This window comes from Superficieibacter electus (genome assembly GCF_002915575.1).
Classification (GTDB): Bacteria; Pseudomonadota; Gammaproteobacteria; order Enterobacterales; family Enterobacteriaceae; genus Superficieibacter; species Superficieibacter electus.
Window position 1 is genome coordinate 114,929 of record NZ_PQGD01000009.1, and the last position, 57,360, is coordinate 172,288.

Annotated in this window: 52 protein-coding genes (1 of these 52 running past the window's edge); 28 read left to right on the forward strand and 24 right to left on the reverse strand. The window is 54.5% G+C overall.

Translation table 11 applies throughout. The features are described 5' to 3' along the window. On the forward strand, positions 1-596 hold the 3' portion of the coding sequence (gene ghrB, locus CHU32_RS12625; RefSeq protein WP_103675873.1) for a glyoxylate/hydroxypyruvate reductase GhrB. It extends 379 nt beyond the left edge of the window; 596 of the gene's 975 nt are visible here — the last part of the coding sequence; its start codon lies off the left edge, out of view; its stop codon occupies positions 594-596. 49 nt (positions 597-645) lie between these two features. Here ghrB and CHU32_RS12630 read toward each other — a convergent pair whose 3' ends face one another. Beyond that, entirely contained in the window at positions 646-1,356 is a 711-nt protein-coding gene (locus CHU32_RS12630) for a DUF3053 domain-containing protein (RefSeq protein WP_103675874.1), read from the reverse strand. Positions 1,357-1,668: 312 nt separating this feature from the next. Between CHU32_RS12630 and CHU32_RS12635 the strand changes: the two genes are divergently transcribed. Continuing rightward, positions 1,669-1,959, forward strand: coding sequence for an HTH-type transcriptional regulator (locus CHU32_RS12635; RefSeq protein ID WP_103675875.1), 291 nt, complete (start codon positions 1,669-1,671; stop codon positions 1,957-1,959). A gap of 276 nt (positions 1,960-2,235) precedes the next feature. Continuing rightward, positions 2,236-2,448: a transcription antiterminator/RNA stability regulator CspE gene (gene cspE / locus CHU32_RS12645; protein ID WP_049839272.1), complete on the forward strand. Its 213-nt coding sequence runs from the start codon at positions 2,236-2,238 to the stop codon at positions 2,446-2,448. Between the two features lie 47 nt (positions 2,449-2,495). Here cspE and yidD read toward each other — a convergent pair whose 3' ends face one another. The 5 genes from yidD to CHU32_RS12670 all read right to left on the reverse strand — a co-directional run bounded on the left by yidD (position 2,496) and on the right by CHU32_RS12670 (position 6,789). Next, a complete protein-coding gene (gene yidD / locus CHU32_RS12650; RefSeq protein WP_103675877.1) occupies positions 2,496-2,897 on the reverse strand; it encodes a membrane protein insertion efficiency factor YidD in 402 nt (133 codons plus the stop codon). A gap of 55 nt (positions 2,898-2,952) precedes the next feature. Further along, positions 2,953-3,327, reverse strand: coding sequence for a hypothetical protein (locus tag CHU32_RS12655; protein WP_103675878.1), 375 nt, complete (start codon positions 3,325-3,327; stop codon positions 2,953-2,955). 66 nt (positions 3,328-3,393) lie between these two features. Then, on the reverse strand, positions 3,394-5,463 hold the full coding sequence (gene glyS, locus CHU32_RS12660) for a glycine--tRNA ligase subunit beta (protein ID WP_103750858.1): 2,070 nt from the start codon (positions 5,461-5,463) through the stop codon (positions 3,394-3,396). 9 nt (positions 5,464-5,472) lie between these two features. Beyond that, positions 5,473-6,384 carry a glycine--tRNA ligase subunit alpha gene (gene glyQ, locus CHU32_RS12665; RefSeq protein WP_103675880.1) on the reverse strand — a complete coding sequence of 304 codons (912 nt, stop codon included), beginning with the start codon at positions 6,382-6,384 and terminating at the stop codon, positions 5,473-5,475. Positions 6,385-6,489: 105 nt separating this feature from the next. Then, positions 6,490-6,789 carry a YsaB family lipoprotein gene (locus CHU32_RS12670; protein ID WP_103675881.1) on the reverse strand — a complete coding sequence of 100 codons (300 nt, stop codon included), beginning with the start codon at positions 6,787-6,789 and terminating at the stop codon, positions 6,490-6,492. 184 nt (positions 6,790-6,973) lie between these two features. On the opposite strand from CHU32_RS12670, the gene CHU32_RS12675 reads away from it, so the two are divergent. Then, complete coding sequence (locus tag CHU32_RS12675) at positions 6,974-7,969, forward strand: acyltransferase (protein ID WP_103675882.1); 996 nt, start codon at positions 6,974-6,976, stop codon at positions 7,967-7,969. A 34-nt stretch (positions 7,970-8,003) separates the two neighbouring features. On the opposite strand, the gene yiaA is transcribed toward CHU32_RS12675, so the two are convergent. The 4 genes from yiaA to xylA form a co-directional block, all read right to left on the reverse strand. Further along, positions 8,004-8,438 carry an inner membrane protein YiaA gene (gene yiaA / locus CHU32_RS12680; RefSeq protein WP_103675883.1) on the reverse strand — a complete coding sequence of 145 codons (435 nt, stop codon included), beginning with the start codon at positions 8,436-8,438 and terminating at the stop codon, positions 8,004-8,006. 19 nt (positions 8,439-8,457) lie between these two features. Then, entirely contained in the window at positions 8,458-8,838 is a 381-nt protein-coding gene (locus tag CHU32_RS12685; RefSeq protein WP_103675884.1) for a YiaA/YiaB family inner membrane protein, read from the reverse strand. A 177-nt stretch (positions 8,839-9,015) separates the two neighbouring features. Beyond that, positions 9,016-10,470, reverse strand: a complete 1,455-nt coding sequence (gene xylB / locus CHU32_RS12690) for a xylulokinase (RefSeq protein WP_103675885.1) — start codon at positions 10,468-10,470, stop codon at positions 9,016-9,018. A gap of 52 nt (positions 10,471-10,522) precedes the next feature. Continuing rightward, positions 10,523-11,845, reverse strand: a complete 1,323-nt coding sequence (xylA, locus tag CHU32_RS12695; RefSeq protein WP_103675886.1) for a xylose isomerase — start codon at positions 11,843-11,845, stop codon at positions 10,523-10,525. A 374-nt stretch (positions 11,846-12,219) separates the two neighbouring features. Between xylA and xylF the strand changes: the two genes are divergently transcribed. The 4 genes from xylF to xylR all read left to right on the forward strand — a co-directional run bounded on the left by xylF (position 12,220) and on the right by xylR (position 17,254). After that, positions 12,220-13,212: a D-xylose ABC transporter substrate-binding protein gene (gene xylF / locus CHU32_RS12700; RefSeq protein ID WP_103675887.1), complete on the forward strand. Its 993-nt coding sequence runs from the start codon at positions 12,220-12,222 to the stop codon at positions 13,210-13,212. Between the two features lie 78 nt (positions 13,213-13,290). Beyond that, positions 13,291-14,832, forward strand: a complete 1,542-nt coding sequence (locus CHU32_RS12705; protein ID WP_103675888.1) for a xylose ABC transporter ATP-binding protein — start codon at positions 13,291-13,293, stop codon at positions 14,830-14,832. After that, a complete protein-coding gene (xylH, locus tag CHU32_RS12710; protein ID WP_103675889.1) occupies positions 14,810-15,991 on the forward strand; it encodes a xylose ABC transporter permease XylH in 1,182 nt (393 codons plus the stop codon). The genes CHU32_RS12705 and xylH overlap by 23 nt, the downstream gene beginning before the upstream one ends. An 84-nt stretch (positions 15,992-16,075) precedes the next feature. Beyond that, the gene (gene xylR / locus CHU32_RS12715) at positions 16,076-17,254 is read left to right on the forward strand and encodes a D-xylose utilization transcriptional activator XylR (RefSeq protein ID WP_103675890.1); all 1,179 of its coding nucleotides are present in this window, start codon (positions 16,076-16,078) and stop codon (positions 17,252-17,254) included. Positions 17,255-17,305: 51 nt separating this feature from the next. On the opposite strand, the gene CHU32_RS12720 is transcribed toward xylR, so the two are convergent. Then, on the reverse strand, positions 17,306-18,127 hold the full coding sequence (locus CHU32_RS12720; RefSeq protein ID WP_103675891.1) for a protein bax: 822 nt from the start codon (positions 18,125-18,127) through the stop codon (positions 17,306-17,308). Between the two features lie 316 nt (positions 18,128-18,443). Here CHU32_RS12720 and CHU32_RS12725 point away from each other — a divergent pair, with 316 nt between their 5' ends. Both CHU32_RS12725 and avtA read left to right on the forward strand, forming a co-directional pair. After that, positions 18,444-20,477, forward strand: coding sequence for an alpha-amylase (locus CHU32_RS12725; RefSeq protein ID WP_103675892.1), 2,034 nt, complete (start codon positions 18,444-18,446; stop codon positions 20,475-20,477). Positions 20,478-20,643: 166 nt separating this feature from the next. Next, positions 20,644-21,894, forward strand: coding sequence for a valine--pyruvate transaminase (gene avtA / locus CHU32_RS12730; RefSeq protein WP_103675893.1), 1,251 nt, complete (start codon positions 20,644-20,646; stop codon positions 21,892-21,894). Here the strand turns inward: avtA and CHU32_RS12735 are convergent. Both CHU32_RS12735 and yiaJ read right to left on the reverse strand, forming a co-directional pair. Beyond that, a complete protein-coding gene (locus CHU32_RS12735) occupies positions 21,813-22,367 on the reverse strand; it encodes a 4Fe-4S dicluster domain-containing protein (protein ID WP_103675894.1) in 555 nt (184 codons plus the stop codon). The two genes, avtA and CHU32_RS12735, sit on opposite strands and share 82 nt — an antisense overlap. A gap of 116 nt (positions 22,368-22,483) precedes the next feature. Then, positions 22,484-23,299, reverse strand: a complete 816-nt coding sequence (gene yiaJ, locus CHU32_RS12740; RefSeq protein WP_103675895.1) for an IclR family transcriptional regulator YiaJ — start codon at positions 23,297-23,299, stop codon at positions 22,484-22,486. Positions 23,300-23,527: 228 nt separating this feature from the next. Between yiaJ and yiaK the strand changes: the two genes are divergently transcribed. The 8 genes from yiaK to araD are packed head-to-tail and all read left to right on the forward strand — an operon-like array spanning position 23,528 to position 31,120. Continuing rightward, entirely contained in the window at positions 23,528-24,556 is a 1,029-nt protein-coding gene (gene yiaK / locus CHU32_RS12745) for a 3-dehydro-L-gulonate 2-dehydrogenase (protein ID WP_103675896.1), read from the forward strand. Then, positions 24,537-25,001 (forward strand): YhcH/YjgK/YiaL family protein, encoded by a 465-nt coding sequence (locus tag CHU32_RS12750; RefSeq protein WP_103675897.1) that lies wholly within the window; start codon positions 24,537-24,539, stop codon positions 24,999-25,001. The genes yiaK and CHU32_RS12750 overlap by 20 nt, the downstream gene beginning before the upstream one ends. 44 nt (positions 25,002-25,045) lie before the next feature. Further along, positions 25,046-25,978 (forward strand): DUF4862 family protein, encoded by a 933-nt coding sequence (locus CHU32_RS12755; RefSeq protein ID WP_103675898.1) that lies wholly within the window; start codon positions 25,046-25,048, stop codon positions 25,976-25,978. Positions 25,979-26,033: 55 nt separating this feature from the next. After that, positions 26,034-27,353: an MFS transporter gene (locus CHU32_RS12760; RefSeq protein ID WP_103750859.1), complete on the forward strand. Its 1,320-nt coding sequence runs from the start codon at positions 26,034-26,036 to the stop codon at positions 27,351-27,353. 59 nt (positions 27,354-27,412) lie between these two features. Next, positions 27,413-28,918 carry an FGGY-family carbohydrate kinase gene (locus tag CHU32_RS12765; RefSeq protein WP_103675900.1) on the forward strand — a complete coding sequence of 502 codons (1,506 nt, stop codon included), beginning with the start codon at positions 27,413-27,415 and terminating at the stop codon, positions 28,916-28,918. Further along, positions 28,915-29,571, forward strand: a complete 657-nt coding sequence (gene ulaD, locus CHU32_RS12770; protein ID WP_103675901.1) for a 3-keto-L-gulonate-6-phosphate decarboxylase UlaD — start codon at positions 28,915-28,917, stop codon at positions 29,569-29,571. The genes CHU32_RS12765 and ulaD overlap by 4 nt, the downstream gene beginning before the upstream one ends. Then, positions 29,571-30,431 carry an L-ribulose-5-phosphate 3-epimerase gene (locus CHU32_RS12775; protein WP_103675902.1) on the forward strand — a complete coding sequence of 287 codons (861 nt, stop codon included), beginning with the start codon at positions 29,571-29,573 and terminating at the stop codon, positions 30,429-30,431. Before ulaD ends, CHU32_RS12775 begins: the two co-directional genes overlap by 1 nt. After that, entirely contained in the window at positions 30,425-31,120 is a 696-nt protein-coding gene (gene araD, locus CHU32_RS12780; protein WP_103675903.1) for an L-ribulose-5-phosphate 4-epimerase, read from the forward strand. The genes CHU32_RS12775 and araD overlap by 7 nt, the downstream gene beginning before the upstream one ends. A 44-nt stretch (positions 31,121-31,164) precedes the next feature. Here the strand turns inward: araD and CHU32_RS12785 are convergent, their stop codons facing one another. Next, complete coding sequence (locus CHU32_RS12785) at positions 31,165-31,983, reverse strand: AraC family transcriptional regulator (RefSeq protein ID WP_103675979.1); 819 nt, start codon at positions 31,981-31,983, stop codon at positions 31,165-31,167. A 260-nt stretch (positions 31,984-32,243) separates the two neighbouring features. Between CHU32_RS12785 and CHU32_RS12790 the strand changes: the two genes are divergently transcribed. From CHU32_RS12790 to CHU32_RS12800, 3 genes are all read left to right on the forward strand, one after another. After that, the gene (locus CHU32_RS12790; RefSeq protein WP_103675904.1) at positions 32,244-33,644 is read left to right on the forward strand and encodes an MFS transporter; all 1,401 of its coding nucleotides are present in this window, start codon (positions 32,244-32,246) and stop codon (positions 33,642-33,644) included. After that, positions 33,631-35,604: a glycoside hydrolase family 127 protein gene (locus tag CHU32_RS12795; protein WP_103675905.1), complete on the forward strand. Its 1,974-nt coding sequence runs from the start codon at positions 33,631-33,633 to the stop codon at positions 35,602-35,604. The genes CHU32_RS12790 and CHU32_RS12795 overlap by 14 nt, the downstream gene beginning before the upstream one ends. A gap of 92 nt (positions 35,605-35,696) precedes the next feature. Continuing rightward, positions 35,697-36,008: a hypothetical protein gene (locus tag CHU32_RS12800; protein WP_103675906.1), complete on the forward strand. Its 312-nt coding sequence runs from the start codon at positions 35,697-35,699 to the stop codon at positions 36,006-36,008. A gap of 357 nt (positions 36,009-36,365) precedes the next feature. Here CHU32_RS12800 and exaC read toward each other — a convergent pair whose 3' ends face one another. Continuing rightward, positions 36,366-37,904 (reverse strand): acetaldehyde dehydrogenase ExaC, encoded by a 1,539-nt coding sequence (gene exaC, locus CHU32_RS12810; protein WP_103675908.1) that lies wholly within the window; start codon positions 37,902-37,904, stop codon positions 36,366-36,368. 166 nt (positions 37,905-38,070) lie between these two features. On the opposite strand from exaC, the gene CHU32_RS12815 reads away from it, so the two are divergent. Next, positions 38,071-38,958, forward strand: coding sequence for an ROK family protein (locus CHU32_RS12815; RefSeq protein ID WP_103675909.1), 888 nt, complete (start codon positions 38,071-38,073; stop codon positions 38,956-38,958). An 18-nt stretch (positions 38,959-38,976) separates the two neighbouring features. On the opposite strand, the gene yiaY is transcribed toward CHU32_RS12815, so the two are convergent. The 4 genes from yiaY to CHU32_RS12835 all read right to left on the reverse strand — a co-directional run bounded on the left by yiaY (position 38,977) and on the right by CHU32_RS12835 (position 44,754). Further along, positions 38,977-40,122, reverse strand: coding sequence for an L-threonine dehydrogenase (yiaY, locus tag CHU32_RS12820; RefSeq protein WP_103675910.1), 1,146 nt, complete (start codon positions 40,120-40,122; stop codon positions 38,977-38,979). Between the two features lie 404 nt (positions 40,123-40,526). After that, complete coding sequence (gene selB / locus CHU32_RS12825; RefSeq protein WP_103675911.1) at positions 40,527-42,374, reverse strand: selenocysteine-specific translation elongation factor; 1,848 nt, start codon at positions 42,372-42,374, stop codon at positions 40,527-40,529. After that, on the reverse strand, positions 42,371-43,756 hold the full coding sequence (gene selA, locus CHU32_RS12830; protein WP_103675912.1) for an L-seryl-tRNA(Sec) selenium transferase: 1,386 nt from the start codon (positions 43,754-43,756) through the stop codon (positions 42,371-42,373). Before selA ends, selB begins: the two co-directional genes overlap by 4 nt. A gap of 122 nt (positions 43,757-43,878) precedes the next feature. After that, complete coding sequence (locus CHU32_RS12835; RefSeq protein ID WP_103675913.1) at positions 43,879-44,754, reverse strand: LysR family transcriptional regulator; 876 nt, start codon at positions 44,752-44,754, stop codon at positions 43,879-43,881. 120 nt (positions 44,755-44,874) lie between these two features. Between CHU32_RS12835 and CHU32_RS12840 the strand changes: the two genes are divergently transcribed. Further along, a complete protein-coding gene (locus CHU32_RS12840; RefSeq protein ID WP_103675914.1) occupies positions 44,875-46,119 on the forward strand; it encodes an alpha/beta fold hydrolase in 1,245 nt (414 codons plus the stop codon). An 11-nt stretch (positions 46,120-46,130) separates the two neighbouring features. Here CHU32_RS12840 and CHU32_RS12845 read toward each other — a convergent pair whose 3' ends face one another. From CHU32_RS12845 to CHU32_RS12865, 5 genes are read right to left on the reverse strand one after another with little or no spacing between them, the layout of a single operon-like run. Continuing rightward, a complete protein-coding gene (locus tag CHU32_RS12845) occupies positions 46,131-46,739 on the reverse strand; it encodes a glutathione S-transferase (RefSeq protein WP_103675915.1) in 609 nt (202 codons plus the stop codon). A 52-nt stretch (positions 46,740-46,791) separates the two neighbouring features. Continuing rightward, positions 46,792-47,673, reverse strand: a complete 882-nt coding sequence (locus CHU32_RS12850; RefSeq protein WP_103675916.1) for a MurR/RpiR family transcriptional regulator — start codon at positions 47,671-47,673, stop codon at positions 46,792-46,794. Positions 47,674-47,729: 56 nt separating this feature from the next. After that, the gene (locus CHU32_RS12855) at positions 47,730-48,593 is read right to left on the reverse strand and encodes an aldose epimerase family protein (RefSeq protein ID WP_103675917.1); all 864 of its coding nucleotides are present in this window, start codon (positions 48,591-48,593) and stop codon (positions 47,730-47,732) included. A gap of 12 nt (positions 48,594-48,605) precedes the next feature. After that, complete coding sequence (locus CHU32_RS12860) at positions 48,606-50,333, reverse strand: sulfatase (RefSeq protein WP_103750860.1); 1,728 nt, start codon at positions 50,331-50,333, stop codon at positions 48,606-48,608. Positions 50,334-50,346: 13 nt separating this feature from the next. Beyond that, entirely contained in the window at positions 50,347-51,885 is a 1,539-nt protein-coding gene (locus tag CHU32_RS12865; protein ID WP_103675919.1) for a PTS transporter subunit EIIC, read from the reverse strand. Positions 51,886-51,896: 11 nt separating this feature from the next. Here CHU32_RS12865 and CHU32_RS12870 point away from each other — a divergent pair, with 11 nt between their 5' ends. The 5 genes from CHU32_RS12870 (at position 51,897) to CHU32_RS12890 (ending at position 56,660) form a co-directional block, all read left to right on the forward strand. Beyond that, positions 51,897-52,100, forward strand: a complete 204-nt coding sequence (locus CHU32_RS12870) for a hypothetical protein (protein WP_103675920.1) — start codon at positions 51,897-51,899, stop codon at positions 52,098-52,100. Positions 52,101-52,471: 371 nt separating this feature from the next. After that, positions 52,472-54,385: a PTS mannitol transporter subunit IICBA gene (locus CHU32_RS12875; RefSeq protein ID WP_103750861.1), complete on the forward strand. Its 1,914-nt coding sequence runs from the start codon at positions 52,472-52,474 to the stop codon at positions 54,383-54,385. Between the two features lie 119 nt (positions 54,386-54,504). After that, the gene (mtlD, locus tag CHU32_RS12880; protein ID WP_103675922.1) at positions 54,505-55,653 is read left to right on the forward strand and encodes a mannitol-1-phosphate 5-dehydrogenase; all 1,149 of its coding nucleotides are present in this window, start codon (positions 54,505-54,507) and stop codon (positions 55,651-55,653) included. Continuing rightward, a complete protein-coding gene (mtlR, locus tag CHU32_RS12885) occupies positions 55,653-56,240 on the forward strand; it encodes a mannitol operon repressor MtlR (protein ID WP_176691653.1) in 588 nt (195 codons plus the stop codon). Before mtlD ends, mtlR begins: the two co-directional genes overlap by 1 nt. A 57-nt stretch (positions 56,241-56,297) precedes the next feature. Beyond that, the gene (locus CHU32_RS12890; protein WP_103675924.1) at positions 56,298-56,660 is read left to right on the forward strand and encodes a YibL family ribosome-associated protein; all 363 of its coding nucleotides are present in this window, start codon (positions 56,298-56,300) and stop codon (positions 56,658-56,660) included. Positions 56,661-57,360 lie beyond the last annotated feature (700 nt).

Here is a 57,360-nt window from a genome sequence, read left to right on the forward strand (position 1 = left end):
CGGGCGAGTGGACCAAAGGTATTGGCCCGGACTGGTTTGGTATTGATGTCCACCACAAAACGCTGGGCATTGTCGGAATGGGGCGCATTGGACTCGCGCTGGCACAGCGGGCGCATTTTGGCTTCGGCATGCCTGTCCTGTATAACGCGCGCCGCCATCATCCCGAAGCGGAAGAACGCTTCAATGCCCGCTACTGCGATCTGGATACGCTGTTACAGGAAGCGGATTTTGTCTGTCTGGTGCTGCCATTGACCGATGAAACGCATCATCTGATTGGCGCAGAACAATTTGCGAAGATGAAAAACTCGGCCGTTTTCATTAACGCCGGGCGCGGTCCGGTGGTCGATGAGCAGGCGCTGATTGAGGCACTGAAAACCGGGCAGATCCACGCCGCAGGGCTGGACGTGTTCGAACAGGAGCCGCTGGACAAAGATTCTCCGCTACTGTCGTTGCCAAACGTCGTTGCGTTACCCCATATCGGGTCTGCTACACATGAAACACGCTACAACATGGCGGCGTGCGCGGTAGATAACCTGATCGATGCACTGAACGGCAAGGTGGATAAAAACTGTGTAAATCCGCAGGCGATCGGCTGAGGAAAAACAGAAGAACCTCATCCCGCCAGCGCAGGATGAGGTTTAACGATTATTTGGTTGCGTTTACCGCCGCATTCCACGCCTGAGTGAAAGCCTGATGCTGAGCAGCCAGCGGCCCAATCAGCGAGTTATACTGGCTGGCCTGCTGCGAGGTAGGGAACTGAATACCATTCGCGGCAAAACCGACCTGATTTCCCTGCTGGGCAACAAAATCGCCAACCTGCACCAGTTGCTGAGTCAGGATCTGCGCGGCCGGAATAAGAGGCTGTAGCGCCTCTGCCGGACGCGTTACCACTTTCTCATACGCCTGGTCGAAGACCGGTTTCAAATCGTCTGCCTGCTTCAGCCCCGCATGGGCAGTATCCGCCTGCATTTTGGCATTTTGTAGCTGCTGGCTTAATACTCCCAGCGAACCATTTGCCTGACGCAGCGGATCGCGCTGCGTCATATAGTTCTCAGGGACGCGAATCGCATTCACACTGTCGACAACCGGACGCAAACCTTCATCCATTGCCTGATTCACTTGCTGTGAATAGCCATAGAGGATGGCGTAGTCTGTCACCAGCGGCCCGAACTGTTTTTTCTGATCGGCCGTCAGCGTAGGTAAATGTTCACCGCCACGCATGACCGTATTTTGCAGGAAATCAATGAACGCCTTGCGCTGATCGCCCTCTTTATCAAAACACCCACTCAGGCTAACTACCATCAGTAACGCCATCACAGACGCAAACCAGCGAGAGCAGGACTTTCCTGTCGCCATTTTTATACTCCTTTCACTCAAAAAAAGTGCACACCGACACCAGCGTGTCTGACGCTGACAAGAATAGTCCAGGACGGCTTTACAGGATACCTTTTCATGCAGCGTAAGCAGAAAAATAGCTATCGGATTGCCAAATTTGACTATCACCGCCTCCAGCCTTATCGATCAGCAGCTTGCCCTTTAGCGGGTACAGGTGCAGGAAAAAGATCCAACAAATAGTCACTCTATTGAGTATCGCTCAGCAATTTACCGACTATTCTTAAAAGGCTCGACATTATTCACGATCACGCTGTGTGTGTATGGGGGTACTCAATGGAATATAACGATCCTATGATCGAATTGATGAATAATCTGGAACTTATTGTTTTTAAAGACCTGACGCAGAAAATTACCCTACCCCAGCAGCCGAAAGCGACCACTGAGATAGCACAATTACGCAAAGGTACAGGCCTTAAACTCGCTGATTTTGCCAAAGCGGTTGGCGTACCGGTCTCAACGGTGCAGGAATGGGAGTCAAAACGGGTAAAACCGTCGGCGACCGAACTCAAACTTATGCGCCTGATTCAGGCTAACCCTAAGTTAAGCAAAGAATTAATGGAATAATTTTACAGTTTTAACGGTCCTGATTCAGGGCCGTTTCCGGTGCGGCATCCCAGAATTTGCATTCAGTTAAAATAAAGTTTGCTTTTAGCCGTCGTAAATGCGTTAATGCACTCGACGGTTTGATATACAGACCATAAAGCAGTTTAGTTAAGCAGTGTCCTTCAAGAGTTATCCATCCGATACCCTTCGTTGAGAGCTTTTCCTTTAACGCTTCAAAATCTGTAATGCACGCCATATTGCCGAAAGGCACACATACATCTTTTAAAGGTAATCTCTATGTCCGGTAAAATGACTGGTATCGTAAAATGGTTCAACGCTGATAAAGGCTTTGGTTTCATCACTCCTGACGATGGTTCTAAAGACGTATTCGTACACTTCTCTGCTATCCAGAACCAGGGTTACAAATCTCTGGACGAAGGTCAGAAAGTGTCCTTCACTATCGAAAGCGGTGCTAAAGGCCCGGCAGCTGGCAACGTAACCAGCCTGTAAGCTTAAACAGCTCAGAATCTGAATCCTCGCTCCGGCGGGGATTTTTTTTATCTTTTTTTTCGCCTGAGCAGAATACCCGACCACGAGCAGTCACAAGGGCAGCTTACATCCGGGAAGGGGATTTCAGGACAGGAAACATCGGAACAATTGTCCGGGACAATGGCAGCATCGCAGCAGCATTCCGCCCTGTCGCAGCGTTTATTTTTGTTCTCTTCTTCATCCTCTGACAACCGTCGCTCACGCAGCGTTTGCGCCGCCTCACGACAATCCGCAAAGCGCTGACGAATATCCCGCCAGCCCGCAATAATGCCCTTTTGCTGAACAATGTGTTTTACCGCACCTGAACAGCCGTGAGTGTGATGTAAGACGCCGTAAGCACAGCGATAGCCTTTACGCGGGGAGATGAAGCGCTGGTAAAAAGCGATGAGTGTTAATATGACTGTGTCCATGATGTTTTAAGCATTCCTGTTGCAGGTGGTTTTACTACATCCAGACAGACCTGAGCTACTGATTAAAATGTGGTTGATAGTCAAACTCATACCCTATGGCACGCAGCATTTCGATGCCATTATGATATTCAATTATCCCGGTTAAACATTCTTCCGGTAGCGTTTTGAGGACATACGTGAGCAATTGCGCGATAAAGCGTGGCTGATGCAGATTGATGACTGTTTTTGTTCCCTGGTACATTGCCGCCAGGCCGTCATTAAATGGACAGCCGCCATAACTATACGTGCCAGTACGAAAGTAGATAACTACCTGTCCTTTTTTATCGCCACGGATTATTCGCACATATGAATCACGTTCATCCGCATAAAAGTATCGGTAGACCCACCAGTATGTCCGCTCATTAACCACTATCTTTCGTAGCATGGCCATATTGTCGTCCCTTGAGCTATAAAAAAACCCGCCCTTAACAATGGCGGGTTTTTCATTAGACCAGACTTACTGCAACAGCGAAATATCCGCGACCTGCAAAAACAGCTCGCGCAGTTTCGACAGCAGGGTCAGGCGATTGCGACGAACATCCTGATCTTCCGCATTCACCATGACGTTCTCGAAAAACTCATCCACCGGCTCGCGCAGGGACGCCAGTTCAACCAGCGCTTCCTGGTAACGGCCTTGCGCGAAGTACGGCTGCAGCTTGTCGCGCAGCACAACCAGATTGCCTGCCAGCTTAATTTCTGCCGCTTCCTTCAGTACTGAAGCGTGAACGATGTCGTTCAGCGTTTCGTCTGATTTCGCCAGGATGTTAGAGACACGTTTGTTGGCCGCAGCCAGCGCAGATGCGGCTTCCAGAGTACGGAAGTGCGATACCGCCTTCATACGGGCATCAAAGTCTGCCGGACGGGTCGGACGGCGCGCCAGCACCGCCTGAATGGTGTCAACGCTGTAGCCTTCGTCCTGATACCAGGCGCGGAAGCGACCGAGCATAAAGTCGATAACGTCATCCACCACTCTGGCGTTGGTCAACTTATCGCCGTACAGACGCGCCGCTTCTTCGGTCAGCGTTTGCAGATCAAGAGCGAGGTTCTTCTCAACGATGATACGCAGCACGCCCAGCGCGGCACGACGCAGCGCAAACGGGTCTTTGTCGCCTTTCGGATGCTGGCCGATACCGAAGATACCCGCCAGGGTGTCCATCTTATCGGCAATCGCCACCGCACAAGCCACCGGGTTAGACGGCAGGTCGTCACCGGCAAAACGCGGTTGATACTGCTCGTTCAGCGCCACAGCGACATCTTCCGCTTCGCCATCGTGGCGCGCGTAGTGCATCCCCATCACGCCCTGCGTGTCGGTGAACTCGAAGACCATGTTGGTCATCAGGTCGCACTTGGACAGCAGGCCTGCGCGGGTGGCGTGGTTAACGTCAGCGCCAATTTGTTCGGCAATCCAGCCCGCCAGTGCCTGGATACGGTCGGTTTTGTCGCGCAGCGTACCCAGTTGCTGTTGGAACAACACGGTTTGCAGACGCGGCAGATGGTCTTCCAGACGTTTTTTACGGTCGGTATTGAAGAAGAACTCGGCATCCGCCAGACGCGGACGAACCACTTTCTCGTTACCGGAGATGATTTGCTGCGGATCTTTCGACTCGATATTGGAGACGAAGATAAAGTTTGGCAGCAGTTTGCCGTCGTTCGCGTAAACCGGGAAGTACTTCTGGTCACCTTTCATGGTGTGTACCAGCGCTTCTGACGGCACCGCGAGGAATTTATCTTCGAATTTCGCGGTCAGCACCACCGGCCATTCCACCAGCGAGGTGACTTCTTCCAGCAGGCTTTCGCTCAGATCGGCGTTGCCGCCAATTTTACGCGCCGCCTCGATCGCATCGGCTTTGATTTTCGCTTTACGCTCAGCGTAATCGGCAATCACTTTGCCGCGCTCACGCAGGATTTCCGGGTACTGATCAGCATTATCGATGGTGAACTCCGGCTCGCCCATAAAGCGATGCCCGCGAATCACGCGATCGGACTGAACGCCCAGAATGGTTGCCGGAATGACGTTGTCGCCCAGCAGCAGCGTCACGGTGTGTACCGGACGCACGAAGTGGACGTCAGACGCGCCCCAGCGCATCAGTTTCGGGATCGGCAGCTTCGCCAGAGACGTTGCCACCATAGTCGGCACCAGCGCTTCGGTGCTTTCGCCCTTCACGTGGGCGCGATACAGCAGCCATTCGCCTTTGTCGGTGGTCAGGCGCTCGGCCTGGTCGACGGTAATGCCGCAGCCGCGCGCCCAGCCTTCTGCCGCTTTGCTCGGTTTACCCTCGGCATCGAACGCCTGGGCAATGGCCGGGCCGCGTTTTTCAACTTCGCGATCGGCCTGGGCTTCCGCCAGATTAGCGACCTTCAGCGCCAGACGGCGCGGGGCGGCAAACCATTCAACGTTACCGTGGGCGAGGCCGGCGTTATCCAGCTCCGCAGTGAAGTTCGCAGCAAAGGACTCCGCCAGGCTGCGCAGGGCTTTTGGTGGCAGCTCTTCAGTGCCGATTTCCACCAGAAAAGTTTTTTCAGACATGGCCGCCTCTTACTTATTCTTGTTGCACATCGGGAAGCCGAGGGCTTCACGGGAAGCGTAGTATGCTTCTGCCACTGCTTTGGTCAGGGTGCGAATGCGCAGGATATAGCGCTGACGCTCGGTGACGGAGATGGCTTTACGCGCATCCAGCAGGTTGAAGCTGTGGGCGGCTTTCAGAATGCGTTCGTAAGCGGGCAGCGGCAGCGGATTTTCCAGCGCCAGCAACTGCTGGGCTTCTTTCTCGTACTGCGCAAAGCAGGTGAACAGGAAGTCCACGTCCGCGTATTCGAAGTTGTAGGTGGATTGCTCCACTTCGTTCTGATGGAACACGTCGCCGTAGGTGGTTTTACCCAGCGGCCCGTCGCTCCACACCAGGTCGTAGACGCTGTCCACGCCCTGAATGTACATGGCCAGACGTTCCAGACCATAGGTGATCTCGCCGGTCACCGGTTTGCATTCCAGACCGCCAACCTGCTGGAAGTAGGTGAACTGCGTCACTTCCATACCGTTCAGCCACACTTCCCAGCCCAGCCCCCACGCACCCAGCGTCGGGTTTTCCCAGTTATCTTCCACGAAACGAATATCGTGAATGGTTGGGTCCATACCCAGCGCTTTCAGAGAACCGAGGTACAGTTCCTGAATATTGTCCGGTGATGGCTTAATGACCACCTGGAACTGATAGTAGTGCTGTAAGCGGTTCGGGTTTTCGCCATAGCGGCCGTCGGTCGGACGGCGGGACGGCTGCACGTAAGCAGTCGCCATCGGCTCGGGGCCCAATGCGCGTAAACAGGTCATGGGATGAGACGTGCCTGCGCCGACTTCCATGTCCAGTGGTTGAACAATGGTGCAGCCCTGGCGAGCCCAGTAATCCTGTAAGGTCAGGATCAGGCCCTGGAAGGTCCTGGTATCAAACTTTTGCATAGTATTTCGTGCTGGATACGTGTGGATTTAAAGGAAGCGACCAGTATACCCGCTGACTGCAAGATATACAGTACGAAAGCGGGGAGAATGGGGAAAATTGGCTGCTTACCGCATAGAAAGGTGTAAAAACTGGCCATCTGCATCAAATGAGCAGATAAAACCCTCTTTTCGCGCGGTATAGCCGCGCATTTCATAGCTCCCCTGAAATTGCTCGAAGCCAATAACCTGAATTTTTTGGGTCCCGGTATTGTAACGCCATGCCGCCTGCCCCTTACATAGCGTTTCCATATCCAGCGATCGTGCAGGCCCTGGTTTCGCTTTTTGCGCCTTTTGCACCGTCTCAGGCGCGCTCTGGCAGCCAGCCAGCATCATTATCAGAACAGGTATCAGCTTTTTTAAGGTCATTTTCTGCGCCTCGTTAATTACCTGTTATTTTTAATGAGGATAACTGTATAGCATATTTCTACCCGCGCATTCTGGTAAGCATGAAGAGGTTGTACAAGATGCCGGTTGCAGATTAAGAATTTTCTAATCAGGATCTCAAGCAAAATAGGGATAAAACCCGATAAAAGAGGAAAGCGGGAGTCTGATGTCGTCAAAAATATACTGGATAGAGAATTTGCGCGGGATTGCCTGTCTGATGGTGGTGATGATCCATACCACGACCTGGTACATTACCAATCCGGCCGCTATCGGCCACATTGACTGGAATATAGCCAACGTACTCAATGCGGCATCACGAGTAAGCGTGCCGCTTTTTTTTATGATTTCTGGCTATCTCTTTTTTGGCGAACGTAGCGCTCAGCCGCGTCACTTCCTGCGCATTGCACTCTGTCTGCTGTTTTACAGCGTTGTTGCCCTGCTTTATATCTGGAGTTTTACCTCTATCAATGGTGAACTCTCGCTGCGTTATCTGCTGCAAAAACCTGTTTTTTATCATCTGTGGTTTTTCTTCGCGATTATCGTGATTTACCTGGTTTCGCCATTTATCCAGGTAAAAAATGTCAGCGGGAAAATGCTACTGGCGCTGGTAGCAATCGCTGGAATTGTTGCGAACCCGAATACGGTATCGCAAAAAATTGACGGTTTTGAATGGCTACCGGTGAATCTGTATATCAATGGTGACACTTTTTATTATGTTCTGTACGGCATTCTGGGACGCGCAATCGGCATGATGGAAACCCGTAAAACGTCGCTGACCCTGTTTTGTGCAGCGCTGTTTATTGTTGCCGTGTACGTCATCTCACGCGGTACGCTGCACGAGCTAAAATGGCGGGGCAGTTTCGCTGACACCTGGTACCTTTACTGTGGACCGATGGTTTTTCTCTGCGCAGTCGCATTGCTGACGCTGGTTAAAAATACGCTCAATACCCGCGTGCTGCCCGGTCTGAGCCTTATTTCACGTCACTCGCTGGGGATTTATGGTTTTCATGCGCTGATTATCCATGCGCTTCGCACCAATGGCGTGGAGCTGACGCGCTGGCCACTGCTGGATATTTTATGGATCTTTAGCGCAACGGTGGCAGGTAGTCTGCTGTTGTCGATGCTGCTTCAGCGTCTGGACAGGCACAGGTTTGTCAGCTAGCAGGACCGCCAGGGATCGCTCCCTGGCGGAAACATTATTCACCGCTTTCTGATATCGGCTCTGCCGGGGTTTCAGCATTGCGATCCCAGCTGTCGCGGACGTTCTTCTGCACCGCAACAACGCCAAAAAGGCTTAAGAAAAAAGCGAGGGCGTAAAACCCTTTTTCGCTCATCAACAACGTTGCATTCCACAGGCCCACGGCAAGCAAAACGACAGAAATAATAAACGTTGCCAGACAGGCCATGTAATACAGCGACGTCGTGGGAATGTCTTCCAGGCGATCGCGAACGGTCTTCTGATACGACATTGCTGAGAACAGCCCGAGTACCAGCACAGCAAAGTAGTAGCCCTTTTCATTGAGCTGCATTTGCGCATTCCACAGGCCCAACAGATAAACCACTATCCCGGCGATCAGGGCGATCCACGACACCAGGTTAAAGGCTGGCGAGACAACTGCTTTTCTTTCCATAGTAAAATCCTTTCCCGTTTTACTGCTTTTTAGCCCCTGAGGTTTGATCCACATTGACACAAAATGTCATCGCCAGCAGGCTAATAATCCAGGCGATGAAGTAGATTATTTTCTGACTTAACGCGATTGGCTCATTCCACAGACCCACAGCAAGAAGCCCCATTGAAGCAAGTAGCATCAACTGACACCAGGTGCTCATCGTTGCATTTAGGCACTGGTGGCGCGTCAGGTGCGAGTAAACCATGACAGTGAACAATCCCAGTAACAGCAACGCAATGTAATACCCTTTTTCGCTTAATGTTGAGCAAACTGGCCACAATCCCACTGCGTAAACCAGAATCCCTATTGGCAGAACAATTTTTGCTGCGCGGGTAGATAATGCCCTGGTTGTTTCACCCATTTGTAGCCCCTTTTCCCACTCCGAGGAGAAGGCATTATGGAACAGAGCGGTGCCTGGATACTTCACTGGAGAGAGGATGAATACGAAATTCAGAATAAATTTATGCAATTAACTAATGGAAAAAACGGATACATTCACAATAAGAATCCCTCCTTGCAAGCAAGAAGGGATCGAAAGTCAGGACATTAGCGGCAGCAGTTGTTGATAAATCTGCCGGAATGTTTCCCGCCGTTCGGCATAACGCGCGTGGCGAACCGAATCAGGCACGTGCGCCTGCTCAAGCGGCAACTGTGGCAGAAGGTCGGCGAGCGAACGCTGCGGATTCATTGCCAGCTGCGCCAGCCGGGCCGCTCCCAGCGCAGGTCCCACATCGCCGCCGGTGCGATAATCCATCTGATGACCGGAAATATCGGCCAGCATCTGCCGCCACCAGGCACTGCGTGCGCCACCGCCGATGAGCGTAATGCTGTCAGGCGCGACGCCGCAAGCATGCACCGCGTCGATACCGTCCGCCAGCGCATACCCTACCCCCTCCAGCACCGCCTGCGCCAGTTCGGCCGGGCCATGCTGATGGGTCAGACCAAAAAAGACACCTTTGGCCTGCGGATTATTGTGCGGCGTGCGTTCGCCAGAAAGATACGGCAGGAACCAGACCGCACCAGCGCTCTCATCCGCCTCCTGCGCCGCAGCTATTAGCGCAGGCACCGAATTCAGGCCGGTCAGCTTCGCCGCCCAGTCGAGGCAAGAGGCCGCGCTGAGCATTACGGACATCAAATGCCAGCGCCCCGGTAGCGCGTGGCAAAAACTATGCACCGCGCTTTCAGGCTTGCTTAAAAAACCGTTGCTGACAGCAAAATAGACGCCTGAGGTCCCCAGCGAGAGCATCGCCTGCCCGACATCGGCCATGCCGACGCCCACGGCTCCGGCGGCATTATCGCCTCCCCCGGCGACCACCGGAACAGCGGGCATATTCCAGGCAGCGGCGACCTCCGGCAGCAACGTACCGGTAATGTCGCTGCCCTCAAAGAGGGCGGGCATTTGCGCGCGGGTGAGCTGGCAGGCCGCCAGCATGTCATCGCTCCAGTCGCGCTTCTCCACATCCATCCACATCGTGCCGGCAGCATCTGACATATCGCTGGCAAACTCGCCGGTCATACGCAGGCGCAAATAATCTTTAGGTAACAAAACTTTGTCGATCTGACGAAAAACCTCTGGCTCATGGCGCTGCACCCACAACAGTTTTGGTGCCGTAAACCCCGGCATCATCAGGTTGCCGGTAATAGCGCGGGAATCGGCAACCCTGCTTTCCAGCAGGGCGCACTCTTCGCCACAGCGGCCGTCATTCCACAGGATTGCCGGACGCAGTACGCGCTGCTGTTTATCAAGCAGGGTCGCACCGTGCATTTGCCCGGCGATACCCAGCGCTTTTACCGCATGCAGAGAATGCTGTTCAGCCAGGGTCTTTATGGCACGATCCGTCGCCAGCCACCAGTGTTCAGGCTCCTGTTCCGACCATAAAGGATGCGGGCGCGAAACGGTAAGTTTCTCGGTCTGAGAAGCCACGACGTTTCCCTGCTCATCCAGCAGAATGGCCTTTACGCCGGAGGTTCCCAGATCTATCCCGATATACATAGTGACCACTCCTTATCAGCGAATAATGGCCCGGTCTGCCGGGCCGCATCGCTTATTTATTGAAAAGATAGCCGTTAACCACATTCTCAAGCAGTTCCTGGTGACCGCTTTGATGCTGCGGAGCCAGATTATGCTGCTCAGCATAGGCGGCAATGTCGGCAAGGCTTAACTGCCCTTTCAGGATCTGCTGGCCCAGTTCGCCGTTCCAGCCGCTGTAACGTTTTGCTACGCGCTTATCCAGCTCGCCATCCTCAATCATTTGCGCCGCGATTTTCAGCGCCAGCGCCATGGTGTCCATTGCCCCGATATGTCCATAGAAGAGGTCGTATTTGTCTGTACTCTGGCGGCGTACTTTGGCGTCAAAGTTGAGCCCCCCCGTGGTGAAGCCACCTGCTTTGAGGATTTCGTACATCACCAGCGCATTCTCTTCTACGCTATTTGGGAACTGGTCGGTATCCCAGCCAAGCTGCGGATCGCCACGGTTAGCATCGACAGAACCGAAGATCCCCAGAGCAATGGCTGATGCAATTTCATGATGGAAAGAGTGACCCGCCAGCGTGGCGTGGTTAGCCTCAATATTCACTTTAATCTCTTTTTCCAGCCCGAACTGCTTGAGGAAGCCATAGACAGTCGCTACGTCATAATCGTATTGATGCTTGGTCGGTTCCTGCGGTTTCGGTTCAATAAGCAGCGTGCCCTGGAAGCCGATTTTATGTTTATGCTCCACCACCATCTGCATAAAGCGGCCAATTTGATCACGCTCCTGACGAAGATCGGTATTCAGCAGGGTTTCATAACCTTCACGGCCTCCCCACAAGACATAGTTTTCGCCGCCCAGCTTATGCGTGGCGTTCATTGCTGTAACCACCTGCGTGGCCGCCCAGCTAAAGACCTCCGGGTCCGGGTTGGTCGCTGCGCCTGCGCCATAGCGTGGATTGGTAAAGCAGTTAGCCGTTCCCCACAGTAGCTTCACGCCGCTCTGCTGTTGTTTCTCAGCAAGGTAATCCACCATAGCGGCGAAATTGCTCAGATACTCCTTCAACGACGCGCCTTCCGGCGACACGTCTACATCGTGAAAGCAGTAGTACGGGACATTGAGCTTGTGGAAGAATTCAAACGCTACATCAGCTTTACGTTTTGCCAGCTCCAGCGCCTCGCCCGGCTTCTGCCAGGGACGATCAAAGGACCCTACGCCGAACATATCCGCGCCATTCCAGCAGAACGTATGCCAGTAGCAGGCGGCAAAACGCAGGTGGTCTTCCATGCGTTTGCCCAGCACCAGTTCATCCGGATTGTAGTGGCGAAACGCCAGAGGATTCTTTGATTTAGGGCCTTCGAAACGAACGCGATCCAGTTGGTCAAAATAAGCTTGCATAATGAACTCCATATTCAGAGACGCGGCGGGTAGTCAATTCAGGAGTAATACTGGAGCGTCCTTTCAGCTTGCTCAATTACGTTATTTCACACTGCTATTGAGAGAATGCACAAACGTGCGCTGGCTCGCAAAAAAAGCACCTCGCCTTTTTACGAGCCGCTTTCCCGTAAACCGTGCAAAAGGTCGACATCCGTCAATAAAAGTCCGATCCCGGTCATAAATTAGAAAATAAACGAAATATCGTAATGCAAAGATAAAAATCTGTAATTGCCAGTTTCGGTATACCTGTTAAAAATTTGCAGCGTGTTAAGCAGGAAATTTTTTCTTTTATCGTTGATATCACCACCCTAACCCTACAAAAAGGCATCACGATTATGAAAATAAAGAACATTTGTCTCACTCTCTGCGCTTCACTACTGCTGGCAAGCGGCGCTATTCATGCAAAAGAAGTCAAAATCGGCATGGCCATTGACGACCTCCGCCTGGAACGCTGGCAAAAAGATCGCGATATTTTTGTTAAAAAAGCAGAATCGTTAGGCGCAAAAGTATTCGTGCAATCCGCAAACGGCAACGAAGAAACACAGATGTCACAGATTGAAAATATGATCAATCGCGGTGTCGACGTGTTAGTCATTATTCCTTACAACGGCCAGGTGCTAAGTAACGTTGTAAAAGAAGCAAAGCAGGAAGGTATTAAAGTTCTGGCCTATGACCGCATGATTAACAATGCGGATATCGATTTTTACATCTCCTTTGATAACGAAAAAGTCGGTGAAATGCAGGCTCAGAGCCTGGTAAATAAAACGCCTCAGGGCAATTACTTCCTGATGGGCGGTTCACCGGTAGATAATAATGCAAAACTGTTTCGTGCCGGGCAGATGAAAGTATTAAAGCCCTACATTGATCAGGGCAAAATTAAAGTGGTGGGCGATCAGTGGGTTGATGGCTGGCTGCCGGAAAATGCGCTGAAAATTATGGAAAACGCCTTAACCGCCAATAATAACAAAATCGATGCCGTGGTCGCCTCTAACGATGCCACCGCTGGTGGTGCCATTCAGGCTCTGGATGCTCAGGGGCTGGCAGGGAAAGTCGCTATCTCAGGCCAGGATGCCGATCTCGCCGGGATCAAGCGCATTATCGCAGGCACTCAGACCATGACCGTTTATAAGCCGATTACGCTTTTGGCTAACACCGCAGCAGAAATCGCCGTCGAACTGGGCAACGGTCAGCAGCCGAAAGCAGATTCTTCTCTCAACAACGGGTTAAAAGATGTGCCGGCACGGTTATTAACGCCGATCGAAGTCAATAAGAGCAACATCGATGACACCGTCATTAAAGATGGTTTCCACAAAAAGAGCGATCTGTAACGCCTGATGCCCTCTTAGTGAGGGCACTGGTTCTCGTTTTGCCAGACCTTGCTATTTCATTGGCTACGCGGAGCAGTTATGCCTTATTTACTGGAGATGAAGAACATTACCAAAGCCTTCGGTGCCGTGAAGGCCGTGGATAATGTAAGCCTAAGAGTTAACTCAGGCGAAGTCGTGTCGCTATGTGGTGAAAATGGCTCAGGGAAGTCCACATTAATGAAAGTATTGTGTGGTATTTACCCCTACGGCAGCTATGACGGTGAGATTATTTTCGCCGGAGAAACCCTGCAGGCCAGCCATATCAGAGATACGGAGCGCCGGGGAATCGCTATTATTCATCAGGAACTCGCGTTAGTGAAAGACCTGACCGTACTGGAGAATATTTTTCTTGGCGCAGAAATGACCCGTTACGGCGTCATGGATTACGACAGTATGACTCTGCGCTGCGAAAAATTGCTTGCCCAGGTCAATTTGTCTATTTCACCGGACACTCGTACAGGCGATTTAGGACTAGGCCAACAGCAACTGGTAGAAATAGCTAAGGCGCTGAATAAACAGGTACGTTTGCTGATTCTTGACGAGCCTACGGCCTCGCTGACGGAACAGGAAACGGCAGTATTGCTGAATATTATTCGCGATCTGCAACATCACGATATCGCCTGCATTTATATTTCTCATAAGCTCAACGAAGTGAAAGCCATTTCAGACACCATTTGTGTGATCCGTGACGGTCAGCACATTGGCACCCGCGACGCAGCCGGAATGAGTGAAGATGACATCATTACCATGATGGTTGGCCGTGAACTCACCGCGCTTTACCCCAATGAACCACACCGCACCGGCGACGAAATTCTGCGCGTCGAGCACCTGACCGCCTGGCATCCAGTGAACCGCCATATCAAGCGGGTTAACGATATTTCCTTCTCCCTCAAGCGCGGTGAAATTCTGGGCATCGCCGGTCTGGTAGGCGCAGGCCGCACGGAAGCAGTGCAGTGCCTGTTTGGCGTCTGGCGAGGGCGCTGGGAAGGTCAGGTCTTCATTGATGGTCAGCCGGTACACATCCATAACTGCCAGCAGGCCATCGCCCAGGGTATTGCAATGGTTCCTGAAGACCGGAAAAAAGACGGCATCGTGCCGGTGATGGCGGTAGGAAAAAATATTACCCTCGCCGCGCTGGACCAGTTTGCAGGACCCGCCAGTGCACTCAATGATGCGGCAGAGCAGCATTGTATTTTACAGTCCATCCAGCGGCTTAAAGTCAAAACCTCTTCTGCGGACCTGGCCATTGGTCGCCTGAGTGGTGGCAACCAACAAAAGGCGATTCTGGCCCGCTGCCTGCTGCTTAATCCCCGTATTCTGATCCTTGACGAGCCAACGCGTGGCATTGATATCGGCGCGAAATACGAGATTTACAAGTTGATTAATCAGCTCGTGCAACAGGGGATCGCCGTAATCGTTATTTCATCAGAACTTCCGGAAGTGCTGGGCCTGAGCGATCGGGTACTGGTGATGCATGAAGGAAAGCTGAAAGCCAATTTAGTTAATCATAACCTGACGCAGGAACAGGTGATGGAAGCCGCATTGAGGAGTGAACATCATGTCGAAAAGCAACCCGTCTGAAATGAAACTCGCCGTTCCGACACCCGGCCCCTTTTCGGGGCTGAAATCCCTGAACCTGCAGGTTTTTGTGATGATCGCCGCTATTGTGGTCATCATGCTGTTTTTCACCTGGACCACCGAAGGTGCTTATCTGAGCGCGCGAAATATCTCAAACCTGCTACGTCAAACGGCGATCACCGGCATTCTGGCCGTAGGGATGGTCTTTGTCATCATTTCAGCAGAAATCGATCTTTCTGTCGGTTCAATGATGGGATTACTGGGCGGTGCCGCAGCCATTTTTGACGTCTGGCTCGGCTGGCCGCTACCGCTGACCATTGCTGTAACGCTGGCACTCGGCCTGCTACTCGGCACCTGGAACGGCTGGTGGGTGGCGTATCGCAAAGTGCCATCGTTTATTGTCACCCTCGCCGGAATGCTGGCGTTTCGTGGCATCTTAATTGGCATCACTAACGGTACAACCGTATCGCCGACCAGCGCGTCAATGTCGCAAATCGGCCAGAGTTACCTGCCCGGCGGTATTGGCTTTACGATTGGCGTACTCGGACTAATGGCATTCGTGGCCTGGCAGTGGCGCGGTCGCATGCGCCGTCAGTCGCTCGGACTGAGCACCTCGTCGTCCAGCGGCGTTGTCGGTAAACAGGCAATCACTGCGGTGATTATTCTGGGCGCAATCTGGCTACTCAATGATTATCGTGGCGTACCGATGCCCGTGTTGCTGCTGGCATTTCTGTTACTGGCAGGCATGTTTATGGCGACGCGAACCGCCTTTGGACGTCGTATTTATGCTATTGGCGGTAACCTCGAGGCGGCACGGCTTTCCGGGATCAATGTAGAACGAACAAAGCTCGCCGTCTTCGCCATTAACGGCCTGATGGTCGCCGTCGCCGGGCTGATCCTCAGTTCACGTTTAGGTGCAGGGTCACCTTCCGCCGGAAATATTGCCGAGCTGGATGCAATTGCCGCCTGCGTTATCGGGGGAACCAGCCTGGCAGGGGGGATTGGGAGTGTTGCTGGTGCGGTAATGGGGGCGTTTATTATGGCGTCGCTGGATAACGGAATGAGTATGATGGACGTGCCAACCTTCTGGCAATATATCGTCAAGGGGGCGATTCTGCTACTGGCAGTCTGGATGGACTCTGCCACAAAACGTCGCGCCTGATCCGTCCTACGAGTACGACAGCACGACCGGCAAGAATGCCGGCCGTGCTTTTCACTATGCGATGATTAACAGGAAAGAGGCATTATGTTTGAAAAACGTCACCGCATTACGCTGCTATTCAATGCTAATAAAGCCTACGACCGCCAGGTGGTTGAGGGCGTAGGGGAATATTTACAGGCATCGCAATCAGAATGGGACATTTTTATTGAAGAAGACTTCCGTGCTCGTATTGAAAATATCAAAGAATGGCTGGGTGACGGCGTCATCGCCGATTATGACGATCCAGAAATCGAGCAGTTGCTGGCAGACGTTGGGGTCCCTATCGTCGGTGTCGGCGGTTCTTACCACCTGCCAGAGCGCTATCCGGCAGTGCATTACATCGCCACCGATAACTATGCGCTGGTAGAAAGCGCGTTTCTGCATCTGAAGGAAAAAGGGGTAAATCGCTTTGCATTTTATGGGCTGCCGATTTCCAGCGGTAAGCGCTGGGCAGCAGAGCGAGAGTATGCCTTTTGTCAGCTGGTTGCGAAGGAAAGATATCGTGGTGTGGTTTATCAGGGCCAGCAGACCGCACCGGATAACTGGCAACATGCGCAAAACCGGCTTGCCGACTGGCTGCAAACCTTACCGCCGCAGACCGGTATCATAGCGGTGACTGACGCCCGGGCGCGGCATATCCTCCAGGCCTGCGAACACTTGCATATTCCGGTGCCTGAAAAGCTGACCGTGATAGGTATTGATAATGAAGAGTTAACCCGCTATCTCTCCCGGGTGGCACTATCATCGGTGGCACAGGGGACACGGCAGATGGGCTATCAGGCTGCGAAGCTATTGCACCGGCTAATGGATAATGAAGAGCTCCCCTTACAGCGTGTACTCGTACCTCCGATCCGCGTTATTGAACGCCGTTCCACCGATTATCGCTCCCTGAACGATCCGGCGGTGATTCAGGCGATGCACTATATCCGCAATAATGCCTGTAAAGGCATCAAGGTAGATCAGGTTCTGGATTCGGTCGGCATCTCCCGCTCAAACCTTGAAAAACGTTTCAAAGAAGAAGTTGGCGAGACTATTCATGCGGTGATCCATGCAGAAAAACTGGATAAAGCCCGTAGCCTGTTGATTTCTACGTCGCTGTCCATTAACGAGATCTCGCAGATGTGCGGCTACCCGTCGCTGCAATATTTTTATTCGGTGTTTAAGAAAGAATACGACGCGACGCCAAAGGATTATCGGGAACGGTATAGTGAGGTGATGATGTAAAAACAACAAAGCCTTCCGGACAGAAGGCTTTTGATATATTCATTGCATCAATTACATATGTGCCGCAATCAGCCGCTGATTATCCTGATACATTGAAAACAGGAAGTTGTTATAGCTTGAGCCTTTCGTGGAATATCCTTCCAGCTTATGAATCATCGCGGTCGCCGTCACTTCCTGATCCGCTTTACGCAACTGCGCACGGGATTTACGGAAAGACGCGTAGGCCGGATGCGTATTCAGATTAACGACATACGCATTAACCGATTCCTTCACCGACCCAAACTGCGAATAGCCTTTTACTTTGCCGGGTGCGTTATTACAACGTCCTTTCGCGCATTTCATGCCGAAGAGATTGTTATTATTACGCGCCAGCTTCGAAGTACCCCAGCCGCTTTCCGCTGCTGCCATGGTCGCAATCATGCTATCCGGAATAATATCTACACGCTCCAGTAGCTTGTTCCACGGAACACGGCGCGTATTGCCGGACCAGCTAATTTTATAGCGCTTTGTAATATCCTTCAGGCGTGAACGTTCCGCAGGCGACCATTGACTGGTGTACTGCTTTGAGATCAGCCAGTTACGGTCCGCCGTAATTGCTGCATTCTGACTGGTAATATAAGGCATGACCGTCCGGAGAAACGCTTTTTTCCTTGGTGTTCCGGAAGGGTATTTTCGCAAGTCAGGGAGTGCACTGCTTAAATCACTATTGCGAGAATACTCTTGTTTACTGCTAACCTTTTTATTACTTGTCGCTGTTATGCGGGCTATATCACTCGCTGTTGTGTGCGTTTTTGCAAACGTCCCACCTGAAAAAGCATAGGTGAGTAACATGAGTATCATGGCCCCATATCGTCGAAGGGGAGTCGATATCATTAAGTCTCCTGGTCGGATTTAAGCATCCAAACGCCTTAGTTATGTGAAGAAAACAAGCACTGAACCCCGAACCTTACCAAAAATATCCTTTATGAGCACGTAAAGGAATAGAGAAAATCCGAAATAATGTCACGTGTAAAGTGTAAACATCGCTCGTTTACGCGTCATAAGTGTTACCAACCTCTCACTTTTTGCCGTTTTTTTGCGCTGGCTCACTCACCCCATGCCATCCTCCCCGTCAGGTTGACGTTGAGGAGGAGCACGTAGCACAACTTTGCGTGCAAAATAGACAAAATTACCGTGACAGGACATCGCCATGAAATTCGCCGCACTGATAGCGCTGCTGCTTCCCGGCATGGCATCTGCCGCCTGGAATGCCCCCGGATTCCGGACGTTTGCCCCAGCAAGCACGGGAAAATTTGTCAGCCAGGCTGCACTCAAGAAGGGTACGCGCCCTTTGACGTTAAATTTTGACCAACAGTGCTGGCAACCCGCCGGGGCGATTAAACTCAACCAGATGCTGTCGCTTAAACCCTGTAGCGGCGATGCGCCGCAGTGGCGTCTGTTCCGCGACGGCGACTATCAGCTTGAAATCGATACCCGCTCCGGTACGCCGACTCTGACCATCCGCATACACAATGCCACGCAGGAAAATCGCGCCGCCGTTATCCGCCAGTGTCCAGAGTGGGATAGTAAACCTTTGACTCTGGATGTCAGCCAGACTTTTCCGGAAGGCAGTGTCGTGCGCGATTTTTATAGCCAGCAAACAGCGACCGTACGGGAGGGTAAAATTACCTTTTTACCCGCGGCTGAAAGCCATGGTCTGCTACTGCTTGAACGCGCTGAAACCGATGCGCCGGCAGCGTTTACATGGCATAACGCCACTGTCTATTTCGTGCTAACCGACCGCTTCGTCAACGGTGATCCGACCAACGATAACAGTTATGGCCGGCATAAAGACGGCATGGAAGAAATCGGTACTTTCCACGGTGGCGACCTGAAAGGATTGACCAACAAGCTGGACTATCTGCAGCAGCTCGGCGTTAACGCGCTGTGGATAAGTTCTCCGCTTGAGCAGATCCACGGCTGGGTGGGCGGCGGTACAAAAGGCGATTTCCCCCATTATGCCTACCATGGTTATTACACTCAGGACTGGACCCGGCTGGATGCCAACATGGGGAATGAGTCGGATCTGCACCAGTTGGTAGATGAAGCGCATAAGCGCGGCATTCGTGTTCTGTTTGATGTGGTGATGAACCATACTGGCTATGCGACGCTCGCGGACATGCAGGAGTACCAGTTTGGTGCACTTTATCTTAAAGGCGACGAGCTGAAGAAAACGCTGGGCGAGCGCTGGACCGACTGGAAACCCGCCGCCGGACAAAGCTGGCATAGTTTCAATGACTATATTAATTTCAGCGACAAGACGGCGTGGGATAAATGGTGGGGCAAGAACTGGGTCCGCACCGACATCGGCGATTATGACAATCCTGGTTTTGACGATCTGACCATGTCGTTGGCTTTTCTGCCCGATTTAAAAACCGAATCCACTACCCCGTCCGGTTTGCCGGTGTTTTATCAGCACAAGCCCGACACGCACGCGAAAGCCATTGCGGACTATACGCCGCGTGATTATCTCACCCACTGGTTAAGCCAGTGGGTACGTGATTACGGTATCGACGGCTTCCGGGTCGATACCGCAAAGCATGTTGAAATGGCGGGCTGGCAACAGCTTAAAAATCAGGCAAGCGTTGCGCTCACGGCATGGAAAGCAGCAAATCCAGACAAAGCGCTGGATGATGCTCCATTCTGGATGACGGGTGAATCCTGGGGTCATGGCGTAATGCAGAGCGAGTATTACCGCCACGGATTTGATGCAATGATCAACTTTGATTATCAGGAGCAAGCCGCAGGCGCAGTTGATTGTCTGGCGAATATCGATCCCATCTGGCAGCAAATGGCCGACAAACTTCAAGATTTTAATGTGCTTAGCTACCTTTCTTCCCACGATACTCGTCTGTTCCGTGAGGGCGGTAGTCGGGCTGCAGAACTGCTATTACTGGCCCCGGGTGCGGTACAAATTTTCTATGGCGATGAATCCGCGCGGCCTTTTGGTCCCACCGGCTCCGATCCGCTGCAGGGCACGCGCTCGCAGATGAACTGGCAGGATATCGCCGCAAACGCCTCACAAACGGTGGCGCACTGGCAAAAACTGGGACAGTTCCGCGCCCGTCATCCGGCGATTGGCGAAGGGAAACACACCACGCTAACGCTGGCCCAGGGATACGGATTTATCCGCCAGAAAGGCAACGATACCGTAATGATCGTCTGGGCAGGTAAGGAGAAGTAAACATTTCATGGCGCGGAAGGCTCGCCCTTCCGCGTCAGCATAAAAAACTATCTGCTCAGTAAATTTGCGTTAAAAACACCGCCCGACTTTTTTTTCCCCGATTTGCACCGCGTCACCGGGCGCGTTATCGTTACCTTCTTTCCCACAGGCCCGACAGATTTACGTTATGACATTTTCCCTTTTCGGCGACAAATTTACCCGCCACTCAGGCATTACCCGTCTGATGGAGGACCTCAACGACGGTTTACGCACGCCAGGCGCTATCATGCTGGGCGGCGGCAATCCGGCACAGATCCCGGCGATGACAGATTACTTTCATCAGCTACTTGCCGACATGCTGGCAAACGGCAACGCTACGGATGCGCTGTGCAATTACGATGGACCACAGGGTAAAAGCGAATTGCTGAAACTGCTGGCAGATATGCTGCGGGAAACGCTGGGTTGGGATATTGAACCGCAGAATATTGCGCTAACAAACGGCAGTCAGAGCGCGTTTTTCTACTTATTTAACCTGTTTGCCGGACGACGCGCCGACGGTACCACGCGCAAAGTGCTTTTTCCGCTGGCACCGGAGTATATCGGCTACGCCGACGCGGGTCTGGAAGAAGATCTGTTCGTCTCCGCGCGCCCCAATATCGAACTGCTGCCAGAAGGCCAGTTTAAATATCACGTTGATTTCGAACATCTGCATGTAGGCGAAGACACCGGAATGATCTGCGTCTCGCGACCGACCAATCCGACCGGCAACGTCATTACCGATGATGAACTAATGAAGCTGGATGTGCTGGCAAACCAGCACGGCATCCCGCTGGTGATTGACAATGCCTACGGCGTTCCCTTCCCCGGCATTATTTTCAGCGATGCGCGTCCGCTGTGGAACCCGAACATCGTCCTGTGCATGAGCCTCTCCAAACTCGGCCTGCCGGGCAGCCGTTGCGGGATCATCATCGCAAATGAAAAAATCATTTCCGCCATTACCAACATGAACGGCATCATCAGCCTGGCACCCGGCGGTATGGGACCGGCCATGATGAGCGAGATGATCAGGCGCAACGATTTACTGCGCCTGTCAGAAACGGTCATCAAACCGTTTTATTATCAGCGCGTGCAGGAAACGGTTGCGATTATCCGCCGCTATCTGCCGGAGGAGCGCTGCCTCATCCACAAGCCGGAAGGGGCGATTTTCCTCTGGCTGTGGTTTAAAGATCTGCCCATCTCCACGGAACTACTGTACCAGCGGCTGAAAAAGCGTGGCGTACTGATGGTGCCCGGCGACTATTTCTTCCCCGGTCTCGACAAACCCTGGCCGCACACCCACCAGTGTATGCGGATGAACTACGTCCCTGACCCGGAAAAAATCGAAGCCGGGGTAAAAATCCTTGCCGACGAGATCGAGCGCGCCTGGCTGGAAGGGTAAATACCGCGCGGCGTATGCAGGCGCGCGCGTTGCAATTTTTCCGGATCGAGACATTCAAGCGCCTGCGTCGGGCAGGCGTCAACACAGGCTGGCCCACCGTCGCGATGCTGGCACAGATCGCATTTCAGCGCCTCAGCGCCTTGTGCTGACTTCACCACCTGCATTGCGCCAAATGGACAGGCCACCATGCAACTCTTACAGCCAATACAGCGGCTTTGCTCGACCAGAATGGCCCCGCTGCCGCGGCGTATTGCATGGGTGGGGCACACTCTGGCGCAAGGGGCATCTTCGCAATGGCGACAGGTGAGCGCCGTAGAAAACGTGTCGGCTTTAATCACGCGGATGCGCGGTGCGAATGCTGTTGCGCTTAACGCGGCACAATCCTGCTGTTCCTGATGCGACACTACGCAGGCCACTTCACAGGTGCGGCAGCCGATACACCTGGTCGCATCGGCGCGAATAAATCGGTTCATGCCCTTCTCCGGCAGAAAAAAAAGCAGAGTGCCAGAGAAGGTGGCTTCAATGCTTTGATCCCGCGCGGGAAAGCAGGCAGATTGGTCAGATGCCAGAAAAACTCTGGCATTGTGCTTTAATCACGCACGCTGAAACCCAGTTCATTTGAAATAGCCAGCGCCGTCTCTCGCAGCGGGGTAAGCAAATTCTTCTCGCCTATCTGCTTGAGGCGCGAAGTCGACAGCGAAATCGAAATGGCATACGGTACGCGGCGGTGGATATCAAACACCGGCACGGCAATGCACGACACGCCCAGCTCATTCTCTTCCCGATCCATCGCCATGCTGCTCTCACGGATTTGCGCCAGCTCATCATACATCGCCGGCAGGCCGGTGATGGTATTACGGGTAAGCGGCTGGATCGTATCCTGATGGCTCTGCCAGTAGGTTTCCACATAATCGGGATGGCCGAACGCCATGTAAATCTTTCCCATCGCCGAGCAGTAGAGCGGCATATGCTGACCGATATACGCGCGGGTGCGCAGCATGCCGGTCGTCGGCTCCAGCTTGTAAATCAAAATCGCGTGATCGTCTTCGCGGCTGGAGAAGTTAATGGTCTCTCCGGTCGCCAGATTTAGCGCCTCAAGATGCGGCGCGGCAACATGAATAATATTCAGCGACGTCAGCGCCTTCTGCCCCACCGCAATAAATTTGGTGGTCAGACGATAGCTGCCCGCCGCAGGCGCGGGTGTCACATAGCCGCAGGACTGCAACCCTTGCAGCAGGCGGTGAACGGTACTTTTATTCAGCCCGGCCAGTTCAGAAAGATGGGCCAGTGGACACCCGTTCGGATAGTTACTGAGGATCTCAATCAGCATTAAGCCGCGAAACAGGCTCTGGCTTCCGGCGGGCCTTTCTTTGTCCTGCATGACATCGCTCTCTTTCGTACTCATTGCTTTCTCGCTCCTTTTTATCGCGCCCTGATGGTAGCGCAAAGTGTGGTTTAGTTCACGATCTGAACTGAAAAAATACAACCTGTTGTTTTTTAACATTTTAAAAAACAGGCTACCCGGTTGATCTGTTAAATATTGATCGTTATATTTGAAATCAGATTTCGCATAGTGAAATTTAAAGCTAAAAAAGCACTCAACAGATTACGCAAAAGCGGGAGAAAAAGAGCCATGAAAGTCACGTTTGAACAGTTGAAAGCGGCATTTAACCAGGTGCTGCTTTCACGCGGGGTCGCCAGCGACACGGCCGATGCCTGCGCTGAGATGTTTGCCCGCACTACCGAATCCGGCGTGTATTCTCACGGCGTGAACCGTTTTCCGCGTTTTATTCAGCAACTGGACGCTGGCGACATCATTCCTGACGCGGTCGCAAAACGCATTATCAGCCTGGGCGCGATTGAGCAATGGGATGCGCAGCGGTCAATTGGCAATTTAACCGCGAAGAAAATGATGGACCGGGCTACCGAACTGGCCTCGGATCACGGTATTGGCCTGGTCGCGTTGCGCAATGCGAACCACTGGATGCGCGGTGGCAGCTACGGCTGGCAGGCGGCGGAAAAAGGCTATATCGGCATCTGCTGGACCAACTCTATCGCCGTAATGCCGCCATGGGGCGCAAAAGAGTGCCGTATTGGGACTAACCCGCTGATTGTCGCCATTCCATCAAATCCCATCACCATGGTAGATATGTCGATGTCGATGTTCTCCTACGGCATGCTGGAGGTGAACCGCCTCGCAGGCCGCACGCTGCCGGTGGACGGTGGCTTTGACGATGACGGCGAGCTGACCAAAGAGCCGGGAGTGATTGAGAAAAACCGCCGCATCCTGCCGATGGGCTACTGGAAAGGGTCCGGGCTTTCTATTGTGCTGGACATGATCGCCACCCTGCTGTCTGACGGCGCATCGGTGGCTGAAGTGACCCAGGACAATAGCGACGAATATGGCGTCTCGCAAATTTTCATCGCAATCGAGGTCGATAAGCTTATCGACGGTGCCACCCGCGATGCCAAACTTCAGCGGATTATGGATTTCATTACCACCGCCGACCGTTCTGATGAAGAAGTGGCTATTCGCCTGCCAGGACACGAGTTTACCCGCCTGCTGGAGGAAAACCGTCGCAACGGCATCACCATTGATGACAGCGTATGGGCGAAAATTCAGGCGCTACAGGAGACGGAAGATGATCTTCGGACACATTAACCAGCCCAATCCCTGCCGCCTGCCATCCGCCATTGAAAAGGCGCTGGATTTTTTACGCACCACGGATTTTCGTCAGCTTGAGCCCGGCGTGAAAGAGATCGACGGCAAAAATATTTTTGCTCAGATTATCGACTTAACCACCCGCGCGGTGCCGGAAAATAAGCCGGAAGTGCATCGCCGCTACCTCGACATTCAGTTTCTTGCCTGGGGCGAAGAGAAAATCGGCATTGCCATTGACACCGGCCACAATGAAATAAGCGAATCACTGCTCGAACAGCGCGATATTATTTTTTATCAGCACAGCGAAAACGAATCTTTTATTGAAATGGTGCCGGGCAGTTATGCCATATTTTTCCCGCAGGATGTCCATCGTCCTGCCTGTAATAAAACAACGGAAACCGCTATTCGTAAAATTGTCGTCAAAGTCGCCCTTGCGGCGCTTTAATTACTTGCATATTTATCCAACCCGATAAATATCAGGAGCATAATATGAAAAATTATAACGCCGGTTATATTATCGGCGCGTATCCCTGCGCGCCGTCGTTTCACCAGAAAAGTGAAGAGGAAGAGAGCGCCTTCTGGCGACAACTTGCCGACACTGCCGGTATTCGTGGGCTGGAACAGCCGTGCCTAGAAAACCTGCATCCTTATGGCGATGAGTGGCTGTGGAAGCATACGCCCGGCGAATGGCAGATCGTGGTCACCGCCATTATGGAAACCATGCGCCGTCGCGGGATCAACGGCGGGTTCGGCCTCGCCTCCAGTGATGAAACCCAGCGCCGGTCCTGCGTGGATTACTACCGTCACCTGCAACAGAAAATTGCCGCCGTTAACGCCCGACACAGCGGCAAAGTGATCGCCCTGGAAATCCAGGCGGCACCGCTGGCGGGTAATGCGGATGTCGCTCAGGCCACTGACGCGTTTGCGCGCTCAATAAAAGAGATCGCCAGTTGGGACTGGTCATGCCGTCTGGTGCTGGAACATTGCGATGCCATGACGCAGACCGCGCCGCGCAAGGGATTCCTGCCGCTGGAAAATGTACTGGATGTCCTCAGTGGCTACGATATCAGCGTGTGCATTAACTGGGCGCGTTCGGCAATTGAAGGCCGCAATGTAACGCTGCCGCTGACGCATACGCAGCAGGTAACACAGGCCGGGAAACTGGGCGCGCTGATGTTCTCCGGGACCACACAGACAGGCGATTACGGCGAGTGGCAGGATTTACATGCCCCCTTCGCGCCTTTCTGCGAAGAAAGTTTACTGACGGCGGATCGCACGCGTGAATTATTTAATGCGGCCGACGCAGCAACTCTGCACTTTGCCGGTATCAAACTGCTTGAAATAAATGCTAATGCTGATGTCGGGCATCGCGTTGCGATTTTACGCAATGGCATAGATGCAATGAACTCAGCAACAAAATAACAATTAATAGTGCGCCATTACACCAGAACAAATACTTTTTTATGAGACAACCATCATGAATACTTTATCTGGCTCTACACACGCGGGTATTCCGCATCAACGCTGGCTCAGAATAATTCCACCGATTCTTATCGCCTGTATTATTTCGTATATGGACCGGGTTAATATCGCCTTCGCCATGCCCGGCGGGATGGATGAAGAACTGGGCATTTCCGCGACCATGGCCGGTCTGGCGGGCGGCATCTTCTTTATTGGCTATCTGTTCCTACAGGTGCCGGGCGGTAAAATCGCCGTTCACGGTAGCGGCAAGAAATTTATCGGCTGGTCGCTGGTCGCCTGGGCCGTTATCTCCGTGCTGACGGGGCTTATCACCAATCAGTATCAGCTACTGGTGCTGCGTTTCCTGCTCGGGGTTGCTGAAGGCGGGATGCTGCCCGTGGTGCTCACCATGATCAGCAACTGGTTCCCGGATGCCGAACGCGGGCGCGCAAATGCCATTGTGATTATGTTCGTTCCCATCGCCGGGATCATTACCGCCCCGCTCTCCGGGTGGATCATCACCGTGCTGGACTGGCGCTGGCTGTTCATCATCGAAGGTCTGCTCTCTGTGGTGGTTCTGGTGCTGTGGGCATACACCGTTTATGACCGTCCGCAGGAAGCACGCTGGATTTCCGAGGCCGAGAAAAACTATCTGGTAGAAACGCTGGCCGCAGAACAGCAGGCCATTGTCGGCAAAGAAGTTAAAAACGCCTCGCTTAGCGCGGTGCTGTCCGACAAAACTATGTGGCAGTTGATTGCGCTGAATTTCTTTTATCAGACCGGCATTTACGGTTACACCTTGTGGCTTCCCACCATCCTGAAAGAGCTGACGCACACCAGCATTGGCCAGGTGGGAATGCTGGCCGTGCTGCCCTACGTCGGCGCGATTGCCGGTATGTTCCTCTTTTCCTCCCTCTCCGATCGCACCGGCAAACGCAAACTGTTCGTTTCCCTGCCGCTGATTGGTTTTGCGTTGTGCATGTTCCTGTCCGTCACGTTGAAAGCGCATATCTGGCTTTCTTACGCGGCACTGGTCGGCTGCGGCTTCTTTCTGCAATCCGCCGCAGGCGTGTTCTGGACTATTCCGGCGCGGCTTTTTAGCGCGGAAATGGCCGGTGGCGCACGCGGCGTGATTAACGCACTCGGTAATCTCGGCGGCTTCTGCGGACCTTATGCGGTCGGCGTGCTAATCACGCTGTACAGCAAAGATGCGGGCGTGTACTGCCTTGCCATCTCTCTGGCGCTGGCGGCCCTGATGGCGCTGCTGCTGCCCGCGAAATGCGACGCCAGGGCCGAAAATCCCCGTCCGATAAACCCGCGTAAACGCGAAGCATGACGGCAACAATCTGTAGCCCCGGTAAGCGGAGCGCCACCGGGGAAAATGAGAAGATAAAAATGAGTGAAAGAGACACCTTCTGGTTGGGTATCGACTGCGGTGGTACCTATCTGAAAGCCGGGTTATACGATCGTCTGGGCAGGGAGCACGGCATCGCGCGTCAGGCGCTACGCACATTAAGCCCGCAGCCCGGTTACGCCGAACGGGATATGTCCGCCCTGTGGCAACATTGCGCGACCACCATTGCCCGTCTGTTACTCAAAACGGGTGTCACGGGCCGGCAGATTCAGGGGGTGGGGATTTCAGCCCAGGGTAAAGGTCTGTTCCTGCTGGATAAAAACGATAATCCGCTGGGCAACGCCATTCTCTCCTCCGATCGCCGGGCGCTGGACATCGTCCGCCGCTGGCAGCGGGAGGGCATCCCGCAACAGCTTTATCCGCATACCCGCCAGACCCTGTGGACCGGGCATCCGGTATCACTGCTGCGCTGGATCAAAGAGCATGAACCGCAGCGTTATGCCCGGATCGGCAGCGTAATGATGGGGCACGATTATCTGCGCTGGTGCCTGACCGGCGTGAAGGGCGCGGAAGAGAGCAATATCTCGGAATCCAATCTTTATAACATGCATGACGGGTGCTATGACCCGAAGCTGACCCGCTGGCTGGGCATTAATGATATTGACGATGCCCTGCCGCCGATCGTCGGCTCAACCGAAATATGCGGGGAAATCACCGCTCAGGCAGCCGCCATTACCGGTCTCGCGGCGGGAACTCCCGTCGTGGGCGGCCTGTTTGATGTGGTTTCTACCGCACTCTGTGCGGGGCTTCACGATGAATACACTCTCAATGCAGTGATGGGCACCTGGGCCGTCACCAGCGGCATCGCCAGCGAACTGCGCACTAACGAAGTACATCCCTTTGTTTATGGTCGCTATGCCACACCGGACCAGTACATCGTGCATGAAGCCAGCCCGACCTCTTCCGGGAATCTGGAATGGCTGACCGCCCAGTGGGGCGATATTTCGTTTGAGGAGATCAACCAGAGCGTCGCCGCCCTGCCGAAAGCGGGCAGCGATCTGTTCTTCCTGCCTTTTCTCTACGGCAGCAATGCCGGGCTGGACATGACCTGCGGATTCTACGGCATGCAGGCGATGCATACCCGGGCGCACCTGCTGCAGGCGGTTTTTGAAGGGGTGGTGTTCAGTCATATGACTCACCTCAACCGGATGCGCGAACGCTTTCGCGACGTCCGCACCCTGCGTGTTACCGGCGGCCCGGCCCACTCTGACGTCTGGATGCAGATGCTGGCCGATGTCAGCGGCCTGCCGCTTGAACTGCCGCAAATTGAAGAAACTGGCTGTTTTGGAGCCGCGCTGGCAGCGCAGGTCGGAACCGGCGCATTTGCCAGCATTCATGATGCCCAGCGCTTGCTGAGCCGGGACTTACGCACCATCACGCCCGATGCCGCAGCGCATACCCGCTACCAGCAAAAATACCAGCGTTACCAGATTCTGATTGAAGCACTTCAGGGCTTTCATGCCCGTATTAAGGAGCACAACTTATGAGCCGCCCTCTTTTGCAACTGGCCCTCGACCACACGCGCCTTGCTGACGCACAGCGCGACGTCAGTCTGCTAAAAAACCATGTCGATATCATCGAAGCCGGCACCATTCTCTGCCTGACGGAAGGCCTTGCTGCCGTCAGGGCGCTGCGTGAACAGTGTCCTGAGAAGATCGTCGTTGCCGACTGGAAAGTCGCCGACGCGGGAGAAACGCTGGCGCAGCAGGCGTTCGACGCCGGGGCCAACTGGATGACCATTATTTGCGCCGCGCCACTCGCCACCATTGAAAAAGGCCATGCTGTCGCTCAGGCGCGCGGCGGAGAAATTCAGATCGAACTGTTCGGCAACTGGACGCTGAACGATGCCCGCGACTGGTACAACACTGGCGTTCGCCAGGCGATTTATCACCGGGGACGCGACGCGCAGGCCAGCGGCCAGCAGTGGGGAGATGCCGATCTGGCGCGGATGAAAGCGCTCTCTGATATTGGACTTGAGCTGTCCATTACTGGCGGCATTACACCAGCCGATCTGCCGCGCTTTAAGGATATTCGCGTCAAAGCCTTCATCGCCGGACGCGCGCTGGCGGGTGCCAGCGATCCGGCGCAGGTTGCCGCAGACTTCCACGCGCAAATCCAGAACCTCTGGGGGGATCGCTAATGCGCAATCATCCGTTAGGTATCTATGAAAAGGCGCTGGCTAAAGAACTGAGCTGGCCGGAGCGCCTGGTGCTGGCGAAAAGCTGCGGCTTCGATTTTGTCGAAATGTCAGTGGATGAAACCGACGAACGCCTGTCGCGTCTGGAGTGGAGCACCGCACAGCGTGCTTCGCTGGTACAGGCGATGCTGGAAACGGGCGTGACCATTCCGTCGATGTGTCTTTCTGCTCACCGGCGTTTCCCCTTTGGCAGCCGCGATGAAGCGGTCCGCGACCGGGCGCGGGAGATCATGAGCAAAGCCATCCGCCTTGCCCGGGATTTAGGCATTCGCACCATTCAACTGGCCGGATACGACGTCTATTACGAAGAACATGATGAAGGCACACAACAACGTTTTGCCGAAGGGCTGGCGTGGGCGGTGGAGCAAGCCGCTGCATCGCAGGTGATGCTGGCGGTAGAGATCATGGATACCGCGTTTATGAACTCCATCAGCAAATGGAAAAAATGGGATGAACTGCTCGCCTCGCCGTGGTTCAGCGTCTACCCGGACGTCGGCAATCTTAGCGCCTGGGGCAATGACGTACAGGCAGAGCTGTCGCTGGGCATCGATCGTATCGCCGCCATTCATCTGAAAGACACGCAGCCCGTCACCGCACAAAGCCCCGGCCAGTTTCGCGACGCGCCTTTCGGTGAAGGTTGTGTCGATTTTGTCGGAATTTTCAGGACGTTACATCATCTCAACTACCGGGGCGCATTTCTGATTGAGATGTGGACCGAGAAAGCCAGCGAGCCAGTGCTGGAGATCATTCAGGCGCGTCGCTGGATTGAAGCCCGTATGCAGGAAGGAGGATTGACATGTTAGAGCAACTGAAAGCCGAGGTGCTGGCGGCAAATCTGGCGCTGCCGGCTCACCATCTGGTGACCTTTACCTGGGGCAACGTCAGCGCCGTTGACCGTGACAGCGGCCTGATGGTCATCAAACCTTCCGGCGTTGATTATGACGTGATGACCGCCAGCGATATGGTGGTGGTGGATATCACTACCGGTAAAGTCGTGGAAGGAAGCAAAAAACCCTCCTCCGATACTCCTACCCATCTGGCGCTGTATCGCCGCTATCCCGGCATCGGTGGCATTGTTCACACCCATTCACGTCACGCGACCATCTGGTCGCAGGCGGGACGCGATCTCCCGGCCTGGGGCACCACCCACGCCGATTATTTCTACGGCACGATCCCCTGTACCCGGCAGATGACGCGGGAAGAGATCGCCGGGGAGTATGAGTATCAGACCGGCGAGGTGATTATCAAAACGTTCGCAGAACGCGAACTGGACCCGTTACAGGTTCCCGCGGTGCTGGTCCATTCCCACGGGCCGTTTGCGTGGGGGAAAAACGCAGCCGATGCGGTACACAACGCCGTGGTGCTGGAGGAGTGCGCGTATATGGGGCTTTTCTCGCGCCAGCTCAGCCCGGACCTGCCTGATATGCAGCCGGAATTGCTGGATAAACATTATCTGCGTAAACACGGGAAGAGTGCCTATTACGGGCAGTAAGCCTGCGCTGACCGTTGTTCTGCCAGCGGTCAGCGCCCCGATTCTCAGGCAGAATTAATATGTTCTTTACAGTACCGTCGTTTCCAGGCCGCGGGCGTCAGCCCGGTGTATTTACGAAAGATATGGCGGAAATAACCGGCGTCGCTGAAGCCGCACAGTCCGGCAACCTCTTTTAGCGAGCGGGCATCGCTGATCAGCATTTTTTCTGCCGCCCGCACCCGTTGACGGTGGATCGCCTCCGTTAAGGTGAGACGAAATACCCGACGATAAACCCGGCCCAGATAATCCGCATTGCAGTGCAACTCTTTCGCCAGCGTTGACGTTGAAAGCGGAAGGTGAAACTGCGTACGTATTAGCTGCTGCGCTTTCCAGGCTAACGCCGTACCGGCATCATCCTGGCTGGCTTTATGATCTGCTCCGAGCGCGATATGTTGCAGGATCAACAGTAGCGCCAACTCCAGCGCCACGCTCCGCTGCATACTTTCCTGCTCATTCAGGAACTGCCTAAAGAGGGAGATTATATATTGTGGATCGCTGACCTTTACGTGCTGAGGCACTGCAAGACGCGTAATCCATTCGCCAGGATGCGCTTCTGTGGTTACTTCAAAATGCAGCCAGTAAAATTTAAGGTCGTCCGGAAAATCCTCTGTACCGACATGATAACGCTGCGGCCATAATACCAGGCTTTCTCCAGCGTTGACCCGAAATACATTTTCCTCTTCCTGAATCGCTAATGTTCCCTTTTCAACGAAAATAACTTCCCACGAGGTAAGTTTTCGCGCGGGATGACGCCCAAGGCCGCGCGAGATAAATAGCCCGCCATTCTGGACTTTTACCGGAAGCGCTATGGATAATTCAAGCATAGACATGCATTATTCCGCTTTTTGCTGGCCGTTAATTATCTTTATGCGTTGATTATTCACCAAATTACGCCGTTGGACAGGATCGCCATCACATTTTAATCATCAGGTCGGAATCGTCATCTTTATCTACCTCCCCGCTCCCTTGTTGGTGCGTTTTTTCCATGCAAAATTTACAGGGTACTTTGCAAATTACAAAAAGACCGCCAGCAAATAAGCGGTGAATGCTGGATAAATATCTTCGATGACGCGAGGCGTTATTTATGACTTCCACTCCAATTACGGCCCCGGATATTACGCAAAATGCGCTTAATGAAAAGCTGTCGATTCGTGAAAAAATAGGCTACGGCCTGGGTGATGCTGGCGGGACAGTGATTACCTGCCTGATAATGAATTTTTTAACCTTTTTTTATACCGATATTTTTGGCCTGACCCCCGCGCTGGTCGGCACATTATTTATTGCCCTGCGCGTGTTTGATGCCATCTCCGATCCGGTGATGGGCATTATCGCTGACCGCACCCAGAGCCGCTGGGGTCGGTTTCGTCCCTGGCAACTGTGGATTGCGCTGCCGATTGGCATTATCGGCGTGCTGACCTTCACCGTGCCGGATACCAGCATGAGCGTTAAAATCGCCTGGGCCTTCGGCACCTATCTGCTGCTCTCCGTGGGTTACACGGCCATAAACGTTCCCTACTGTGCGCTGATCAATACCATGACATCGCGTCATAGCGAGGTGATCTCCTGCCAGTCATGGCGCTTTGTACTGTGCGGCGTGGCGGGATTTCTGGTCTCCGTCGGCCTGCCGTGGCTGGTGGCGGAACTGGGCAACGGCAATGCGGCGCGTGGCTATCAGCTTGGGGTTGGCGTGCTGTGCGCCATCGCCGTCGTTATGTTTCTGTGCTGCTTCTTCTGGGTACGCGAGCGCGTGTCGCTGAGCGCGATGGGCAAATTCACCCTGCGCGAGCATCTGGCCGGGCTGCGGAAAAACGACCAGCTTTTGCTGATGCTGGTCATGTCATTTCTGCTGATCAATGTGTTTAACATTCGCGGCGGCGGCTACATGTATTTCATTACCTATGTGCTGGAAGGCGGTACGGGCTATACCTCACTGTTTTTCACCATGGTGACGTTTGCCTCCATTCTCGGTTCAGTCATCGTTAACCCGCTCTCAAGGCGTATTGATACGGTCAAACTTTACTACTACACCAACCTGGTGCTGGCGGCGCTGGCCGTTGCGATGTGGTTTTTACCTGCCGGTCCGGCATACCAGACGCTATGGCTGGCCGTAATTCTGGGCAACGGCATTATTCTGGGCTTCACGCTGCCGCTGCATTTTTCGCTGATGGCATTTTCCGACGACTACGGCGAATGGAAAACCGGCGTGCGCTCCTCCGGCATGAACTTCGCGTTTAACCTGTTTTTCATCAAGCTGGCCTGGGCGTCCAGCGCGGGCATTATCAGTCTGGTGTTTATTGCCGTGGCTTATCAACCTGGCGCGGAAAATCAGACCGCCAGTTCACTCCAGGGAATTACCGCGATGGAAACGCTGTTACCTGCCCTTTTTCACTTGCTGCTGGCGTTTTCCATTCGCGCCTGCCGTCTTGATAATCCGATGATGGCGCGCATTGCCAGCGATCTGCGTCAGCGCCATGTCCACGCTTAAGGAGTCTGTAATGGAAGTCGATCTGCATAAACTGAAAATTAGCGATCCGTTTCTCGGCCAGTATCAACAACTGGTGCGCGATGTAGTGATCCCGTATCAGTGGGACGCGCTAAACGACCGCATCCCTGAAACCGACCCGAGCCATGCGATAGAGAATTTCCGCATTGCCGCCGGTTTTCAGGAGGGAGAATTTTACGGCATGGTGTTTCAGGACAGCGACGTGGCGAAATGGCTGGAAGCCGTCGCCTGGTCATTGTGCCAGAAGGCCGATCCGCAGCTTGAGAAAACCGCCGATGAGGTGATTGAACTGGTGGCCGCCGCCCAGTGTGACGATGGCTACCTGAACACGTATTTTACGGTAAAAGCGCCGGAAGATCGCTGGACGAATCTGGCAGAGTGCCACGAACTTTACTGCGCCGGGCATATGATTGAAGCGGCGGTCGCATTCTTTCAGGCGACGGGAAAACGCCGCCTGCTGGACGTAGCCTGCCGTCTGGCCGACCATATCGACAGCGTATTTGGCCCCGGCGAGGAGCAGCTTCATGGCTATCCGGGCCATCCGGAGATCGAACTCGCACTGATGCGGCTGTATGAAGTTACGCAGGAGCCACGCTACCTTGCGCTGGTAAACTATTTTGTAGAGCAGCGCGGCACGCAACCTCATTTCTACGACGTTGAATATGAAAAGCGCGGCAAAACGTCTTACTGGCATAACTATGGCCCGGCTTGGATGGTAAAAGATAAAGCCTACAGCCAGGCGCACCAGCCGTTGGCAGAACAGCAAACCGCCATCGGTCACGCGGTACGTTTTGTCTACTTAATGACCGGCGTGGCGCATCTGGCGCGGCTGAGCCAGGATGAAGGCAAGCGGCAGGACTGCCTGCGATTGTGGCAGAACATGGCCCAGCGCCAGCTTTATATTACCGGCGGCATCGGCTCACAGAGCAGCGGCGAAGCCTTCAGCAGCGACTATGATTTACCGAATGACACAGTGTATGCCGAGAGCTGCGCCTCCATCGGGCTGATGATGTTCGCCCGCCGGATGCTGGAAATGGAGGCTGACAGTCAGTATGCCGACGTCATGGAACGTGCGCTTTATAACACCGTGCTGGGCGGGATGGCGCTCGACGGCAAGCATTTCTTCTACGTCAATCCACTGGAGGTTCACCCTAAAACCCTGGCGGGAAATCATATCTACGATCATGTGAAACCCGTGCGCCAGCGCTGGTTCGGCTGCGCCTGCTGCCCGCCGAATATCGCCCGCGTGCTGACGTCGCTTGGGCATTACATTTACACGCCGCGCCCCGAGGCGCTGTATATCAACCTCTATATTGGTAATAGCGCAGAGATCCCGGTCGGCAATGAGACGCTGCGCCTGCGCATTAGCGGCAATTATCCGTGGCACGAGCAGGTCAGCATCACCATCGACTCTCCTCAGCCAGTGGATCACACGCTCGCGCTGCGCCTGCCGGACTGGTGCGATGATCCGCAGGTGGTGCTCAACGGCGCGAAAGTTGAGCAGGCTGTACGCAAAGGCTATCTGCATATCGCACGTCGCTGGCAGGAAGGCGACACCATAACGCTGACGCTGCCGATGCCGGTACGTCGGGTTTACGGTAATCCGCTGGTGCGCCATCTGGCGGGAAAAGTCGCCATCCAGCGCGGACCACTGGTGTACTGCCTTGAGCAGGCGGACAACGGTGAAGAGCTGCATAATCTCTGGCTGCCCAAAGAAAGCGCGTTTACCGCCTTTGAGGGTAAAGGGATTTTCGCTCACAAGATATTGCTTCAGGCGGAGGGCATTAAACGGACAGCCACCGACGCTGCAAAACAACCGCTCTGGCACTACGATATTTCGCCAGCCGCGTCGCAACCGCAGACATTAACCTTTATCCCGTGGTTTAGCTGGGCGAACCGGGGAGAGGGGGAAATGCGGATTTGGGTGAATGAAATACAGTAAGTGATATCGCCCGGCGAGGCTGACTTGCCGGGCATGAAGTCTTGCCTCATGATGTTATCTGGCACATTGATATCAAGACAGAGAAAAACAGAATGAGCAAAGAAGTAACCTCCGGGACCAGCGTTAAGCGAGTGAAAGCCTCCGTCATTTACCGGTTGTTGTTAATCGGTCTGAGTATTCCGATGCTGATTTTTAGCCTGATTTGCGGGGTGATGGGCATTTTCGGTTATGACATGGTGAGCTGGAATAATGAAACGGTTCACGGCGTGCTCGCCCTGCCGCTGGCGCTGTTGAGCGGGTTGTTTATCAGCGTGCTTTTTACCGTATTTCTCGGGACCATCGTGTGCTTTGGCTTGTGGATGTATAGCCGTTTCAGGCCGCTACAGGTAAAGGTGCTGGATTAAACGGCGGCTCCGTACCACATCCGCCCGGTGGCGCTGCGCTTACCGGGCCTACAGTACAATGCTAACTCCATGCATACCTGCCTGGTGGCGCTGCGCTTACCAGGCCTACAGTACAATGCTAACTCCGTGCGCACCTGCCTGGTGGCGCTGCGCTTACCAGGCCTACAGTACAATGCTAACTCCGTGCGCACCTGCCTGGTGGAGCTGCTTACCGGGCCTACAGAGGGTGGTCGGTAACGCCCTGCCCGGTGGCGCTGCGCTTACCGGGCCTACAACGGATGCGTTAGCCTTGTATGCCGATGCACCGCGTAGGCCGGGCAAGCACCGCGCCGCCCGGCAGGTTTTTCAGGTAACGAACTAAAACAGTCCCAGCGGTTTATCCGAATAGCTCACCAGCAGGCATTTGGTCTGCTGGTAATGCTCCAGCATCATTTTATGGGTTTCACGCCCAATCCCCGACTGCTTATAACCACCGAAAGCGGCATGTGCCGGGTAGGCGTGATAGCAGTTGGTCCACACGCGCCCGGCCTGAATACCGCGTCCCATTTTATACGCCAGACTGCCGTTACGGCTCCAGACGCCCGCGCCGAGGCCATACTGGGTATCGTTGGCAATCTCCAGCGCCTCTTCCATCGTTTTAAAGGTGGTTACCGCCAGCACCGGGCCGAAAATTTCTTCCTGGAAAACGCGCATATTGTTCTTCCCGAACAGAATCGTCGGTTCCAGGTAATAGCCGCCCTGCAAGTCGCCGGTCAGATCCTTACGCCGTCCGCCGGTCAGGATATCCGCCCCTTCCTGCTTACCAATGTCGATGTAGTTAAGGATGGTTTCCAGTTGTCCCTGCGACACCTGTGCGCCCATCTGCGTGCCGTTATCGAGCGGGTTGCCGCTGCGAATACTTTCCACACGGCGGATGGCGCGCTCCATAAAGCGCTCATAAATCGATTCCTGCACCAGCGCCCGGCTCGGGCAGGTACAGACTTCGCCCTGATTAAAGGCAAACAGTGCGAATCCTTCCAGTACCTTATCAAAGTAAGCATCCTCTTCATCCATCACATCGGCGAAGAAAATATTTGGCGATTTACCGCCCAGCTCCAGCGTCACCGGGATAATGTTTTGCGTGGCGTACTGCATGATTTGCTGCCCAACCTCGGTCGAGCCGGTAAAGGCAATCTTCGCAATCCGTTTTGATGTCGCCAGGTATTCACCAATTTCGCCGCCTGCGCCGTTAACCACGTTAAGCACACCCGGCGGCAGCAGATCGCCGATGATTTCCATCAGCAGAAGTACGGAAAGTGGCGTCAGACGCGCCGGTTTGAGCACGATACAGTTGCCCGCCGCCAGCGCAGGGGCCATTTTCCAGCAGGCCATCAGCAGCGGAAAGTTCCACGGAATAATTTGCCCGACCACGCCCAGCGGCTCGTGGAAGTGATAGGCGACAGTCTCGCTGTCTACCTCGCTGATCCCCCCTTCCTGCGCACGGATACAGGAAGCAAAGTAGCGAAAATGGTCGATCGCCAGCGGGACGTCGGCGGCGCTGGTTTCGCGGATCGGCTTACCATTATCCCATGTCTCCGCCGTTGCCAGCAGTTCCAGATTCTGCTCCATACGATCGGCGATTTTAAACAGGATCGCCGCCCGATCCTGTACTGAGGTATGCGCCCATTTCTCTTTTATCTTGTGTGCGGCATCCAGCGCCAGATCGATATCTTTCTTACCGGAAAAGGCAACTTCACAGAGCAACTGTCCGGTCACTGGCGTCAGGTTTTTATAGTATTCGCCGTCCGCCGGCGCGACCCAGTCGCCGCCGATAAAGTTGTCGTAACGGGATTTCAGTTCAAGAGGATAACCGTATTCGCCGGGCTGAATGCGGGAAGAGGCAGGGTTGGTGGTCATGGGCATCTCCTTGTCACAGATAGTTCTTCAAGGGTAGACGCCACTGGTGAATTATTCGCCAGTTCTTGCCTGCTTTACGACGCGCTTCACGAATTACTTTCCTTTACGTTTCCCCGGCTGGCTTCAGCCATACTTATAGCGTGACGGTTTAACGCCAGGAGACGCTATGCAGCATTTTATCGGTTTTGATGTTGGCGGCACCCATATCAAATATGGCGTGATCGATGAAGAGGGTGAGGAGTTAATCAACGAGGAATATGACACGCCGGAAGATGCTGAAACGTTCAAAAAGAAGTGGAAAGACGCGGTAGAAGCCTGCCAGAAGGAACATGATATTGTCGCTATCGGCGTCAGTTTTCCGGGGCATATTAATCCGCATACCGGGCACGCGGCCAAAGCGGGTGCGCTGGAGTATCTCGACGATCATAACCTGCTGGAGATGTTTGCTGAGCTGACTGACCTGCCGCTGGTGGTGGAAAACGACGCCAACTGTGCGGCGCTCGGCGAGATGTGGCGCGGCGCAGGCCAGCGTTACGATAACCTGGTGTGCATTACCCTCGGTACCGGCATCGGCGGCGGGATTATTGTCGATCGCGAGCTGTATCGCGGTTCGCACTTTCACGCCGGAGAATTTGGCGTGATCCCGGTGGGTAACAACGGCGAGTGTATGCATGAAGTGGCGTCGGCAAAAGGGCTAATGAAGGCCTGCCGCCAGGCGCTGGCACTGCCGGAAGACGAGATGCCGCACGGAAAAGAAATCTTTGAGCGCATGGACAGCGATGTTCATCTGCGTGAAGCGGTCAATGACTGGGGACGTTTTCTGGCACGCGGCGTGTACAGCGTCATCTCGATGTTTGACCCGCAGGTCGTCCTGATCGGCGGCGGCGTCAGTGAACAGGAAAAACTCTACCCGCTCCTGATGCGCCATCTGGAAAAATTTGAGATGTGGGACGCGCTACAGGTTCCTATTCATCCCTGTGAGCTGGGTAATCAGGCAGGGAGGCTGGGCGCGGTATGGCTGGCATTGCGTAAAGCCGCACCCCGGCAAAAATAGCGGGGCGCGGCGGCGGGGTTACATGGCTGCGTGGTAAATGGCCATTATTTCCTCGTGGGTGGCCTGAATCGGGTTGGTCAGGCCGCAGGCATCTTTCAGCGCGTTGGTGGCCAGCAGCGGGATATCTTCTTCTTTCACTTTCAGGTCGCGCAGGCCGGTCGGAATATCGACCTGACGCGCCAGTTTACGGATCGCCGCCAGGCAGGCCTGCGCGCCCGCCTCATCGCTTAATTCGCGAACATCAACGCCCATCGCCTGAGCGCAGTCGCGCAGGCGGCCCGCCGCGACGTTGCTGTTAAAGGCCTGCACATGCGGTAGCAGGATCGCGTTACAGACGCCGTGCGGCAAATCGTAGAAACCACCCAGTTGGTGTGCCATAGCGTGAACATAGCCCAGCGAGGCGTTGTTAAAGGCCATCCCCGCGAGGAACTGCGCGTAGGCCATCGCTTCACGCGCGGCTTCGTTGCTGCCATCCGCCACAGCGGTCGCCAGATGTTCGGCGATCATCGCAATCGCTTTCAGTGCACAGGCATCGGTGATCGGCGTTGCGGCGATGGAGACATAGGCTTCGATAGCATGGGTCAGCGCGTCCATTCCGGTCGCCGCCGTCAGCGAGGCGGGCATGCCCATCATCAGCGCCGGATCGTTAACCGACATCAGCGGCGTGACGTGTTTATCGACAATCGCCATTTTGATGTGCCGCTCTTCATCAGTAATGATGCTAAAGCGCGTCATTTCCGAGGCGGTTCCGGCAGTGGTGTTAATGGCGATTAGTGGCAGTTGCGGTTTGGCTGAGCGGTCAATGCCTTCGTAGTCCCGGATATCGCCGCCGTTAGTCGCCACCAACGCAATGCCTTTCGCGCAGTCGTGCGGAGAGCCGCCGCCGATAGAGATCACACAGTCACATTGATGCTCACGTAACACCGCCAGCCCGGCATTAACGCTTTTCACGCCGGGATTAGGACGTGAGCCGTTGTACACCACGCTGGTGATGCCTTTCCGGTTTAAATCGGCCTGAATGCGATCGACGATGCCCTGTTTATTGAGGGTCGTCCCACATACAATCAGCGCCTTTTTGAAATTAAAGCTGACCATGGTATCCAGCGCATCGGCCAGGGTATTCATACCAAGAATATTTATCGATGGGATATAAAATGCGGGCATAATAATTACCTCAGAAAAATAAAAACTGAAGAAAATATATTCTTAAGCCGGGGAAGAGAGTGTGACACCGCGTTAGAAATAAAAAATTGGTAATAAACAAATAATCAATTTTGTGACCGTCTGCTTGCGATGCCGGATGGCGGCTGCGCCTTATCCAGCCTACAAATCATCTCACTCCAGGCCCGCGCAAGCGAATGCGCCACCGGGCAATGGTGCACATAATCTGCGACATTGCCTATAATGCCGGATGGCGGCTGCGCCTTATCCGGCCTACAGATCGTCTCACTCCAGGCCCGCGTAAGCGCCGCCGGACAATGGCGCACAGAATACAATGTCATTGAATACAGCCAGTGAGTAAATATCCTCCAGTAATATTACCGGAGGATATTTATTTCCCGACAAACTTATTCCTCGTGAATAAATAATGCCTTATCGCGCAGAATATGATCGTTACCGCGCCGGCGGGTAAAACCGATCCGGTCGAAATGTTCGAGGATCTGAATTGCCAGCTTGCGCCCGACGTTGAGCTTGTCGCGAAAATCTGCTGCACAGGTCGATCCGCGCTGTTGATCCAGCTCGCGCACCATGCTGGCAAAGGTCACGATGCGATCGTTGCGGTAATAACGATCTTTGACGATCGCCGTAATCATCCCCTGCTGCGCAGCCTGGCGCAGCACCGCGCGCATTACTTGTTCGTCGGTACCGGTTTCCCGCGCCAGATCGCGCACCCACCATGGTTCGTCACCAAACAGCACGGCGGCCCGCTGCCAGATCGCCTGCTGTTCATCGCTAAACCCGGCTTTGTGGTCCGGCAGGTGCAGCCAGCCATGATGGCTGTGGATAGCCCCGCTGCCGCGCATCTGCTCAATCAGCGTCAGCACCAGCGATTCATCTTCCATCGGCAGGGCAATACGCCGCAGACGTTCGCGTCCTGGCCCCGGCTCGTCTGGATGTTGCTGATGATAAGTGGTCAGCGCGGCAAGTAGTTTACGCTGCCAGCGTGCCGCCAGCGGTGCATCCAGCAGGCAGCCGCCCGCCTGGAGATAATCCGGGCGGTTAATCAGCGCCTCAAGTCCCGTCCGGTTAAGCTGCCGCGCCCAGCTAAAATCCGTCAGCCGGACGGCATCGCGCTGGAGATGCACGGACAGGGCCTGTGCGTCATCCTGACACGCGGCCAGCATCGCCAGCCATTGCAGGTATTCCGGCTTGCGTTTGCCGCGACGGGGCGGATTGAGGGCAATGACGCGCGCGCCTGCCAGCGTTTCGCGCGCGGAGATATCGCGCAGCACCAGACGGTCGTTGTCCGCCAGCCACAGCGGCGTGTCGAGTACCAGTTCGGCCAGGTTATTGTCCAGCAGCGAGACGCGTCCGGTAATATGGCTGGCCGCATGGTGAATATGCAGCGGCTGCCACTGGCTGAGGATCGCATGGCGCTGAAGCTCGACGATAACCCGTTCTGACGGCGCGGGCGGCGCGTCGGAGAGCAGCCAGTCGCCACGGGTCAGTTCTTCTTTTTGCGCATCACCGGCAATATTCAGGGCAATGCGCTGCCCGCCGTGTGCGTGATCAACCGGCTGGTTTTGCGCATGCAGACTACGCACGCGCATCGGCTTGTTCACGCCAGTTAGCCAGAGTGAATCGCCGATCCGCACGTCGCCGGAAAGCGCCGTTCCGGTGACAACCAGCCCGGCACCTTTGACGGTAAACGCACGGTCAATCGCCAGCCGGAAACGTTGATGCTCCGGATGCGGACGCTCGCGTAGTTGCAAAAGGTGTTCGCGCAGGGCGTCAATGCCCTGCATTTGCGTCGCGGCGGTGACAAACAGCGTCGCGCCGGAAAAACCATAGTCGTGTAGCGTGCTGATGACTTGCTGGCGCACCGCCTCAATACGCGCCTCGTCAACGCGATCCGCTTTGGTGAGTGCCACCGTCAGCGTCGGGCTGCCGGTCAGTTGCAGGATCGCCAGATGCTCGCGGGTCTGCGCCATCACGCCATCATCGCACGCCACCACCAGCAGCGCATGGTCGATGCCGCCGACACCCGCCAGCATATTGGCGAGAAATTTTTCGTGTCCCGGCACGTCGATAAAGCCCGGCACGCGCCCGTCCGGCTGTGGCCAGTAGGCGTATCCCAGATCGATGGTCATGCCGCGTTTTTTCTCTTCCGGCAGGCGATCGGCGTTAATACCGGTGATCGCCTCCAGCAGCGTCGTTTTGCCGTGGTCAACATGCCCGGCGGTGGCAATAATCATTGCAGTACCATCTCCAGAAAACGGGTTTCATCTTCAAGGCAGCGCAGGTCCAGCCACAGGCGACCGTCATAAATTCGCCCGATAATCGGTACCGGCAGCGACCGCCAGCGGGCGGCCAGCGCTTCCAGCCGACCTCCGCGTCCATCAAACGGCATAAAGGTTAATGCCGCGCTCGGCAGGCGCTCCACCGGCAACGATCCGCTGCCGATTTGCGAGGAGCACGCCGTCACCTGCACCACAAATTCATCGGCATAGCGGCCGTTGAGTTGCTCCCGCAGACGCACGCCCTGCTGATGGATTGCCTCGGCTTTACGATTAAGCAGGCGCAGCACCGGCAGGTTGTCGGCCAGCGCTTCCGGGTGCAGATACAACCGCAGCGTGGCTTCCAGCGCCGCGAGGGTCATTTTATCCGCGCGCAGCGCACGCTTGAGCGGATGGCTCTGCAACTGCGCAATCAGCGCTTTTTTACCCACGATAATCCCCGCCTGCGGCCCGCCGAGCAGTTTGTCGCCGGAGAAGCTCACAAGGCTGACACCCGCGGCAATCAGCGCCTGCGGCATCGGCTCTTTCGGCAGACCGTACTGGCTGAGATCGACCAGCGAACCGCTGCCCAGATCCGCGACCACCGGAATATTCCGGTCCTGACCTATCGCCGCCAGCTCCGCTTCATCCACCGCCTTGGTGAAGCCTTCAATGCTGTAATTACTGGTATGGACCTTCATCAGCAGGCCGGTATTTTCACCAATAGCCTGCGCATAATCTTTGGCATGCGTACGGTTAGTGGTGCCGACTTCATGCAGGATACATCCCGCCTGACGCATCACGTCCGGGATACGAAATGCACCGCCGATTTCCACCAGTTCGCCGCGCGACACCACCACTTCTTTGCCGCTCGCCGTCGCCGCCAGCATCAGTAACACCGCCGCCGCGTTGTTGTTCACGATACAGGCATCTTCCGCCCCGGTGAGCTGGCAGAGGAGGTCGGCAATCGCCCGATCGCGATGCCCGCGCCTGGCACCGTCCAGGTCGTACTCCAGCGTGACCGGCGAGCGCATGGCCTGCGCCACGGCGTCCACGGCGGATTCGGCCTGAAGCGCGCGGCCCAGATTGGTATGCAGCACCGTGCCAGTGAGATTGAAAACCGGCCTCAGCGCGCGTTGCTCGCTGTGCTCAAGCTGGCTGAGAACTGCGGCAGGCCAGTCGTCGCACCATTCCGGCACGCTGTGTTGTTCACGAATGCTGGTACGTGCCGTTTGCTGAAGCTGATGCAGCGTTTCAAGCACGCGGCTACGGCCCCAGGTTTCCACAAGGAGAGAAAAGGCAGGATCGCGCAGCAGGCGATCGGTGGCAGGAAGCTGGCTATACAGTGAATGGGTCGTCATGAGCGCGCCTGGCAGTAAGGAGTTTTTCCCCTCCCGCCTGGAGAGGGGCCACTATGCGCTGAGAGTTTACCGCGTCCCGGCAGAAAGTGCATCGCCGCACTCAGTGGATGCGACAGGCATACTTATTTCAATGCTGATTCCTCAATCAGTTCAATCAAAAACTCTGCCACCGCCCTGACCCGCGCCGATGCGGCCAAATCCGCATGGCTGACCAGCCAGAGATCTTCAGAAAACACGTTTTCACTGGCAATAACTTCCACCATGTTGCGATGTTGCGCGGCAATAAAACGCGGCAAAACCGCCAGACCAAGGTTCGCATTCACCGCCGCTATCTGGGCCTCGACGCTGGTCACAACCAGCGCTGAGGGGACGTCCGGGTAAGTATCATTACGCCATTTGGCCGAGGGCAAATAGCTATACATATTGTCCCAGCTAATCCATTCCCGCCCGGCCAGTGGACGCTCGTTGGGCGCGGGATGCTGTTCAAGGTATGTCTTTGAACCATAGAGCGCCGAGGCCATGCGCCCTACTTTGCGGATTTTCAACGATTGTTGCTCGGGCCGCACCAGCCGAAGCGCCAGGTCGGCATCATGCCGCGAAATGGAAACCGTATTGACGCCGGTAATCAGTTGCAGGTTGATATCAGGAAAGCGGGTACGAAACCGTGGCAACGCGGGAATGATCAGATAGGTGGCAAGGGTACCCGCCGTCGCCAGCCGCACGGTACCGGCGGGTTGCAGATCGCGTCCGAGGAGATGGCTTTCCAGCGCCAGCGCTTTTACCTCCATCTCTTCCGCCTGTTTCAGGACATCCTGACCCGCATCTGTCAAAAAATAGCCGGTCTGGTGATGCACAAACAGACGCACCCGCAGGCTGCTTTCCAGCGCCTCAATCCGTCTGGCAACGGTCGATTGACTGACATTTAGCTGCCCCGCCGTTTTGGTCAGGCTGTGGGTTCTGGCGACGGTCAGAAAAAAGCGGATGTCGTTCCAGTCCATATTATTTTCTATTTTTGGAAAACTATTTCCCTATATTATCCGTACTTTTCCATTTTTGACATCCCTATACTCAGCGCCACGTTCTGTCAGCCCTCTCGCTGATGCTAAAAGGAGTTATTAATGGAAATGTTACCTCAATCTGATGCACCAGACCTGAATGCCACAGCAGTAATACAAGCGTGGTTTTCGGCCTTTGCTGAAGGAAAAATTGACGATGCGGTTGCGCTACTGGATGAAAATGTCGTCTGGCATATTGATGGCGATCCTGCCGTGTCAACCATCGGGCTGTTACGCGGACCGGAGCAGGTCAGACGCTGGCTGGAAAACTTCCCGCGTCATTTCAGGCCCCAGGTATTTACCATCAACGATATGATTGAGCATCACGGCCATGTGCTGGCGCTGGGCCGCTTTCGCCATACCGTGTTAAGCACCGGTAATACCGTGGGTAGCGACATGATTATCCATTTTACCGTCGCAGGGTCAAAAATCACCCGCTATCAAATCTTCGAAGACTCCGCACTGCTCAGTCGGGCCTTTGCTTCCAGTGACAATTGGCAACGTCAGGAAATCAGGGTCAATGGCACCCTCTACCGGTACTGGGATCGCGGCGAAGGCCCGACGCTCATATTTGCCCACGGCTTATTTGTCGATCACACCACCTTTGCCGCTCAGGTTGAGGTATTACGTCGCTCGTGGCGCTGCATTGTGCTGGATATGCCGGGTCATGGCGAAAGCGGCTATAACCCTGAAGGATGGACGCTGGACGATATCAGCCAGGATCTTGCGCTGATGATTCAGGAGATGTCGCTGGGGAAAGTCACGTTTATAGGGCAAAGCCAGGGTGGCATGACGGGACTCAGACTGGCGGCCAGCGATCCGCAATTACTTTCCGGGCTGGTGTTGATAGGCACCAGCGCCAGAGCGGAGTTCCCTGAGCGACTGGTACAGTGGAATGCGCATCGCGAAACGTTGTTAACCGGCACGGAACAGGCGCGCGAGGCCCTGTTTGCCACGCTTCAGCAGCACATTAACGCGCCAGCCCGCTTTGCAGAACATCCTTCGGATATTCTGCGCGAGCGCGCGCTCATGATGGCGCACGATCGAACAGGGCTGGTGCAAGCGCTGGACGCCGCTGTCTTTAAGCGGGGCGACGTTCACGGACGGCTTAATACGATTACGGTTCCCACGCTGGTGATATGCGGCGAAAGCGATACCGCCACGCCGGTAGAATTAAGCCAGGAACTTGCTGCCGCTATCCCCGCGGCTTCGCTGCTGACGCTGCCAGGAACAGGTCATCATCCGGAAAGTGAAGCAGCGCAGGCAGTGACTCACGCCATTGAACAATTTTTGCTGGCTCAGCGCTAAGTTCTTGTGCTTCAGGCCTTTGGCGGCTCGGTGCGGGCAAAGCTCTCCCGCTGGAACAGCGTTTCCACCAGCGTAACCAACTGCGGCCGGTCCACGCACCAGCCCGGCGACACGCGGCGGAAATTGAGGTAATCAATGGCACAGGCAATGGCGATGGTTGCCAGATTCACGTCGTCGGTTTTCAGCGTACCGTCAACCAGATACGCCTCCAGCGCGTCCAGCCCACGGCTGATTTTCTCGCGCTGGCGCAGGAGTTCTTCAGGCGACTGCTGCGCTACCGGGCGCGTCTGCTCGCGCACCGACACCAGCGCGGCATCCATAATGCCGTCGGCCAGCGCTTCCAGCTGCCGAATGCGCAGCGCGGCCTGCGGCTCCCGGGGGATCAGCGCGGGGGCTATATCCAGCAATTCAAGGTATTCAGCTATGATCGGAGAGTCATACCAGCATTCGCCGTCATCGGTGACCAGCGCCGGAACCTTGCCCAGCGGATTATACTGCGCCACCCCATTCGTCTGGTTATAGGGTAATTCATTGATAAATTCGAAAGTGATGCCTTTTTCCAGCAAAATCACCGAGATCTTACGTACAAACGGGCTGGTATAGCTGCCGATGAGTTTCATTGCCTGCTCCTTTTCGCCAACAAAACAGTAAGTATGATCGAAGATGCCGCGATCAGCCCGCCGTCTCGCGTTTGATTCGCTCTTTAATCAGCAGTTCTTTAATCGACAATCCGGTTGAGGCGCTGTCACGCAGAGTATGACGCGTGATCTCAGTACAGAGAAATTCAATAATAAAGAGTTGAGAAATACGCGTGGCGATGGAGTCGCCCTGCATCGGACCGGCGCTGCCGCTGGTCAACAGAAAGGTATCCGCCAGTTCATTAAGCGGTGAATGCGGACTGTGGGTGATGGCGAGCTTATACGCGCCTTTTTTCTGCGCCAGACGGAAAGCGTTAACCACTTCCGGGGTTTCGCCCGAATGGGAAAATGCCACCACCAGATCGTCTGCTTTGAGATTGGCCAGCTTCAGCGTCATGGTGAAGCGATCGGTAAAAGCGTCGGAATCAATGCCCAGGCGATTCATTTTGTCTCGCGCTTCCATTGCCGCCAGTCCGGATGCGCCAAAGCCGACAAACATTACCCGACGAGCGGTTAAAAAACGTTCCATTACGGGTTTGACGATTTTCATATCCAGCAGGCCGACGGTTTCTTTGACGGTTGTGTCGATGGTGAGGGCTATTTTATTAGCAACCTCATTACGTGAATCATCAAGGAAGATATCGGGTGAAGATGGCAGCGAAAGATCGCTTTCCGCCAGCAGTTCGCGCTTTAAGTCGGCTTTAAGGTTCAATAGCCCGCTATAACCGATCTTTTTACTGAAGCGGACAATCGTCGCCTCGCTGACGCCCGTTTCCTGTGCCAGTTTTTTTACCGGTAGCTGCACCACCTGCGCGGGCTGCTGCAAAATATAGCTGGCGATTTTACGGTCCGTATCGCCCAGCCCGCCGAGGATATTGGCGATGTACACGCGAACGTTTTCTTTATTCACACTCATGACAGGCTCTCCTGACCGATCCGTCTGGCAAGTCAGGTATTGTAATCGGCTCCCCGTCACCTGTCTGCCGGGAAGCGCACGGCAACGTGATGAATATGCGTTTGTCCGGGGTCGAGCCAGCGAATACCGCGCTTGTGGTCTATTTGCCCATCAAAATCAGGGGCATCGGTAGTACCGCATAGCGGCTCAATGCACAGCAGATCGGCACCGGGAACGCCCCACAGCGCCAGCCACGGCTGATCGCCCGTTTCCAGAATAATACGCGGCTCGCCGGAGGGAGAGCAGACGGCGATCTGACGGTGCTGCATATGAGAAAAATAAACGGCTCCGGCGGCAAAAACCTGCGCCGTCAGCGGAAAGATCTCCACTTCTGGTGCCTCTTCGATCATCGTCAGCAGGCGCTGATGCGTGGGAAACGGTCCGCGTGGCGCGCCGCCGGAAAACCGGACCTGCCATCCCGCCTCGCTGGCGATCGGTACGGCAAATCCTGGATGCCAGCCCAGCGAATAGCCCCACCGTTCTTCGTCGTGATTACTCACCTGCCAGTCGATCTTCAGCCCGTCAGCGGTCAGCTGCCACACCATGCGCATCCGCCACGCAAACGGCCAGATCGCGCGTGAGCGGTCGTCATCGCAGGCTTCAATGACCAGCCGCGCCGCGCTATGTTCGAGGCAGCGGAACGGGTGATGGCGTAAAAAGCCGTGGGCCGGGAGCGGGAAAAAGCGCTCGCCCTGCCACAGCCCATCGTGGATAAGCCGCCCAACCACCGGGAAAAGCTGGGTCGCGACGTTGTTCCACACGTCCGGCTGCGGTTGCCACATCCAGTTATGTTGAACCTGTGCGTCCCATAAGCGGGTAAGCTCAGCCCCCCTCGGATTTATGCTGACCTGAAACCGCGCGTTCTCCAGTTGCCACATCATGCGTCTGTTTCCCTATGCCGTGCGCAGAAGTAGCCGTGTCTGATAAACCATCGCGCGGTGTTTATCATCCGTAAAACAGCGATCGATAAGGGCATAAATATCGGCTTCTTCAAGTGGCTGCGCCTGGTGGGATAACGTCGATACATCCGCGCCATTGCGCATTAAAAACGTTAATGCTTCTCCGATACCAGCGTGAGCACAGCGATAACCTGCCACCTCCGCGTTGACCTGCTGTGCGAACAGGCGGTCGTCTTCGGCGTTAAGTGAATCAAGGCCGAAACGGGTATACAGTTCCGGCGGCGCATCGTGCTGCTGCATCAGCGGGATCATCGCCTGCGCGTAAATCGATGATAACGTGCTGTTTTCCAGCGACTGAAGCTGCCCCGGATCGTGCTTCACATCAAACAATTTATCACCGAAGCGCCACGGATTCAGATAGCCGAACGAGGCCGGGATCTGCATGACCTGCGCGCCCTGGGTGAAGTCAAAACCGGGGTGAATACGAATGTTGTTCAACTCGCTGAGTTTAAACGGGCTGTCGATACGGGTAGGCATCAACGTGTACTCAAACAGGTGCGCCTTGTCCTGCTCGCGCGGGCAGCGCATATACACATATTCCCCGTCGGTGATATTGATATGCCCGCCGAAATAGCCAAACAGCGCGTAATCACGGATAGCGTCATCACGTTCTATGGCCGGGCGCAGCGGCTGACCGGTCATCGTCGGCGGACGCGGCACATCGAAATACTCCAGCAGCGTCGCCGGGATATCTATGGTTTGCGCCAGCGCGCTGCGTCGTTGCCCCTGCGTCTGGCTGCGCGGGTCGCGGATAAAGAACGGCGTATTGGCGATTTCGTTATAGACGGGCATGATATTTTTGCCCCACCAGTCATGCTCGCCCAGCAGAAAGCCGTGATCGGTACAGACGATGAATAGCGTGTCGTCCCACAGATCCAGCGCCTTCAGCTTATCCATCACCTGGCCGAGATAGTCGTCGCACATAGTCATCAGCGCCTGATAAAACTTACGTGCCTTGTCATCCTCTTTTCCGCCCGGCGCGCCGCAGTAATACGGCACCCAGCCGTCAAACTCCTCCGCCGTACAGCCGTACTGCGCCAGATACTTCTCCGGCACAAAAAAAGGCTCGTGCGGATCAAAACATTCAATTTGCAGGAACCAGTTATCCTGCTGGTGGTTGGTCTCAAGAAACTCCATCCCGGCACCGATCGTGCGATGGGTAAAGTGTTCCTGCTGGGTGGGCATCGCCGCCCGGTTAATTAAATCCTGGGTCATACGTCCGGCGCGGCGGCGTAGCGTCTCTTCATCCTCGTTACCCTGCCAGTGGATATGGGGCTTTTCGACCTGGCCTTTCCAGCAGTCACCTTCCTGGCCGCGGATAAACTCAAAAGTGGAGTATCGCGTGTGATAAGTCGCGCCGCCGTCACGCCAGTAATGTTTATGGTCCGTGACCATATGCGTATGGATGCCGTGCTGGTGCAGCGCCTGCATGGCGGAGAAGTCGAACGGCTCCAGTGGCCCCCAGCTCCGGTGCAGGAAGTTATAGCGTCCGGTATGCAGTTCGCGGCGCGCGGGCATGCAGGGCATACTGCCGACGTAGAAATTGTCGAACTGGGTGGATTCCTGTGCCAGGCGGGTAAAATTAGGCGTAATCGCGTCGCCGCCGTAAGGGGCAAGATGGTTACGCGTCAGGGTATCAAACATCAGCATCACTGCTTTCATCAAATGTCTCTCTTTATAAACCGAGCAATTCTTCAACTTCGTTTTTAATCAGGGTGACGTGCGGGCCGTAAACCACCTGAACGCCCTGGCCGCGAATAAACGCGCCCCGGCTGCCCAGCGCCTTAAAGTCGTCTATTTTCACCTGTTCCGGGGCGTTTACCGTCACGCGAAGGCGCGTGGCACAGCAATCCACATCCACGATATTGGCCCGACCGCCCAGCGCCTCGACGATGCCCGCCGCCCGCTCGCTCCCGGATATCGCCACCTCAGGTGTTTCTTCGCTCTGATCTTCGCGGCCCGGCGTTTTAAGCTGCCGCCACTGAATAAGAAACCGAAATGAAAAGTAATACAGGCAGAACATCATCACGCCCAGCGGCAACATCAGCAGCCAGTTGGTTTTGGCATTGCCCTGAAGGACGCCAAACAGCAGGAAATCCACCAGCCCGCCAGAGAACGTCTGCCCGACGGTGATTTCCAGAATATGCGTACACATGAATGCCACGCCGGTCAGGACGATATGGACGACATACAGCAGCGGCGCGCAGAACATAAAGGCGAACTCCAGCGGCTCGGTAATGCCGGTGACAAAGGCAGTCAGCGCGGCGGAGAGCATCAGGCTGGCAACCTTTTTCTTATTCTCCGGTTTCGCACACTGGTAAATCGCCAGCGCCGCGCCCGGCAGGCCAAACATAAAATCAGCAAATCGTCCGGCCATAAAGCGTGAGACGCCGATGTAATACTGTGTCACGGTCGGATCGGCTAATTGCGCAAAAAAGATTTTCTGCGTGCCTTCGACGACATGACCGTTGACGACCGCCTCGCCGCCTACGCTGGTCAGCCAGAACGGCAGATAAAAAAGGTGATGCAGGCCTAATGGAATCAGGCATTTGAGGATCATGCCGTAAAACAGGGTGCCGACATATCCCGTTTTCTCTACCAGCCCGCCCATATGGCTGATACCCGCCTGGATGGGTGGCCAGAGCCAGAACAGCGCGACGCCGAGAAAGATGGCAAAAAAGGAGGTAACGATGGGTACGAAGCGCGAACCGCTGAAAAAAGCCAGCAGCGTGGGCAACTCGGTTTTACCATAGCGGGCATGCACCCATGAGGTCAGCAAACCAGACATAATGCCGCCCATGACGCCGGTCTGCAGCGTGGTGATCCCCAGTACACTGGCCTGCCCCGCCGCCGCAAGGTTATCCGTCGCCAGCGTTCCCGTCAGCAGTAGTGACGCGTTAATGGCTTTATTCATCACCAGAAAACACAGCACGGCTGCCAGACCTGCCGTGCCTTTATCGCTTCGGGCCAGCCCGACCGCAATTCCCACGGAGAACAGGAGAGCGAGGTTATCGAAAACCACGCTGCCGCAAAGTTTCATGACGGTGAAGATGGCCTGTACGACGTTGTTGTCGAGAAAAGCGTAGGTAGAGATTGTAACCGGATTGGTGAACACGCCGCCAAAACCCAGCAGCATACCGGCTGCGGGTAAAACGGCGATAGGCAGCATAAACGATTTACCCAGATTCTGTGCTCCGGAAAATAATGTGCTCATAGTGTTCCCTGGTGTTGGCGAAAGAAATTAAAGTTTCAGTTTATAAAATTCTTTATGAAATTATTATTCCGATCATTTGGTCAAAATGCCAACACCGGCTGGTGCGTTTAGTGAGCGACATCACTAATTTTTTTGCTGTCATCGCAGTGACATGTTTTGTGGCGATGGTTTCACGGGTGAGTCAGGCGGTAAGAAAATTACAGCGCAAATTTTGACCACAGCGCAATTTGCGTTTGATCACACTCGGAAAAATCCTGACAAAAATATCTTGTGATCTAACTCACAAATAATTCACAAAAAGGGAGATTAAAAGTGTGATTAACATCACATTAACGCCCCGATGGTGGCCCTTTTTAGCGCTATGTTCTTTTTTTACACATGTTATTTGTGATCGGAATCACTACAAACAGTCGTTAACCCCCTGTGTTTAAGTGATCCACATCACATAAAAGGGGGCTCTCTGGACAGTTGAAGGTTTAAGTGCCAGATTTCGCATCATCAACAGGGTACGGCTACCTCTGCCGCCATTTTAACAAAAAACACGGGCTTCCAGCCTCGCGACAGTACACATAAGAAGGGGTGTTTTATGTCATCCGATATCAAGATCAGAGTGCAAAGCTTTGGTCGTTTCCTCAGCAACATGGTGATGCCAAATATCGGCGCGTTTATCGCGTGGGGTATTATCACCGCGTTATTTATTCCAACAGGGTGGTTGCCTAACGAAACGCTGGCGAAACTGGTTGGCCCGATGATCACCTATCTGCTGCCGCTGCTTATCGGTTATACCGGTGGTCGTCTGGTGGGCGGCGATCGCGGCGGCGTAGTTGGTGCTATCACGACCATGGGCGTGATCGTCGGTGCCGATATGCCGATGTTCCTCGGCGCAATGATTGCCGGTCCGCTGGGCGGCTGGGCGATCAAACGTTTTGATATGTGGGTAGACGGTAAGATCAAGTCCGGTTTTGAAATGCTGGTGAATAACTTCTCCGCTGGCATCATCGGGATGATCCTCGCGATTCTGGCATTCCTTGGCATTGGCCCTGCGGTTGAAGTGCTGTCCAAAGTGCTGGCAGCCGGCGTTAACTTCATGGTGGTCCATGAAATGCTGCCGCTGGCGTCTATTTTTGTTGAGCCGGCGAAAATCCTGTTCCTCAACAACGCCATCAACCACGGTATTTTCTCACCGCTGGGTATTCAGCAGTCTCACGACCTCGGCAAGTCTATCTTCTTCCTGATTGAAGCTAACCCGGGTCCGGGTATGGGCGTACTGCTGGCGTACATGTTCTTTGGTCGCGGCAGCGCTAAACAGTCTGCGGGCGGTGCGGCAATCATCCATTTCCTCGGTGGTATCCACGAAATCTACTTCCCGTATGTGCTGATGAACCCGCGTCTGCTGCTTGCCGTTATCCTCGGCGGTATGACTGGTGTGTTCACCCTGACCATGCTGAACGGCGGCCTGGTGTCTCCGGCGTCTCCGGGCTCCATCCTGGCCGTGCTGGCGATGACGCCGAAGGGCGCGTATTTTGCTAACATCGCGGCCATCGTTGCTGCGCTGATCGTCTCCTTCGTGGTTTCCGCTATCCTGCTCAAAACCAGCAAAGTGAAAGAAGACGACGACATTGAAGCCGCCACGCGTCGCGTACAGGACATGAAAGCCCAGTCGAAAGGCGCAACGCCGCTGGCAACGGGCGATGTCACTAACGACCTGAGCCACGTGCGTAAAATCATCGTTGCCTGCGATGCCGGTATGGGCTCCAGCGCCATGGGCGCGGGCGTGCTGCGTAAGAAAGTGCAGGACGCGGGCCTGACCAATATTTCCGTCACCAATACCGCGATTAACAACCTGCCGCCGGATGTTGACCTGGTCATCACCCACCGCGATCTGACCGAGCGTGCAATGCGTCAGGTGCCGCAGGCGCAGCATATTTCGCTGACCAACTTCCTTGATAGCGGCCTGTATACCAGCCTCACCGAACGTCTGGTGGCTGCGCAGCGTCACACGGATAACGAAGTGAAAGTTCGCTCCAGCTTGCAGGACAGCTTTGATCAGCCGGACAACAACCTGTTCAAACTGGGCGCGGAAAACATCTTCCTCGGTCGCACCGCGGCGACTAAAGAAGAAGCGATTCTGTTTGCCGGGGAACAACTGGTGAAAGGCGGCTACGTTGAGCCTGAATATGTTCAGGCGATGCTGGACCGTGAAAAACTGACCCCGACCTACCTTGGCGAGTCCATCGCCGTTCCGCACGGTACAGTGGAAGCGAAAGACCGCGTGCTGAAGACCGGTGTGGTATTCTGCCAGTATCCGCAGGGCGTCCGCTTTGGTGAAGAAGAAGACGACATCGCCCGCCTGGTGATTGGTATCGCCGCGCGCAATAACGAGCACGTTCAGGTGATTACCAGCCTGACCAACGCGCTGGATGATGAAACCGTCATCGAACGTCTGACACAGACCCAGAGCGTTGACGAAGTGCTGGCGCTGCTGTCAGGTAATAAGTAAAGTTTGGCCGCACCTCTGCGGGGGTGCGGCTCTGACTCTCTCCCTCGGGAGAGGGTTAGGGTGAGGGACGTGCCTCACCCCAGCCCTCTTGGGTAAAAACATTGATAAAGGTTATTTCTATGAAAGCATTACATTTTGGCGCAGGTAATATCGGTCGTGGCTTCATTGGCAAACTGCTTGCCGATGCGGGGATCGCGCTGACATTCGCTGATGTGAATCAGGTGGTTCTTGACGCCCTGAATGCCCGTCATAGCTATCAGGTCCACGTGGTTGGCGAAAATGAGCAGGTCGATACCGTTTCTGGCGTGAATGCCGTCAGCAGCATTGGTGATGACGTGGTTGATTTGATAGCCCAGGTTGATCTGGTGACAACCGCCGTCGGCCCGGTGGTGCTTGAGCGTATTGCTCCGGCGATCGCTAAAGGTCTGGCGAAACGCAAAGCGCAGGGCATCACTACGCCGCTGAACATCATTGCCTGTGAAAACATGGTGCGCGGCACCACCCAGCTTAAAGGGCATGTTTTCGCCGCGCTGGCGGAAGAGGATAAAGCGTGGGTTGAAGAGCATGTCGGCTTTGTTGACTCGGCTGTTGACCGTATTGTGCCACCATCAGCCTCTGCGACTAACGATCCGCTGGAAGTGACCGTTGAGACCTTCAGCGAATGGATTGTTGATAAGACCCAGTTCAAAGGTGACCTGCCGACCATTCCGGGTATGGAGCTGACCGACAATCTGATGGCTTTCGTAGAACGTAAACTGTTCACCCTCAACACCGGTCACGCCATCACCGCTTACCTTGGCCAGCTTGCCGGTCATCAAACCATCCGTGATGCCATTCTGGATAAAAAAATCCGCACCGTGGTACAGGGCGCGATGGAAGAGAGCGGCGCGGTATTGATCAAGCGCTACGGTTTCGATGCCGAGAAGCATGCAGCCTACATTCACAAAATTCTCGGCCGCTTTGAAAACCCGTACCTGAAAGATGATGTTGAACGCGTAGGACGTCAGCCGCTGCGTAAATTAAGCGCAGGGGATCGTCTGATCAAACCGCTGCTGGGCACACTGGAGTATCATCTGCCGCACGCGAATCTGGTGAAAGGGATTGCTGCCGCGATGCATTATCGTAGCGAGCAGGACCCGCAGGCGCAGGAACTGGTTGCGCTTATCAACGAAAAAGGCCCACAGGACGCTCTCGCACAGCTTTCTGGTCTCGACGCGAATAGCGAAGTTGTTGAGAAAGCCGTGGCTGAATACAACGCCACCAAATGATGACCGATCTGGCGCAGGCTACTCTGCGCCACCATTTTAGATTGTCAGATATGCAGGCAATAATGGAAGAAACCCAGGCCTTTGAAAACCGTGTGCTTGAGCGTCTGAATGCTGGCAAAACCGTAAGAAGCTTTTTGATTGCCGCCGTTGAACTCCTCACCGAAGCGGTCAATATTCTGGTTATGCAGGTGTTCCGCAAAGATGACTACGCGGTCAAATATGCGGTTGAGCCGCTGCTGGACGGCAATGGTCCACTGGGCGATCTTTCTGTGCGTCTGAAGCTTATTTATGGCCTTGGTGTTATCAGCCGGCCTGAATACGAAGATGCAGAGCTACTGATGGCGCTGCGCGAAGAGCTGAATCACGACGGTAATGAATATACGTTTACTGACGATGAGATCCTCGGACCGTTTGGCGAGCTGCACTGCGTGACCGCCCTGCCTCCCGAGCCGCAGTTCGACGACAGTGACCCAGAGCTTCTGGCAATGCAAAACCAGCGTTATCAGCAGGTTGTTCGCTCCACGATGGTACTTTCCCTGACTGAGCTGATCTCCCGCATCAGCTTAAAAAAAGCCTTTCAGAAGTAACCTCCCGCGCATTGGTGTATCCTTAGCGCAATCATCCCGATTCAGAGTTAATTTGTTATGAAAGAAGTCGAAAAAAACGAAATCAAACGCCTGAGCGATCGCCTAGATCTGATCCGCCACCAGCAGGCAGGCCTGTCGCTGGTCGAGAGCGCTGAAAAATACGCCGAGCTGGAAAAAGAGAAAGAAACGCTGGAAACCGAAATTGCCCGCCTGCGTGACGTTCACGGTCAGAAGCTGAGTAAAGAGGCGCAAAAGCTGAGCAAACTGCCGTTCCGTCGTGCCATCACGAAGAAAGAGCAGGCCGATATGGGCAAGCTGAAAAAAAGCGTCCGCGGTCTGGTTGTCGTGCACCCGATGACTGCGCTGGGCCGTGAGATGGGACTGAAAGAAGTGACGGGGTTTGCGAAGGGGGAGTTTTAATAAATCGCATGATAGTTATCAGGAGGCAAAATGACATTTTACTCCGTTGAAATAGTAGCGATTCCATCGCCGCATTTCTCAGTTTTTTAGATAAAGACATTTCGATAAGGCGGGACTGTATTATCCCTCTTAATCCCGCATTATGGCAGCAGGCCTGCCAGTTAACGTTGGATATTGAGATCGATTTAAACGCAAAACTGGAAGATGACGAATAACTTCATTTATTACGGAAAAAAATAACAAGTAGGTGACAACCTGCTTGAGGTTGATGGCAAACCTGTTTTGCGACTGTGTTCACCGTTTTGCCGGGCGGCGACCTCGCCTTACCCGGCCTGTAAAAAAGCTATCAACATCAATATGTTATTCGTAACCCGTAGGCCTGTGCAAGCGAAGCGCCGCCAGGCATAATTCCACGGTATAACCGTTGTCAGCAGTTTGACGTAGGTGACAACCTACTTTATCCCCAGGGTTATTTGCCGGATGACGCTTCGCTTATCCGGCCTACTCTAAAGTCAAACTCTGGCATTAAACATTCAGGTATTATGTATACGTTGCCAATTCATCTCGCCCTATTGGCCCTACCAATTCCCTCTTCAACCCACCCATACTTCACAATTCCTTAATTTATACTCACACATACGTTGCTTACCCATAACATTTAGTTAACCTTTCACTGTCGTGACCCTAAACCCTCATATTG

What these genes read in the sequence shown, in the direction of transcription:
- CHU32_RS12630 (WP_103675874.1), bottom strand. Translation starts at nt 1,356, where the DNA reads ATGGCGACAGGAAAGTCCTGCTCTCGCTGGTTTGCGTCTGTGATGGCG.
- CHU32_RS12635 (WP_103675875.1), top strand. Translation starts at nt 1,669, where the DNA reads ATGGAATATAACGATCCTATGATCGAATTGATGAATAATCTGGAACTT.
- cspE (WP_049839272.1), top strand. Translation starts at nt 2,236, where the DNA reads ATGTCCGGTAAAATGACTGGTATCGTAAAATGGTTCAACGCTGATAAA.
- yidD (WP_103675877.1), bottom strand. Translation starts at nt 2,897, where the DNA reads ATGGACACAGTCATATTAACACTCATCGCTTTTTACCAGCGCTTCATC.
- CHU32_RS12655 (WP_103675878.1), bottom strand. Translation starts at nt 3,327, where the DNA reads ATGGCCATGCTACGAAAGATAGTGGTTAATGAGCGGACATACTGGTGG.
- glyS (WP_103750858.1), bottom strand. Translation starts at nt 5,463, where the DNA reads ATGTCTGAAAAAACTTTTCTGGTGGAAATCGGCACTGAAGAGCTGCCA.
- glyQ (WP_103675880.1), bottom strand. Translation starts at nt 6,384, where the DNA reads ATGCAAAAGTTTGATACCAGGACCTTCCAGGGCCTGATCCTGACCTTA.
- CHU32_RS12670 (WP_103675881.1), bottom strand. Translation starts at nt 6,789, where the DNA reads ATGACCTTAAAAAAGCTGATACCTGTTCTGATAATGATGCTGGCTGGC.
- CHU32_RS12675 (WP_103675882.1), top strand. Translation starts at nt 6,974, where the DNA reads ATGTCGTCAAAAATATACTGGATAGAGAATTTGCGCGGGATTGCCTGT.
- yiaA (WP_103675883.1), bottom strand. Translation starts at nt 8,438, where the DNA reads ATGGAAAGAAAAGCAGTTGTCTCGCCAGCCTTTAACCTGGTGTCGTGG.
- CHU32_RS12685 (WP_103675884.1), bottom strand. Translation starts at nt 8,838, where the DNA reads ATGGGTGAAACAACCAGGGCATTATCTACCCGCGCAGCAAAAATTGTT.
- xylB (WP_103675885.1), bottom strand. Translation starts at nt 10,470, where the DNA reads ATGTATATCGGGATAGATCTGGGAACCTCCGGCGTAAAGGCCATTCTG.
- xylA (WP_103675886.1), bottom strand. Translation starts at nt 11,845, where the DNA reads ATGCAAGCTTATTTTGACCAACTGGATCGCGTTCGTTTCGAAGGCCCT.
- xylF (WP_103675887.1), top strand. Translation starts at nt 12,220, where the DNA reads ATGAAAATAAAGAACATTTGTCTCACTCTCTGCGCTTCACTACTGCTG.
- CHU32_RS12705 (WP_103675888.1), top strand. Translation starts at nt 13,291, where the DNA reads ATGCCTTATTTACTGGAGATGAAGAACATTACCAAAGCCTTCGGTGCC.
- xylH (WP_103675889.1), top strand. Translation starts at nt 14,810, where the DNA reads ATGTCGAAAAGCAACCCGTCTGAAATGAAACTCGCCGTTCCGACACCC.
- xylR (WP_103675890.1), top strand. Translation starts at nt 16,076, where the DNA reads ATGTTTGAAAAACGTCACCGCATTACGCTGCTATTCAATGCTAATAAA.
- CHU32_RS12720 (WP_103675891.1), bottom strand. Translation starts at nt 18,127, where the DNA reads ATGATATCGACTCCCCTTCGACGATATGGGGCCATGATACTCATGTTA.
- CHU32_RS12725 (WP_103675892.1), top strand. Translation starts at nt 18,444, where the DNA reads ATGAAATTCGCCGCACTGATAGCGCTGCTGCTTCCCGGCATGGCATCT.
- avtA (WP_103675893.1), top strand. Translation starts at nt 20,644, where the DNA reads ATGACATTTTCCCTTTTCGGCGACAAATTTACCCGCCACTCAGGCATT.
- CHU32_RS12735 (WP_103675894.1), bottom strand. Translation starts at nt 22,367, where the DNA reads ATGAACCGATTTATTCGCGCCGATGCGACCAGGTGTATCGGCTGCCGC.
- yiaJ (WP_103675895.1), bottom strand. Translation starts at nt 23,299, where the DNA reads ATGAGTACGAAAGAGAGCGATGTCATGCAGGACAAAGAAAGGCCCGCC.
- yiaK (WP_103675896.1), top strand. Translation starts at nt 23,528, where the DNA reads ATGAAAGTCACGTTTGAACAGTTGAAAGCGGCATTTAACCAGGTGCTG.
- CHU32_RS12750 (WP_103675897.1), top strand. Translation starts at nt 24,537, where the DNA reads ATGATCTTCGGACACATTAACCAGCCCAATCCCTGCCGCCTGCCATCC.
- CHU32_RS12755 (WP_103675898.1), top strand. Translation starts at nt 25,046, where the DNA reads ATGAAAAATTATAACGCCGGTTATATTATCGGCGCGTATCCCTGCGCG.
- CHU32_RS12760 (WP_103750859.1), top strand. Translation starts at nt 26,034, where the DNA reads ATGAATACTTTATCTGGCTCTACACACGCGGGTATTCCGCATCAACGC.
- CHU32_RS12765 (WP_103675900.1), top strand. Translation starts at nt 27,413, where the DNA reads ATGAGTGAAAGAGACACCTTCTGGTTGGGTATCGACTGCGGTGGTACC.
- ulaD (WP_103675901.1), top strand. Translation starts at nt 28,915, where the DNA reads ATGAGCCGCCCTCTTTTGCAACTGGCCCTCGACCACACGCGCCTTGCT.
- CHU32_RS12775 (WP_103675902.1), top strand. Translation starts at nt 29,571, where the DNA reads ATGCGCAATCATCCGTTAGGTATCTATGAAAAGGCGCTGGCTAAAGAA.
- araD (WP_103675903.1), top strand. Translation starts at nt 30,425, where the DNA reads ATGTTAGAGCAACTGAAAGCCGAGGTGCTGGCGGCAAATCTGGCGCTG.
- CHU32_RS12785 (WP_103675979.1), bottom strand. Translation starts at nt 31,983, where the DNA reads ATGCTTGAATTATCCATAGCGCTTCCGGTAAAAGTCCAGAATGGCGGG.
- CHU32_RS12790 (WP_103675904.1), top strand. Translation starts at nt 32,244, where the DNA reads ATGACTTCCACTCCAATTACGGCCCCGGATATTACGCAAAATGCGCTT.
- CHU32_RS12795 (WP_103675905.1), top strand. Translation starts at nt 33,631, where the DNA reads ATGTCCACGCTTAAGGAGTCTGTAATGGAAGTCGATCTGCATAAACTG.
- CHU32_RS12800 (WP_103675906.1), top strand. Translation starts at nt 35,697, where the DNA reads ATGAGCAAAGAAGTAACCTCCGGGACCAGCGTTAAGCGAGTGAAAGCC.
- exaC (WP_103675908.1), bottom strand. Translation starts at nt 37,904, where the DNA reads ATGACCACCAACCCTGCCTCTTCCCGCATTCAGCCCGGCGAATACGGT.
- CHU32_RS12815 (WP_103675909.1), top strand. Translation starts at nt 38,071, where the DNA reads ATGCAGCATTTTATCGGTTTTGATGTTGGCGGCACCCATATCAAATAT.
- yiaY (WP_103675910.1), bottom strand. Translation starts at nt 40,122, where the DNA reads ATGCCCGCATTTTATATCCCATCGATAAATATTCTTGGTATGAATACC.
- selB (WP_103675911.1), bottom strand. Translation starts at nt 42,374, where the DNA reads ATGATTATTGCCACCGCCGGGCATGTTGACCACGGCAAAACGACGCTG.
- selA (WP_103675912.1), bottom strand. Translation starts at nt 43,756, where the DNA reads ATGACGACCCATTCACTGTATAGCCAGCTTCCTGCCACCGATCGCCTG.
- CHU32_RS12835 (WP_103675913.1), bottom strand. Translation starts at nt 44,754, where the DNA reads ATGGACTGGAACGACATCCGCTTTTTTCTGACCGTCGCCAGAACCCAC.
- CHU32_RS12840 (WP_103675914.1), top strand. Translation starts at nt 44,875, where the DNA reads ATGGAAATGTTACCTCAATCTGATGCACCAGACCTGAATGCCACAGCA.
- CHU32_RS12845 (WP_103675915.1), bottom strand. Translation starts at nt 46,739, where the DNA reads ATGAAACTCATCGGCAGCTATACCAGCCCGTTTGTACGTAAGATCTCG.
- CHU32_RS12850 (WP_103675916.1), bottom strand. Translation starts at nt 47,673, where the DNA reads ATGAGTGTGAATAAAGAAAACGTTCGCGTGTACATCGCCAATATCCTC.
- CHU32_RS12855 (WP_103675917.1), bottom strand. Translation starts at nt 48,593, where the DNA reads ATGATGTGGCAACTGGAGAACGCGCGGTTTCAGGTCAGCATAAATCCG.
- CHU32_RS12860 (WP_103750860.1), bottom strand. Translation starts at nt 50,333, where the DNA reads ATGAAAGCAGTGATGCTGATGTTTGATACCCTGACGCGTAACCATCTT.
- CHU32_RS12865 (WP_103675919.1), bottom strand. Translation starts at nt 51,885, where the DNA reads ATGAGCACATTATTTTCCGGAGCACAGAATCTGGGTAAATCGTTTATG.
- CHU32_RS12875 (WP_103750861.1), top strand. Translation starts at nt 52,472, where the DNA reads ATGTCATCCGATATCAAGATCAGAGTGCAAAGCTTTGGTCGTTTCCTC.
- mtlD (WP_103675922.1), top strand. Translation starts at nt 54,505, where the DNA reads ATGAAAGCATTACATTTTGGCGCAGGTAATATCGGTCGTGGCTTCATT.
- mtlR (WP_176691653.1), top strand. Translation starts at nt 55,653, where the DNA reads ATGACCGATCTGGCGCAGGCTACTCTGCGCCACCATTTTAGATTGTCA.
- CHU32_RS12890 (WP_103675924.1), top strand. Translation starts at nt 56,298, where the DNA reads ATGAAAGAAGTCGAAAAAAACGAAATCAAACGCCTGAGCGATCGCCTA.